57 protein-coding genes, 1 pseudogene and 1 other annotated feature (2 of these 59 running past the window's edge) are annotated in these 57,671 nt (G+C 38.5%); of the genes and pseudogenes, 16 read left to right on the plus strand and 42 right to left on the minus strand.

The annotated features are described in order from the left end of the window. From uvrC to AB9L17_RS18425, 8 genes are all read right to left on the minus strand, one after another. Nucleotides 1–1,105: the 5' portion of an excinuclease ABC subunit UvrC gene (uvrC, locus tag AB9L17_RS18390; RefSeq protein ID WP_068983920.1), read on the minus strand. Its footprint begins 683 nt before the window's first position; only the first 1,105 of its 1,788 coding nucleotides appear in the window; the start codon lies at nt 1,103–1,105; the stop codon falls past the left edge of the window. Nucleotides 1,106–1,586: 481 nt separating this feature from the next. After that, a complete protein-coding gene (gene trxA / locus AB9L17_RS18395; RefSeq protein WP_004226420.1) occupies nt 1,587–1,898 on the minus strand; it encodes a thioredoxin in 312 nt (103 codons plus the stop codon). A 138-nt stretch (nt 1,899–2,036) separates the two neighbouring features. Next, complete coding sequence (locus AB9L17_RS18400; RefSeq protein ID WP_375199601.1) at nt 2,037–3,380, minus strand: amino acid permease; 1,344 nt, start codon at nt 3,378–3,380, stop codon at nt 2,037–2,039. Nucleotides 3,381–3,560: 180 nt separating this feature from the next. Beyond that, nucleotides 3,561–3,794: a binding site (T-box leader), on the minus strand. 227 nt (nt 3,795–4,021) lie between these two features. Continuing rightward, nucleotides 4,022–4,999, minus strand: coding sequence for an electron transfer flavoprotein subunit alpha/FixB family protein (locus tag AB9L17_RS18405; RefSeq protein WP_068983922.1), 978 nt, complete (start codon nt 4,997–4,999; stop codon nt 4,022–4,024). A 51-nt stretch (nt 5,000–5,050) separates the two neighbouring features. Beyond that, nucleotides 5,051–5,824, minus strand: a complete 774-nt coding sequence (locus AB9L17_RS18410) for an electron transfer flavoprotein subunit beta/FixA family protein (RefSeq protein ID WP_068983923.1) — start codon at nt 5,822–5,824, stop codon at nt 5,051–5,053. A gap of 117 nt (nt 5,825–5,941) precedes the next feature. Further along, on the minus strand, nt 5,942–6,715 hold the full coding sequence (locus AB9L17_RS18415) for an enoyl-CoA hydratase (protein WP_068983924.1): 774 nt from the start codon (nt 6,713–6,715) through the stop codon (nt 5,942–5,944). Nucleotides 6,716–6,729: 14 nt separating this feature from the next. Then, entirely contained in the window at nt 6,730–7,311 is a 582-nt protein-coding gene (locus AB9L17_RS18420) for a TetR/AcrR family transcriptional regulator (protein WP_223555463.1), read from the minus strand. A 207-nt stretch (nt 7,312–7,518) separates the two neighbouring features. Continuing rightward, nucleotides 7,519–9,210 (minus strand): AMP-binding protein, encoded by a 1,692-nt coding sequence (locus AB9L17_RS18425; RefSeq protein WP_068983925.1) that lies wholly within the window; start codon nt 9,208–9,210, stop codon nt 7,519–7,521. 367 nt (nt 9,211–9,577) lie between these two features. Here AB9L17_RS18425 and AB9L17_RS18430 point away from each other — a divergent pair, with 367 nt between their 5' ends. The 4 genes from AB9L17_RS18430 to AB9L17_RS18445 are packed head-to-tail and all read left to right on the plus strand — an operon-like array spanning nt 9,578 to nt 10,453. Next, entirely contained in the window at nt 9,578–9,736 is a 159-nt protein-coding gene (locus AB9L17_RS18430) for a hypothetical protein (RefSeq protein WP_375199602.1), read from the plus strand. Continuing rightward, the gene (locus AB9L17_RS18435; RefSeq protein ID WP_375199603.1) at nt 9,733–9,879 is read left to right on the plus strand and encodes a hypothetical protein; all 147 of its coding nucleotides are present in this window, start codon (nt 9,733–9,735) and stop codon (nt 9,877–9,879) included. Before AB9L17_RS18430 ends, AB9L17_RS18435 begins: the two co-directional genes overlap by 4 nt. After that, the gene (locus tag AB9L17_RS18440) at nt 9,876–10,043 is read left to right on the plus strand and encodes a hypothetical protein (protein ID WP_375199604.1); all 168 of its coding nucleotides are present in this window, start codon (nt 9,876–9,878) and stop codon (nt 10,041–10,043) included. The genes AB9L17_RS18435 and AB9L17_RS18440 overlap by 4 nt, the downstream gene beginning before the upstream one ends. Then, nucleotides 10,040–10,453, plus strand: a complete 414-nt coding sequence (locus AB9L17_RS18445) for a hypothetical protein (RefSeq protein ID WP_375199605.1) — start codon at nt 10,040–10,042, stop codon at nt 10,451–10,453. Before AB9L17_RS18440 ends, AB9L17_RS18445 begins: the two co-directional genes overlap by 4 nt. Before the next feature lie 167 nt (nt 10,454–10,620). On the opposite strand, the gene AB9L17_RS18450 is transcribed toward AB9L17_RS18445, so the two are convergent. The 5 genes from AB9L17_RS18450 to zapA are packed head-to-tail and all read right to left on the minus strand — an operon-like array spanning nt 10,621 to nt 16,015. Further along, nucleotides 10,621–11,034 (minus strand): DUF350 domain-containing protein, encoded by a 414-nt coding sequence (locus AB9L17_RS18450; protein ID WP_068983927.1) that lies wholly within the window; start codon nt 11,032–11,034, stop codon nt 10,621–10,623. A 21-nt stretch (nt 11,035–11,055) separates the two neighbouring features. After that, nucleotides 11,056–13,422, minus strand: a complete 2,367-nt coding sequence (locus tag AB9L17_RS18455) for an endonuclease MutS2 (protein ID WP_223555409.1) — start codon at nt 13,420–13,422, stop codon at nt 11,056–11,058. 18 nt (nt 13,423–13,440) lie between these two features. Then, nucleotides 13,441–15,150: a DNA polymerase/3'-5' exonuclease PolX gene (gene polX, locus AB9L17_RS18460; protein ID WP_375199606.1), complete on the minus strand. Its 1,710-nt coding sequence runs from the start codon at nt 15,148–15,150 to the stop codon at nt 13,441–13,443. 59 nt (nt 15,151–15,209) lie between these two features. Then, nucleotides 15,210–15,749: a CvpA family protein gene (locus AB9L17_RS18465; RefSeq protein WP_375199607.1), complete on the minus strand. Its 540-nt coding sequence runs from the start codon at nt 15,747–15,749 to the stop codon at nt 15,210–15,212. Between the two features lie 5 nt (nt 15,750–15,754). Further along, the gene (gene zapA / locus AB9L17_RS18470) at nt 15,755–16,015 is read right to left on the minus strand and encodes a cell division protein ZapA (RefSeq protein WP_068983930.1); all 261 of its coding nucleotides are present in this window, start codon (nt 16,013–16,015) and stop codon (nt 15,755–15,757) included. A 134-nt stretch (nt 16,016–16,149) separates the two neighbouring features. On the opposite strand from zapA, the gene rnhC reads away from it, so the two are divergent. Further along, on the plus strand, nt 16,150–17,076 hold the full coding sequence (gene rnhC, locus AB9L17_RS18475; protein ID WP_375199608.1) for a ribonuclease HIII: 927 nt from the start codon (nt 16,150–16,152) through the stop codon (nt 17,074–17,076). A 208-nt stretch (nt 17,077–17,284) separates the two neighbouring features. Here the strand turns inward: rnhC and AB9L17_RS18480 are convergent, their stop codons facing one another. The 4 genes and pseudogenes from AB9L17_RS18480 to pheS form a co-directional block, all read right to left on the minus strand. Next, nucleotides 17,285–18,232 (minus strand): methyl-accepting chemotaxis protein, encoded by a 948-nt coding sequence (locus AB9L17_RS18480; protein WP_375200814.1) that lies wholly within the window; start codon nt 18,230–18,232, stop codon nt 17,285–17,287. After that, nucleotides 18,224–19,144 (minus strand): annotated as a pseudogene (locus tag AB9L17_RS18485) (HAMP domain-containing protein); the annotation flags it as partial. The gene AB9L17_RS18480 and the pseudogene AB9L17_RS18485, both read right to left, overlap by 9 nt. Before the next feature lie 368 nt (nt 19,145–19,512). Then, complete coding sequence (gene pheT / locus AB9L17_RS18490; RefSeq protein ID WP_375199609.1) at nt 19,513–21,930, minus strand: phenylalanine--tRNA ligase subunit beta; 2,418 nt, start codon at nt 21,928–21,930, stop codon at nt 19,513–19,515. Nucleotides 21,931–21,942: 12 nt separating this feature from the next. Next, nucleotides 21,943–22,980 carry a phenylalanine--tRNA ligase subunit alpha gene (gene pheS / locus AB9L17_RS18495; RefSeq protein ID WP_068983933.1) on the minus strand — a complete coding sequence of 346 codons (1,038 nt, stop codon included), beginning with the start codon at nt 22,978–22,980 and terminating at the stop codon, nt 21,943–21,945. Nucleotides 22,981–23,723: 743 nt separating this feature from the next. On the opposite strand from pheS, the gene AB9L17_RS18500 reads away from it, so the two are divergent. Continuing rightward, nucleotides 23,724–23,927: a hypothetical protein gene (locus tag AB9L17_RS18500; protein ID WP_375199610.1), complete on the plus strand. Its 204-nt coding sequence runs from the start codon at nt 23,724–23,726 to the stop codon at nt 23,925–23,927. Between the two features lie 55 nt (nt 23,928–23,982). On the opposite strand, the gene AB9L17_RS18505 is transcribed toward AB9L17_RS18500, so the two are convergent. Beyond that, nucleotides 23,983–24,747, minus strand: a complete 765-nt coding sequence (locus AB9L17_RS18505; protein WP_068983934.1) for a TrmH family RNA methyltransferase — start codon at nt 24,745–24,747, stop codon at nt 23,983–23,985. Nucleotides 24,748–25,104: 357 nt separating this feature from the next. Here AB9L17_RS18505 and AB9L17_RS18510 point away from each other — a divergent pair, with 357 nt between their 5' ends. Both AB9L17_RS18510 and AB9L17_RS18515 read left to right on the plus strand, forming a co-directional pair. Beyond that, nucleotides 25,105–25,617 (plus strand): hypothetical protein, encoded by a 513-nt coding sequence (locus tag AB9L17_RS18510; protein ID WP_375199611.1) that lies wholly within the window; start codon nt 25,105–25,107, stop codon nt 25,615–25,617. 115 nt (nt 25,618–25,732) lie between these two features. Further along, the gene (locus AB9L17_RS18515) at nt 25,733–26,131 is read left to right on the plus strand and encodes a (deoxy)nucleoside triphosphate pyrophosphohydrolase (RefSeq protein ID WP_068983935.1); all 399 of its coding nucleotides are present in this window, start codon (nt 25,733–25,735) and stop codon (nt 26,129–26,131) included. Nucleotides 26,132–26,279: 148 nt separating this feature from the next. On the opposite strand, the gene AB9L17_RS18520 is transcribed toward AB9L17_RS18515, so the two are convergent. Then, nucleotides 26,280–27,629 (minus strand): FAD-binding oxidoreductase, encoded by a 1,350-nt coding sequence (locus tag AB9L17_RS18520; RefSeq protein WP_375199612.1) that lies wholly within the window; start codon nt 27,627–27,629, stop codon nt 26,280–26,282. Nucleotides 27,630–27,797: 168 nt separating this feature from the next. Between AB9L17_RS18520 and AB9L17_RS18525 the strand changes: the two genes are divergently transcribed. The 3 genes from AB9L17_RS18525 (at nt 27,798) to AB9L17_RS18535 (ending at nt 29,793) form a co-directional block, all read left to right on the plus strand. Next, nucleotides 27,798–29,213 (plus strand): LysM peptidoglycan-binding domain-containing protein, encoded by a 1,416-nt coding sequence (locus AB9L17_RS18525; protein ID WP_068983937.1) that lies wholly within the window; start codon nt 27,798–27,800, stop codon nt 29,211–29,213. Between the two features lie 214 nt (nt 29,214–29,427). Beyond that, nucleotides 29,428–29,589 carry a YfhD family protein gene (locus tag AB9L17_RS18530; protein ID WP_175401697.1) on the plus strand — a complete coding sequence of 54 codons (162 nt, stop codon included), beginning with the start codon at nt 29,428–29,430 and terminating at the stop codon, nt 29,587–29,589. A gap of 12 nt (nt 29,590–29,601) precedes the next feature. Beyond that, nucleotides 29,602–29,793: an H-type small acid-soluble spore protein gene (locus tag AB9L17_RS18535; protein ID WP_068983938.1), complete on the plus strand. Its 192-nt coding sequence runs from the start codon at nt 29,602–29,604 to the stop codon at nt 29,791–29,793. Between the two features lie 129 nt (nt 29,794–29,922). Here the strand turns inward: AB9L17_RS18535 and AB9L17_RS18540 are convergent, their stop codons facing one another. Continuing rightward, nucleotides 29,923–32,085, minus strand: a complete 2,163-nt coding sequence (locus tag AB9L17_RS18540; RefSeq protein ID WP_375199613.1) for a bifunctional diguanylate cyclase/phosphodiesterase — start codon at nt 32,083–32,085, stop codon at nt 29,923–29,925. A 234-nt stretch (nt 32,086–32,319) separates the two neighbouring features. Further along, nucleotides 32,320–32,844, minus strand: coding sequence for a sigma-70 family RNA polymerase sigma factor (locus AB9L17_RS18545; RefSeq protein WP_068983939.1), 525 nt, complete (start codon nt 32,842–32,844; stop codon nt 32,320–32,322). A 236-nt stretch (nt 32,845–33,080) separates the two neighbouring features. On the opposite strand from AB9L17_RS18545, the gene sspI reads away from it, so the two are divergent. Further along, on the plus strand, nt 33,081–33,290 hold the full coding sequence (gene sspI / locus AB9L17_RS18550; RefSeq protein WP_068983940.1) for a small acid-soluble spore protein SspI: 210 nt from the start codon (nt 33,081–33,083) through the stop codon (nt 33,288–33,290). Between the two features lie 78 nt (nt 33,291–33,368). Next, a complete protein-coding gene (locus AB9L17_RS18555; protein ID WP_068983941.1) occupies nt 33,369–34,748 on the plus strand; it encodes an FAD-binding oxidoreductase in 1,380 nt (459 codons plus the stop codon). A 317-nt stretch (nt 34,749–35,065) separates the two neighbouring features. Here AB9L17_RS18555 and argF read toward each other — a convergent pair whose 3' ends face one another. Continuing rightward, nucleotides 35,066–36,031, minus strand: a complete 966-nt coding sequence (gene argF / locus AB9L17_RS18560) for an ornithine carbamoyltransferase (protein ID WP_375199614.1) — start codon at nt 36,029–36,031, stop codon at nt 35,066–35,068. 570 nt (nt 36,032–36,601) lie between these two features. On the opposite strand from argF, the gene AB9L17_RS18565 reads away from it, so the two are divergent. Beyond that, the gene (locus AB9L17_RS18565; RefSeq protein ID WP_375199615.1) at nt 36,602–36,934 is read left to right on the plus strand and encodes a hypothetical protein; all 333 of its coding nucleotides are present in this window, start codon (nt 36,602–36,604) and stop codon (nt 36,932–36,934) included. 132 nt (nt 36,935–37,066) lie between these two features. Further along, on the plus strand, nt 37,067–38,062 hold the full coding sequence (locus AB9L17_RS18570; protein ID WP_068983943.1) for a serine hydrolase domain-containing protein: 996 nt from the start codon (nt 37,067–37,069) through the stop codon (nt 38,060–38,062). 177 nt (nt 38,063–38,239) lie between these two features. Here AB9L17_RS18570 and AB9L17_RS18575 read toward each other — a convergent pair whose 3' ends face one another. From AB9L17_RS18575 to AB9L17_RS18590, 4 genes are all read right to left on the minus strand, one after another. Next, nucleotides 38,240–38,560, minus strand: coding sequence for a hypothetical protein (locus AB9L17_RS18575; RefSeq protein WP_068983944.1), 321 nt, complete (start codon nt 38,558–38,560; stop codon nt 38,240–38,242). Nucleotides 38,561–38,572: 12 nt separating this feature from the next. Then, nucleotides 38,573–38,989: a hypothetical protein gene (locus tag AB9L17_RS18580; RefSeq protein ID WP_068983945.1), complete on the minus strand. Its 417-nt coding sequence runs from the start codon at nt 38,987–38,989 to the stop codon at nt 38,573–38,575. 188 nt (nt 38,990–39,177) lie between these two features. Next, nucleotides 39,178–40,266 carry a M42 family metallopeptidase gene (locus AB9L17_RS18585; protein ID WP_068983946.1) on the minus strand — a complete coding sequence of 363 codons (1,089 nt, stop codon included), beginning with the start codon at nt 40,264–40,266 and terminating at the stop codon, nt 39,178–39,180. A 95-nt stretch (nt 40,267–40,361) separates the two neighbouring features. Beyond that, nucleotides 40,362–40,847, minus strand: a complete 486-nt coding sequence (locus AB9L17_RS18590) for a dUTP diphosphatase (RefSeq protein WP_068983947.1) — start codon at nt 40,845–40,847, stop codon at nt 40,362–40,364. A gap of 103 nt (nt 40,848–40,950) precedes the next feature. Between AB9L17_RS18590 and AB9L17_RS18595 the strand changes: the two genes are divergently transcribed. Beyond that, the gene (locus tag AB9L17_RS18595) at nt 40,951–41,343 is read left to right on the plus strand and encodes a sigma-w pathway protein ysdB (protein WP_068983948.1); all 393 of its coding nucleotides are present in this window, start codon (nt 40,951–40,953) and stop codon (nt 41,341–41,343) included. Between the two features lie 127 nt (nt 41,344–41,470). On the opposite strand, the gene AB9L17_RS18600 is transcribed toward AB9L17_RS18595, so the two are convergent. From AB9L17_RS18600 to hflK, 16 genes are all read right to left on the minus strand, one after another. After that, nucleotides 41,471–41,731 (minus strand): DUF1294 domain-containing protein, encoded by a 261-nt coding sequence (locus AB9L17_RS18600; protein WP_375199616.1) that lies wholly within the window; start codon nt 41,729–41,731, stop codon nt 41,471–41,473. Between the two features lie 138 nt (nt 41,732–41,869). Beyond that, nucleotides 41,870–42,229 (minus strand): 50S ribosomal protein L20, encoded by a 360-nt coding sequence (gene rplT / locus AB9L17_RS18605; RefSeq protein ID WP_049667524.1) that lies wholly within the window; start codon nt 42,227–42,229, stop codon nt 41,870–41,872. A 61-nt stretch (nt 42,230–42,290) separates the two neighbouring features. Then, nucleotides 42,291–42,491, minus strand: a complete 201-nt coding sequence (gene rpmI, locus AB9L17_RS18610) for a 50S ribosomal protein L35 (RefSeq protein WP_004226312.1) — start codon at nt 42,489–42,491, stop codon at nt 42,291–42,293. 31 nt (nt 42,492–42,522) lie between these two features. After that, the gene (gene infC / locus AB9L17_RS18615) at nt 42,523–43,026 is read right to left on the minus strand and encodes a translation initiation factor IF-3 (RefSeq protein WP_024363824.1); all 504 of its coding nucleotides are present in this window, start codon (nt 43,024–43,026) and stop codon (nt 42,523–42,525) included. A 339-nt stretch (nt 43,027–43,365) separates the two neighbouring features. Next, nucleotides 43,366–43,506, minus strand: coding sequence for a hypothetical protein (locus tag AB9L17_RS18620; RefSeq protein ID WP_223555419.1), 141 nt, complete (start codon nt 43,504–43,506; stop codon nt 43,366–43,368). Nucleotides 43,507–43,648: 142 nt separating this feature from the next. Continuing rightward, entirely contained in the window at nt 43,649–45,580 is a 1,932-nt protein-coding gene (thrS, locus tag AB9L17_RS18625) for a threonine--tRNA ligase (protein ID WP_375199617.1), read from the minus strand. A 417-nt stretch (nt 45,581–45,997) separates the two neighbouring features. Continuing rightward, nucleotides 45,998–46,927 (minus strand): primosomal protein DnaI, encoded by a 930-nt coding sequence (dnaI, locus tag AB9L17_RS18630; RefSeq protein WP_375200815.1) that lies wholly within the window; start codon nt 46,925–46,927, stop codon nt 45,998–46,000. Between the two features lie 24 nt (nt 46,928–46,951). Continuing rightward, nucleotides 46,952–48,322, minus strand: coding sequence for a replication initiation and membrane attachment family protein (locus tag AB9L17_RS18635; protein WP_375199618.1), 1,371 nt, complete (start codon nt 48,320–48,322; stop codon nt 46,952–46,954). A 17-nt stretch (nt 48,323–48,339) separates the two neighbouring features. Next, a complete protein-coding gene (nrdR, locus tag AB9L17_RS18640; protein ID WP_053592410.1) occupies nt 48,340–48,810 on the minus strand; it encodes a transcriptional regulator NrdR in 471 nt (156 codons plus the stop codon). Between the two features lie 413 nt (nt 48,811–49,223). Continuing rightward, on the minus strand, nt 49,224–50,246 hold the full coding sequence (locus tag AB9L17_RS18645) for a glyceraldehyde-3-phosphate dehydrogenase (protein ID WP_068983952.1): 1,023 nt from the start codon (nt 50,244–50,246) through the stop codon (nt 49,224–49,226). Between the two features lie 232 nt (nt 50,247–50,478). Continuing rightward, nucleotides 50,479–51,072: a dephospho-CoA kinase gene (coaE, locus tag AB9L17_RS18650; RefSeq protein ID WP_068983953.1), complete on the minus strand. Its 594-nt coding sequence runs from the start codon at nt 51,070–51,072 to the stop codon at nt 50,479–50,481. A 13-nt stretch (nt 51,073–51,085) separates the two neighbouring features. Next, nucleotides 51,086–51,958, minus strand: coding sequence for a bifunctional DNA-formamidopyrimidine glycosylase/DNA-(apurinic or apyrimidinic site) lyase (gene mutM, locus AB9L17_RS18655; protein ID WP_068983954.1), 873 nt, complete (start codon nt 51,956–51,958; stop codon nt 51,086–51,088). Nucleotides 51,959–51,970: 12 nt separating this feature from the next. After that, on the minus strand, nt 51,971–54,598 hold the full coding sequence (gene polA, locus AB9L17_RS18660; RefSeq protein ID WP_375199619.1) for a DNA polymerase I: 2,628 nt from the start codon (nt 54,596–54,598) through the stop codon (nt 51,971–51,973). A gap of 194 nt (nt 54,599–54,792) precedes the next feature. Beyond that, on the minus strand, nt 54,793–55,224 hold the full coding sequence (locus tag AB9L17_RS18665; RefSeq protein ID WP_068983956.1) for a DNA polymerase I: 432 nt from the start codon (nt 55,222–55,224) through the stop codon (nt 54,793–54,795). 553 nt (nt 55,225–55,777) lie between these two features. Then, nucleotides 55,778–56,788: a protease modulator HflC gene (gene hflC / locus AB9L17_RS18670; RefSeq protein ID WP_223555426.1), complete on the minus strand. Its 1,011-nt coding sequence runs from the start codon at nt 56,786–56,788 to the stop codon at nt 55,778–55,780. Next, nucleotides 56,788–57,671, minus strand: the 3' portion of a protein-coding gene (gene hflK / locus AB9L17_RS18675) for an FtsH protease activity modulator HflK (RefSeq protein WP_223555428.1). Its footprint extends 85 nt past the window's final position; the window shows 884 of its 969 coding nt (coding positions 86–969); its start codon lies beyond the right edge, outside the window; it ends in the stop codon at nt 56,788–56,790. The genes hflC and hflK overlap by 1 nt, the downstream gene beginning before the upstream one ends.

Below are 57,671 nucleotides of genomic sequence, written 5' to 3' on the forward strand. Positions count from 1 at the left end.
GTGCCTCACATGCGCCTATTGTTCGCTCTTCCTGACGTTCAATAAGTTGGAACTTTGCTGCTACAGCAATTTCAGCATTTTTAATCGCTAATTCTACAAGTTCTTTTTTTTGCCCACGTTTTGGTGTTAGCACTCGAACATCAAGTAATTCCGTTAAAATATCCGCATCAATAGATTGTGGGATAAAAATCTCCTTCGGCTTAATGTGTTCTAATTTGTCATAAAATCGGCCAACGAACGTTAAAAATTCCTCTTCTGCCTCTTGATAAATTGGGAAAATCGAGACATCTCGTTCAATGAGCTTTCCTTGACGAACAAAGAAAACTTGCACACACATCCAGCCCTTCTCGACTGCATAACCAAATACATCGCGGTTCGTAGTATCACTTGAGACGATTTTTTGCTTTTGCATAACAGTGTCTATATGAGCAATTTGATCACGAAACTCTTTTGCACGCTCAAACTCTAAATTTTCTGCAGCTTCAAGCATCTTTTCCTCGAGCTCCTTTTTGACTGCCTCAACACCACCATTTAAAAATTTCGTCATATCCTCAATCATATCGTGGTAAATTTGGGCATCAATATCTTTCACGCAAGGTGCTAGGCATTGTCCCATGTGATAATACAAACAAACCTTGGAAGGAAGTTGCACACATTTTCGAAGCGGATATAAACGATCCAGTAGCTTTTTCGTTTCACTAGCTGCATAGGCATTTGGGTATGGGCCAAAGTATTTCGCCTTATCCTTTTTCACTTTTCGCGTCGTAATAAGACGTGGATGTTTTTCATTTGTAATTTTAAGATACGGATACGTTTTATCATCCGTCAGCATAATATTGTATTTCGGATCATGTAGTTTAATAAGATTAAGCTCTAAAATTAAAGCTTCTATATTGGAGGATGTCACAATGTACTCAAAATCTTCTATTTCGCTTACAAGTCTCTGTGTTTTCCCTTCATGCGTACCAGTAAAATACGAGCGTACTCGATTTTTCAGCACTTTGGCTTTCCCAACATAAATAATGATTCCTTGCCGATCCTTCATCAAATAGCAGCCAGGCTGATCTGGTAAAATTTCAAGCTTTCGTTTAATTAAATCATTCATCGCCTACCTGCCCTCCTTTTTGTTAAAACTAGCGTTCGCTTTTTCTCTTTATTATATAACGAAAAAAAGCCGAGCACATCTATAGATGGCTCGACTTTTCTTTTTTTACAGGATCATTATGCCTCGGCATAATTGCGTCCGGAATCGGCTTTGAGCTTAGGCCTGCGTGAGGGCCGACACGATGTCGGTCATTTCGGTAATGCCACAGGACGTGGCGTTTTTTCCGATGCAGGTCAGTTAGCCGTTATCGCATGGATGCGATGATTTTAGGCTAACATCCTTTATTAACTCCTTTCCGATTCCGTAACATCTGCCGGAGGCTTTGGGCCAACGTGATGTTGGTCACTCAGTCGTCGCTACAGGACGTGGCGTTCTTAGACTGAGTTCCTCTATTTCAGCGGGTGTTTGGACACCCCTGAAAAGAGGTTAAATTCGCATTCATCTCCCATCTGTAGAGGTGGGAGACTTGTGCTGAAAGAAGTTAAGCATGTTTTGCGATAAATGCTTCTAACGCTTCTTTTGGTTGGAAACCAACAGTTTTGTCTACTAATTCGCCATCTTTGAATAATAGTAATGATGGAATAGACATAATTTGGTATTGCGCTGCAGTACCTTGGTTGTTATCTACATCTACTTTTACGATTTTAGCCGCACTACCTGCAGCATCCATTTCTTCAAGAACTGGCCCAATCATTTTACAAGGTCCGCACCAAGCAGCCCAGAAGTCTACTAGCACTAACCCTTCTTTAATATCATCTTGGAAAGTTGCATCTGTTGCATGTACAATTGCCATTTGAAATCCTCCTTAAACTTACTATGCTTGTAGTATAGCATGGATAAATTCGCTAGAGCGAACAATCTGCCTAGTATGCATAATTTATGAAAAATTAGGTCGAAAAAGGTATTAGGTTGATTTGCTAATTAGCTATTTTTATTGAAAACGACCTTTATACACATAAGTTAACGTAATAAAAAGATAAATAGCTAATGTAATGCCTGTTACGATAATAGATGTTGTAAAAATAATACCAATCAGAATTGCACTTAACGCAATAATAGCGATCCAAGTTGTATAAGGGAACCATTTCACTGCATAAGCACTTGTTTTTTTTGGCTGTTTTTTACGCGATTTCAAATGCGCAATTGCAATAATTAACCAAATAAATAACACCGTGTATCCAAGTGAACCCATTAGGTAATCAAAAGCTTTGCTTCCCACAAATAAAGAAATGATTACGCCCATATATAAAGCTAAAGTACACATCAGTATAGCATATACTGGAACTTTTCTTTTTGATAAATGTGCAAAGATTTTAGGAACACGCCCGTCCACAGCTTGTGTATACAAAATGCGTGATGAACCGTAAAGTCCCGAATTCATTGATGAAATAATGGCAAGTAAAACAACACCGTTCATAATATGGTCAGCACCAGGAATCCCAATCATTTTAAACACCATCACAAATGGACTTTCTGGTACCCCATTAACTTCATTCCAGGGAATCAAGCTAACGATAATAAAGAAAGGCAGTATATAGAAAGTCACAATACGTACTAATGTACTACGAACAGCTTTTGGCACTACTTTTTCAGGATTTTTCGTTTCGGCTAATGTAATACCAATAATTTCAGTGCCACCGTAAGAATAAATAACGACAAGCATTGCAGCAATTAACCCCGTTGATCCATTCGGGAAGAAACCACCGTGCTCCGTTAAATTAGAAAAACCAACAGCCGTATGATTACCAAAAGTAACAAGTAATAAAATTAGTCCGGCTATGATGAACACCACAATAACGGTAATTTTAATTAACGCCAGCCAATATTCAGTTTCAGCAAAAACCTTCACTGATAACAAGTTAATGGCTGTAACTAACACCGAAACGGATAATGCAAGTATCCAAATTGGGTAATCTGGCAACCAATATTGAATAAAAATGGCCGCAACTATGGATTCTGCCGCAATATTCAAAACCCACATTTTCCAATAAATCCAATCTAGGAAATAAGCTGGGTACTTCCCTAAAATGTTTTGAACTAAATCTCTAAATGTTCTAGCCTCGCTATTACGGACTGCCATTTCTGCTAGTCCTTGCATAACAAATAACAGAATAATACCACCTATTAAGTACGCTAAAAGTACGGATGGCCCTGCCATATCAATGGCTGCACTGCTCCCTTTAAATAACCCTGCACCAATGGCACCACCTAAAGCCATCATCGTAATATGTCGTGAGGTCATTGTTCTCTGTAATTTCTGATTATCCTTTTCCATTTCCTTACCTCCTAAAATGAACAAATATACTAAAGCGCTTGTTTACATCCGACAAGCGCTGGAAAAAGCAAGCACTCTTCCACTTTTGCCTGAGGGATTGAAGTGACCTCGAGGATGTAGCACTTTAGCCTAAACGAAAACAAAAAAGGCATATCATCTGTTCCTTCATTATCAAATGAAAGAAGAGACGATATGCCATAAGCAAACCGCGGTACCACTCTAATTGGTTCTATAAAAACCCTACTTAAAAACCTTGTAACGAAGGTTAATCGTCAAGTAAATAGAATAATCTGTTAATTCCACTTATCTTACCACTCCTAGGCAAGTTCAAAGTCTTATTGGACTGCGTTGCACCATCCCGCAGCTCTCTTCACCAAATAATGAACTTTTACTACTCCTAATCTTTGCGTTTCAAAACATTATTTTCGAAAAATTTAAATATTATAGATCACTATACGGTCTAAAATTAACTCTGTCAATATTTTATTTTGCAATAACTTTAAAAACTCGAAAAATTCGAACACAAAAAAAGCGGAGAAGATACATCTTCCCCGCACTAATATCAATTTCGCCTTGGCGTAATTACATCCGCTGGAGGCTTTATCTTCATTCAGCAAATTTGCTGAATAAAGATAATTTAATTATGCATTTACTTTTAACGCTTTAAATTCTTCAATTAGAAGAGGCACTACCTCAAATAAATCACCAACGATACCGTAGTCTGCAACTTTGAAAATATTTGCCTCTGGATCTTTATTAATCGCAACGATTACTTTTGAGTTTGACATACCAGCTAAGTGCTGAATTGCTCCAGAAATACCCGCCGCAATGTAAAGGTCTGGTGTTACTACCTTACCTGTTTGACCAATTTGAAGTGAGTAGTCACAATATTCAGCATCACATGCACCACGTGAAGCACCAACTGCACCACCAAGTAAATCTGCAAGCTCTTTTAATGGCTCAAAACCTTCTTCTGATTTTACACCACGACCACCTGCTACAACTACTTTTGCCTCTGATAGATCTACACCCTCTGAAGATTTACGTACTACTTCTTTAATGATTGTACGAAGGTTTGTAATATCCACAGCAATAGAAGTTACGTCTCCTGATTTACCAACTACTTTTTCTAATGGTGCAATATTATTTGGACGAATTGAAGCTAAAACCAAGCCGTCTTTTACTTTAACTTTTTCAAAAGCTTTACCAGAATAAATTGGACGGATGAATACAACATCATCACCTGCACCTTCAATAGACGTTATATCCGATACAAGACCTGCTTGTAATTTACTTGCAATTTTTGGCGATAAATCTTTACCGTTTGCAGTATGACCAAATACGATACCAGTTGGCTTTTCTTCCTCAATTACTGCTGCTAAAGCTTGACCATAACCATCAGATGTATATTGTTTTAAATGTGGATGTTCCACAGTTACAACACGATCAGCACCATATTCAAATAATGGACCTGTTAAACCTGCCACAGCATCGCCTAAAAGTACACCAACAACCTCACCACCATCTGCGATTTGCTTTGCAGCTGCAATTGCTTCGAAAGAAACATTACGTAAGCTTCCTTCACGAACTTCACCTAATACTAATACTTTTTTTGACATAGTATATTCCCTCCGTTACCCTTTAAGATTCGATTTGCATTTTCAGATGACTTAAACTACTTTAGCCTCTGTATGAAGTAGGTTTACTAGCTCTTTTACTTGAGCAGAAAGTTCGCCTTCAAGAACACGACCTGCTGCCTTTTGAGCTGGTAAGAAAATATCAACCGTTTCTACCTTAATTTCTACATCATCTTCATCGATATCTAAATCATCTAATTCAAGCTCTGCTAGCGGCTTCTTCTTCGCTTTCATGATACCTGGTAAAGATGGGTAACGTGGCTCGTTTAAACCTTGTTGAGCTGTTACTAAAAGTGGTAAAGATGTTTCGATCACTTCCGAATCACCTTCGATGTCGCGTACAATTTTCGCAGATGTTCCGTCAATTTCAAGCTTAGTAATTGTCGTTACATAGTTAATGCCTAGTAAATCTGCAACACGTGGACCTACTTGACCAGAACCTCCGTCAATGGCAACGTTTCCTGTTAAAATTAAATCAGGATCTTTATCTTTTAAATATTCAGCTAAAATATATGCAGCTGCGTTTTGATCTAATTCATCTAAATCATCTTCTGTATTAATCAGAACCGCCTCGTCTGCTCCCATTGCAAGCGCTGTACGTAGTTGCTTTTCTGCATCTTCGCCACCAATCGTAACAACTGTTACTTTACCGCCAGCAGCGTCACGTACTTGAATTGCCTCTTCAATTGCATATTCATCGTAAGGGTTGATGATGAATTCTGCACCATCTTCTTGGATTTTACCACCCGACACAACGATTTTTTCTTCTGTATCAAACGTACGTTTAATTAATGCAAAAATATTCATATATCCATACCTCCTGAAACGTTTTTTATTTCTAAGTAAACTTATAAATATTATATATTTTCAGTGTCGATAACGTCGATAACACTCTTTCAAGTCGCTATCGACACTGATGGAATATTATTTGCCAGTAAACACAGGCTCGCGTTTTTCAATAAATGCTTGAATTCCCTCTTTAGCATCTTCCGTTACGAATACCGTACCAAAGGATTTTGCTTCAGCATCAATACCTTCATAAAACGAAGCATGCTTAGCATATTGCAATGTTTGAATAGCTGCTTTTAAAGCAACCGGGCTCTTCTTCGCAATTTTTTTTGCTACCTTTAGCGTTTCTTCAAGTAATGCTTCATCTGCAAATGCACGATTCGCTAACCCCCATTGCACAGCTTCTGCACCAGAAATCGGCTCACTTGTAAACATCATTTCTGCAGCTTTTGCAACCCCTACGTATCGTGGTAGACGTTGTGTACCCCCGAAACCTGGAATTAGACCTAATTGTAATTCAGGTAGCCCTAATTTCGCAGTTTCTGTCACAAAGCGCAGATGACAACTCATCGCTAGTTCAAGTCCCCCGCCTAATGCTGCACCATGAATTGCAGCAATAATAGGTTTAGAGAACGATTCCACTCGCTCAAAAACTTGCTGACCATTGCTCGCTAGCTTCGTAAATTCATCCCCAGATTCAACTTCTGTAAATTCCTTAATGTCTGCCCCTGCTGAGAAGAAACGGCCTTCGCCATGAAGTACAAGGACACGTACAGTGTCATCGTTTTCTACGGCATCTAGCACAGCATTTACTTCGGTAATGATTCCGCGGGATAATGCGTTTGCTGGCGGACGTGCAATCGTAATAATTGCTACTCCATCTTCTACTTTCCAACTTAGAAATTCCATTTCTCCACATCCTTTTAAGCTTTAATGCCGTTCAGGATTAATGCCTGAACCTTTGGAACCTGTTCTATCAAATCATATCGATAGTCATTCATAACCCATGACGTAATGGTTTCGTCAATTGTTCCAAATACCATTTGACGTGCCAATCGTACATCCATCGTTGGATGGAACTCACCTGAAAGCATACCGTCGATTAAAATTTGATCTAGTAATTGTAAATACTCTCTTAACACCGAATTGATCTTTAATCGTAAATCTTTGTTCGATTGTCGTAGTTCCAATTGTGTGACGGTTGCTAGGTATCGATCTGTTGCTAGAACATTAAAATGATTTTCTATCATTCGTGAAAGTTTGTCTTTAGACGTACTTCCATTTTCTATTATATCTTGTAATGACTCTACAAAAACAGCCATTTTTTCATTAAAGACAGAAATTAATATATCTTCTTTATTTTTAAAATATAAATAGATTGTTCCATCGGCCACCCCTGCCTGTTTGGCAATCTTCGATACTTGTGCTTGGTGATACCCATTCTCTGCAATAACGATGACAGCTGCATCAATAATTTGCTTATATTTTGGCTTATCACGTTTCACCTTTATATCACCACCTAAAAAAACTTGCGTACGTAAACATTCATGCTCAATCACTATGTTCATACTAGCAATCTCAAAATTGTTTCACTAATGACTTTGAAGAATGTGACGTGTTAACCTAAAAAAAATATGAAAATATGAATGGTCATTCATTCATATTTTCATATTATATTTTACAACTTTACTTGTCAATACTTTATCACGTCTTTATTTTGCTTCTTTATTCGCCAATTTCGTTTTTTCTTCATCCACTAAAGCTCGACGCAAAATTTTCCCAACTGCTGTTTTCGGTAGTTCATCTCTAAACTCATAATAGCGTGGAACTTTGAAAGCAGCCAAGTGTTGTCGGCAATATTTATTTAATTCGTCTTCTGTAATCGAATATCCTTCTTTTAAAACAATATAAGCTTTTACTGTTTCTCCTCGATATGGATCCGGTATACCAGCAACTATACATTCTTGGATTTCCTCTCGTTCATATAGTACTTCCTCTACCTCACGAGGGTAAATATTAAAACCACCTGCGATAATCAAATCTTTTTTACGATCAACGACATAGAAAAATCCTTCTTCATCCATATAGCCCAAATCTCCAGTTAAAAACCATCCATCTACGAACGCTGCTGCCGTATCTTCTGGCCGATTCCAATAGCCCTTCATAATTTGTGGCCCTTTTACAGCTATTTCCCCAACCTCTCCGACTGGAAGCGCCTCTGTATCCCCAGTACGTAAAATTACCGCTTCCGTATTAGGCCAAGGTACACCAATTGATCCGATAACTCGTTTACCCCAAATAGGCGTACCATGTGTAACAGGAGAAGTTTCTGTTAATCCATATCCTTCAACCAGCTTTCCTCCTGTTACCGCTTCAAATTTCTCCTGCACCTCTACTGGCAGTGAAGCGGAGCCACTTAAGCATGCTTTAATGGACGATAAATCGTACTTTGTAATATCCGGATGATTTAATAAACCAATATATAAAGTCGGTGCACCTGGGAAAAGTGTTGGTTTTTGCTTTTCAATCGTTTTCAACGCTGTTTCTACATCAAACTTTGGTAAAAGCACCATTTTATTTTGCGTAACAACAGATAATAACATAACGGTCGTCATACCATAGACATGGAAGAATGGTAGTATGCCCATAATGGTTTCCTCACCATGTGCGCATTTATACATCCATGCATCACACATTGTTGTATTGGCAATTAAATTTTTATGAGTTAACATAACACCCTTAGGAAAGCCTGTAGTTCCCCCTGTATATTGCAGCAACGCAATATCTTCTTCAAAATCAAATGGAATATCCATCATTTTGATTGGCGTAGAACGCATAATTTCTGTAAATAGATGATTTTGACCACTATGTTCAACCTTTACACTAAAACCGTACTGCTTTTTTTGAATAAACGGATAAACTAAATTTTTGGGAAATGGTAAATAATCTTTAATGGCAGTGACAATTACATTTTCAAGTGCAGTTTCCTTTATGATTTTCATGACGCGAGGATATAAAATATCCATCAATAAAATAACTTTCGCACCTGAATCAGCCATTTGATATTGAAGTTCACGCTCAGTATAAAGTGGATTTGTTTGCACAACAATCGCTCCAGCGTACATTGCTCCGTAGTAAGCGATTACACTTTGCGGTGAGTTTGGCAGCATAATAGCCACACGGTCTCCCTTTTCTACCCCAAGAGCTTGTAAATAGTTTGCGAATCTTAGCGCAGACTCATATAGCTCTGTGTACGTCAAATCCCTACCCATAAAATGAATCGCCACTTTGGATGGATTCTTTTTATAGGCACGTGTCAAAAATTCTTGCACAGGAATTTCCTCAAACGTTAAAGACGATGGTACTTCTTCAGGATAATTTTTCAGCCATGGTTTTGTTGTCATACGTTCACTCCCCTTTGTCCCAAACTTTATAAATACTTATTTTAATTATAATGAAAAAGAAATATAGTTTCAAACCTAAAATAGAAAATAAATGCATTTTCGATTAATTATTATGCATTTTACAACATTTATATAACTGTATTTCTCAGGTTTTTAGATTTACATCCTTTATGAACACTCATTCATTCTTTCTTTTTTCATACAAAAGATTGAGGTAATATTCTTATATTCCAAAAATAATTTTTGAATGATTACTTTTCAGCTAGATGAAAGAATATTAATAGACTTTGGTAGTATTTTGCGATGCTTTTGATTTGCGGATGAGATGTAACTTGATTTTTTCGAGGGGATTGTAGTCTTTTATCTATTGGAGCGATTACACACTCAACCTGAGCAATTTTTCTCTGGGCCAGAGCAGTTCTTCACTCTTTTCCGTTGCTCTGACTCTTCTTTCCGTCGTTCTGACACTTCTTTCCGTCGCTTTGGCTTTTCGATCCGTCGTCCTGGCCTCTTTCCGTCGCTTTGACTCCTCTTTCCGTCGCTTTAGCTTTTCGATCCGTCGCCTTGGCCTCTTTCCGTCGCTTTGACTCCTCTTTCCGTCGTTCTGACACTTCTTTCCGTCGCTTTAGCTTTTCGATCCGTCGCCCTGGCCTCTTTCCGTCGCTTTGACTCCTCTTTCCGTCGCTCTGACACTTCTTTCCGTCGCTTTAGCTTTTCGATCCGTCGCCTTGGCCTCTTTCCGTCGCTTTGACTCCTCTTTCCGTCGTTCTGACACTTCTTTCCGTCGCTTTGGCTTTTCGATCCGTCGTCCTGGCCTCTTTCCGTCGCTTTGACTCCTCTTTCCGTCGCTCTGACACTTCTTTCCGTCGCTTTAGCTTTTCGATCCGTCGCCCTGACTCTTCTTTCCGTCGCTCTGACACTTCTTTCCGTCGCTTTGGCTCTTCCTTCCGTCGTTCCGATACTTCTTTCCGTCGCTTTAGCTTTTCGATCCGTCGTCCTGGCCTCTTTCCGTCGCTTTAGCTTTTCGATCCGTCGCTTTGACTCCTCTTTCCGTCGTTCTGACACTTCTTTCCGTCGTTTTGGCTCTTCTTTCCGTCGCTTTAGCTTTTCGATCCGTCGCCCTGGCTTCTTTCCGTCGCTTTGGCTTTTCGATCCGTCGCCCTGGCTTCTTTCCGTCGCTTTGACACTTCTTTCCGTCGTTTTAGCTTTTCGATCCGTCGCCCTGGCTTCTTTCCGTCGCTAGATACCCGGACAGCTCTTCTCTTTACCCATCAGATATAAAAAAACGCATCCTCTCCAAAGGATGCGTTTTCTTACTTAAATGGTCATCATATAGTAGACACCGACTGCCAAAAATGCGATGCAGACAACGATTAGTATTTTTGCTAATTTTTCCATGTCATTACACTCCTATGCAATACTTGCCCCAATAACAAACGATAGACCGACTGAAATAGTAAAGGATATGAAGCCGACTGAACGATTATCATTTGCGATTTCTTGATCAACATTAAAACGTGGTGTCATAAATTCAAATAAGAAATACGCCACAATAAGTAATATAAAACCAAAAAGACCCCAGCCAATCATTTCACTTAAATTACTATGGCGCGCAATGGAAAAACGAAAAATATTACAAATCCCTAGTATTTTCCCACCTGTTGCAAGCGCTACAGCAATATTACCATTTTTAATTTCTTCCCAATTTTTATATTTCGTAACGACTTCGAATAATGCCATCGAGACGACTAAACATAAAACAACTACACTAAAATATCCTGCCGTTTCGATAATTGGATATCGCCAAAAGTTAGAATTCAGCATTTTCTCCGTCCCCTTTACAACTTATTTCAATTCCACAACCGTGACGCCGAAGCCCCCCTCACCGGCTTCACCAAAACGGAAGGATTTTACACGCTTATGCTTTTTCAAATAGTTTTGAATTCCTTGACGTAATGCGCCTGTACCGACACCGTGAATAATTGACACACGCCCATAATTTGCAAGTAAGGCATCATCAATATATTTTTCTGTACGTATAATGGCATCTTCAAATCGCTCGCCGCGTAAATCTAATTCTAATTTTACTTGGCTATTGCGGTTTTTCACACCTGCAATACGTTGCACAGGTTCCTTTTCTGGTTTAATGTACTCTAGATCACTATCCGAGATTTTCATTTTCAAAATACCCATTTGGACAACCCACTCGGAATTCGAGACTTTTTCAAGCAATGTACCTCGTTGACCATAGCTTAACACCTTTACCTCGTCTCCGACAACTAAGTTTTGTGCGCGGGCCTTTACTTGTGCCGCTTTTTTCAGCACTTTATTGTTTTCAAGCGGTGTAGCTTCTTCCAATCGTTTACGAGCTTCGATAAGCTCATGCTCCTTGACAACTTGGTCTGCATTTTTGCGCATTTCCCGAAGATCCGCAATAATTGATTCTGCTTCTTTTTTTGCTTCATCAACAATTTTACGAGCTTTTTCTTTCGCTTTTTTATCGAGTGCTTCTTTGCGTTCTTCGTATGCAAGTACTTTTTCTTGCAGCTCTTTGCGTAGGTCTTCAGACTCCATCAGTAATTCACGAGAGCGTTCTGCATCATCTTCAGACTGGCGACGAGTCGCTTCAAGTGAAGCAATCATTGACTCTACCTCATGGCGATCTGTGCCTGTAAAGCTTTTTGCGCGGTCAATAATCGACTCTGGTAAGCCAAGGCGACTTGAAATTTCAAATGCATTCGAGCGACCTGGTACACCGATAAGTAGACGATATGTTGGACTCAATGTTTCAATATCAAACTCCACACTTGCATTGGCAACCCCCGGACGATTATAGCCGTATGCTTTTAGCTCAGGATAATGCGTCGTCGCCATAACGCGGGCGCCTCTATCATGTACTTCATCTAAAATGGAGATGGCAAGAGCTGCCCCTTCCTGAGGATCAGTCCCAGCCCCTAATTCATCAAATAGTACTAGTGACTCGTGATCAAACTTTTGTAAGATGTCTACAATATTGACCATATGGGATGAGAATGTTGACAGTGATTGCTCAATGGACTGTTCATCTCCAATATCCGCAAAAAGCTGCTTGAAAACGGCTAGCTCTGAACCATCAAGTGCAGGCACTGGTAACCCTGCCTGTGCCATTAATGTACACAGTCCAACTGTTTTTAATGTCACCGTTTTACCACCAGTGTTTGGTCCTGTAATTACAACGGCCGTAATGTCTTTCCCAAATTCAATATCATTGGCAACTGCAGTTTCGATCGGTAAAAGTGGATGACGTGCACGCACAAGTCGAATATAGCCATCGTTATTCATTTTAGGCATTGTACATTTGTTCGCTTGACCGTACTTGCCTTTTGCTAAAATGACGTCTATTTCACCTAGTACTTTTACTAAGTTAAATAAATCAGGAGCTACTTCCTCTACCATTGCACTTAAAGTAAGTAAGATGCGTTCAACCTCAGCTTGTTCCTTCATTTTTAATCGATGAATTTCATTATTCGCTTGTACAACTGAATCTGGCTCGATGAATAATGTTTGACCAGAAGATGATTGGTCATGCACAATTCCACCATAATGATGACGATACTCCTGCTTAACTGGGATAACAAAGCGATCATTACGAATCGTTACAAGTGTATCTGAGAGCATTTTTGAAGCATTGCTCCCACGTGTAAGGCTTTCAAGCTTAGAACGAACTTTAGCCTCCTCAGCGCGCAAAGATTGGCGAATTGAACGCAAAGTTTGGCTTGCTGAGTCTAGCACTGAGCCGTTATCATCAATACAGTTATTAATTTCATGCTGCAAACCTGTTAAGACAGGCATGGAATCCTTTTTGGCGATGAAATGAGGAATCTCAATCACTTCTTCTGATTCGATATCTTCAATAAAGTTGCGAAGAATTCTACTAGCTCGAATTGTACTTGAAACTTCCATTAATTCCATCGCTGAAAGCATACCACCAATTTGTGCACGTCTCGCAGCTGGTCGTACATCAAAAATACCACCCATCGGCACATTGCCTTTTACACGTAAAATAGATAGTCCTTCATCCATTTCTTCTAATAATTGTACAACTTTTTCATAGTCTGTTTGTGGTACAAGCTCATCAATGGCTGATTTGCCTATTGATGAAGTGCAGTATGTAGCCACTTGTTGACGTACTTTATCATATTCTAGTGTTTTCAATGCGCGTTCTGCAATCACTGAGAACACCTCCTCAACCTATTTATTTCGTCGAATAAACGCTTCAAATTGTTCTCGCGTCCATGTATTCACAATCATATCCTTTTTCAACCATGCTCTGTTTGCGTAGCGCACTCCAATATCCATAAAGCGTAAATGAGCAATATCATGGGCATCTGTATTGATTGCTACGGGCACCCCAGCAGCTAAAGCCATTTCTAAATGCTCAACACATAAATCAAGACGATATGGATTCGCATTTAACTCTAAAATTTTACCATATTCCTTTGCCCAAGTAATTAATTGCTCCATATCAGGATTATAGCCATTACGATCCTCAATAATGCGACCAGTTGGATGTGCAATCATATGAACATAAGGATTTTGCATCGCCGTAAGTAGACGCGCCATAATTTTGTCCTGCGATTGTGTAAAGCTAGAGTGAATGGAGGCAATGACAAAATCTAATTCTCTTAGCACTTCATCTTCAAAATCGAGAGAACCATCTGGCAAAATATCCATTTCTGTCCCTGCATATAAATGAAAATCTGCATGCGTTTCATTAAATGCCTCTATTTCAGCTCGTTGCTTTTTTAAACGCTCTGGTGTTAAGCCGTTCGCTACTTTTAAAAATTGTGAATGGTCAGTAATAACGCTATATTGATAGCCTCGCTCTATCAATGCCTCGCCCATTTCCGCTACAGAGTACGCACCATCAGACCATGTCGTATGCATATGCAAATCTGCAATAATATCCTCTAGTTTTACTAGACCTTTAATGTCTTGCGTTTTGTCAAATTCTGTTGTACCTGTGCGCAAGCTAGGCGGGATAAATGGTAAATCAAAATGCGCAAAAAATTGCTCTTCATCCTTAAATGTCAAAACAGTACCATCTGCTTGCTCTACGCCATATTCACTAATCTTTTCACCACGGGCTTTAGCAAGTTGGCGCATACGAACATTGTGATCTTTCGAGCCTGTGAAATGATGTAAGGCTGTTGCATATTCAGCATCTTTCACTAATCGAAAATCTACGCTCACTGGCTCTTCTAGATCTAAAATAACTGAAATCTTTGTATCACCGGCTGCCACTACCTCTTGGATAGAAAGCTCATTCAGTAATTTTCCACGTACAGCTTCAACTGCTTCAGTGACAACAATAAAATCAATATCTTTACTTGTTTCTGCAGCACGGCGGAAGCTTCCAGCAACAGAAAAACGTTCCACTTCTTCCATACTACTTAGAAGTGCTTCAATTTGTAAAACGACAGGTTCTAGCTGCCAAATCGGTAACCGTTCTGAACGATTTGCTAAATTTGCAAGCTCTTTTAATATTTTTTCTTCGGTTTTTGCTGCAAAGCCTGCTAGTTCACGAACTTTGCATGACTCACAAGCAACCTTTAAACTTTCCGCAGAATCAATGCCTAACTCTTGATGAAGCTTGGCTATTTTTTTACCGCCTAAGCCTGGAAGTTTTAATAATGGGAGCAACCCTTTTGGTACAATTTCCTCTAATTCTTTTAGTAGGCTTGATTCCCCAGTTGTCATTAAATCCTCAATAACAGCAGCTGTTCCTTTACCAATGCCTTTAAGCTTTGTTACATCCTCCATCTCGCTTAACGAGCGCTCGTCTCCTTCAAGTGCAACAGCTGCTTTTCGAAAGGCAGACACTTTGAATGGATTTTCCCCTTGTAATTCCATATACAATGCAATTTTTTCAAGTGTGCGAATAATTGTTTTTTTGTTCACTCAGAATTCCTCCTATCGTAAAAACACTTCCCTCAAAACCGAGAGAAGTGCACAGTTTGCTATTGCATATAAATATACCACCAGTCTTGGAACATATTTGTAATAATTGGTGTATGCTCCAAAATGAGACCACTTAACAACGACTTCGACATTAGACTTTGGATACTATCAACCGGCAATAAAGCAAGGATGTATAGCAAAATAAACATAATTAAATAGTTTTCAATTATGCCAAACAATGCTCCAAGCCAACGATTCACTGTGCCTAACACAGGTAAATACGCTATAAAATCAAAGATCGATGCAACAATTTGCAATGTAATTTTCACCGCAAAGAAAATAACAGCAAAGGCAATGACTCGGTAAAAAGTACGGTCTACATCCAGGCTATCGATCGCTATCCCAAGACCACCTGAATCTGTTACACCTGGATACGGTACCCAAAACACAAATTTTTGTGCTAATGGTTTATAATAAATATACGCAACAATTAGGGCAACTACAAAGCTAACGATGTGCATCATCTGTACGATGAAACCACGTTTTGCTCCAACGATGAGCCCGGCAAATAGCACCACTAATATGATTAAATCTAACATTCACTTCAACCCTTTAATTTTTTCAATTCTTCTTCTAGTTGCTCTATTTGTTCTTTTAATAGTAAATAATCATGAACGGTATTTACTGCTGTCAGAACGGCAAGCTTTGTGCTATCAAGTGAGGGATTATGTACATTCATTTCGCGCATACGGTCATCAACAATCGAAGCGACAAGTCGCATATGTCCAATGGATTCAGAACCGACCATTTTATATGTATGACCATAAATTTCCACAGAAATTTTATTCTTTTCTTGATTTTCCATAGTCGCACCCTCCTTTAAAGTCTTTGTGCACACAATTTTTTTGATTGTGAGCAGTATCACACAAAAAAGCTATTTATTATCATACCATGAAAGGTATAAAATTGTGAACAATGAGGACAGAAAGGAACGATTAAATGTCAAATATTGTACTTTTATTATCAGCAAATTTACAAAAAGAGGTGATGTCTTTCTATGCAAACAATTTCGTGGAACGTAAAGCACCTGGTGTAATCTTTGCCGCAAAGCTCCCAGATACCGCAATTACGATGTATAAATCAGGTAAATTAATGTTCCAAGGGGGAGGGGCTGAGCGTGAAGCTGCACGTTGGGGAAACATCGAAATAACAAATACACAGAAATCATCCGCAATCGGAGCAAAGGGTGATGTTCTACCAGATGGCTTTGCTTCGATGTCGGTGTTAGGCTCAGACGAAACTGGTACTGGTGATTATTTTGGTCCAATTACAGTTGCCGCAGTATATGTGCCTGCATCAAAAATTGAGCTAGTAAACGAACTAGGTGTCAAGGACTCAAAAATGTTAACTGATGATTATATGCTTAAAATAGCTCCCGATTTGCGTGCCGCTTGTGTGCACAGTGTGCTAGTACTACGCAATGAAAAATATAACGAGTTACAATCCCGAGGCTACTCTCAAGGTAAAATGAAGGCTATGATGCACAATAAGGCACTTAAAAATGCACTGTCAAAAATGGCACCCGAAAAACCTGAACATATTTTGATCGATCAGTTTGCTGAACGTGGTGTCTATTACAATTACTTAAAAAATGAGCGAGAAATTGTTCGAGATGATGTTCTATTTTCTACGAAAGCTGAACAATTACATGTTTCAGTAGCAACAGCATCGATATTAGCTCGTGCGGCATTTTTAAAAGAAATGGACCGACTAAGTGAGATTGCTGGTATTGAGTTATTGAAGGGAGCTTCAGCAAAGGTAGATGCATTAGCAGCACGTATTTGGCGTGGGCAAGGTGAAGAGTTTTTACGATCCGTTACGAAATGGCATTTTGCTAATACAGAAAAAGCGAGGAAAATGAAATAAAAAAAATTAAAATTTTTCTTTTATTCTCCACTGATTATTTGTCTTACTTTTACGAGCAGTTAATTTGAGATAAATTTGATCTTATATAAAAAAATTTCGCTATACTTCAGCTGATTACAAGTTTATACGACTTGCCCTCGACTGTAGTTAGCGAAATTCTTTGTATCAAAAATTTATTATGATCATTTTTGAAGTCTTTTGTTCTAGCTTAATATTTAAACTGTTGAATCGTCCGTTGAAGATTTTCAGACATGTCAGCAAGCGCTTCAGCTGATGCTGCAATTTCTTCCATAGATGCAAGCTGTTCCTCTGTTGCAGCGGAAATATTTTGTGCACTTGCTGTATTTTCATTTGTTTGCTCAAGCACCGTTTCAATCCCAATTGCCACTTGATTGGCATGTTGAGAAATGACTTTAGATGCCTCCGAAATTTGTCCTATTTCATAGGTTACACTTTGTACATTCGTACGAATCTCTTCAAACGACTTTCCTGCCATATTTGTTATATCAATACCCTTCACGACCTCTGCTGAACCTGCAGCCATTGATTCAACAGCCAGTTCTGTATCTGCTTGAATCCTTGAAATAATTTCCTTAATTTGTAGTGTAGACTGTGCAGATTGTTCAGCTAGCTTTCGCACTTCGTCAGCGACTACTGCAAAGCCTTTACCTTGCTCACCCGCACGGGCAGCTTCAATTGCTGCGTTTAAAGCTAATAAGTTAGTTTGTTCAGCAATTTGAGTGATGGCCTCCACAATGTCTTCAATTTCGTGAGAACGCTTGTCTAATGTTTGCACTGTCTTTTCAAGGGTTAGTACAGTATTTTGAATCATAGTCATTTGTTGAACGGCCGTTTGAATAGTCTCATCACCACTCAAAACAGCATCCATAGCTTTATTTGACATCTCATTAACAGCATCTGCTTTTACCGAAATACGCTGAATGGATGATGACATTTCTAGTACAGAACTGTTACTGTCATTAATAGTTTCTGCTTGTATATCAACCGTCTCGGCAAATGTTTGAATGGAATCAACGATTTGCGATGTAGCTCGTTTATTTTCTGTAGTACTTGCAGTCAGTTGCTCCGATGATGCAGCCAACTGATTGGATTCCTCACCAATGTTACCAACTACTTCACGTAAGGATTGAATCATTTTATTGAATATATTCGCCAACTTACCTATCTCATCTTGTGTTTTAACTTCGATGAGATTGCGCAAATCACCATTCCCTACCTGCTCAGCTACTGTAGACAGCTCATTTAGAGGTCGAATGATTGTTCTAATAATGACAGCACCAATGATTCCAAATATGATAAGAGCTATGACAATAACCGTTATTGTGTTTATTAATATTGGTTTTGTGACAGTTGCTACATCTGCTAAATCCATTGTGCCAATAATTTTCCAACCTGTTAGTTTATTGGTAGTGAAGAATACTTGATACTCTTTTCCATCTTCCTCAATGAAAAAGCTACCCTCTTCTTTTCCTTGCATCTTTTCTATATAGGACTTTTTGAGCTCTGATCCTACCTCTGCCTGTGGATCGGCAATAATAAGATTATTGGCATTTACTAATGAGGCGTAGCCATTATCACCAATTTCCACTGTTTTCACAAGATCGGAAATTCCCTCTAAATTTAGGCCAATAGAAATAACTCCTGACTGATCCTGTAATCCAGCTGAAACGGCTAGTATTAATTCCCCTGTAATAGTTGATTTATAAGGATCAACCATTACTCCCTTGCCTGGCGATTCTATAGCCTTTAAGTACCATGGTCGGGTAAATGGATTATAATCTGCTGTAGGTTTAACGTACGGCTCACGTAAAAATTTATGCCCTTCAATCGCTAAATTAACAACAGAAACATTGCTATGTAATGCATTATATTTTTCTAATTCCTTTAAAGCTTCTGCATCTTGCACATTCTTATTAAAAAAATTAGCTAAATACTCCGTATCGCTAAGTATAGGTGATATCTCATCTGAAATTAATGTATTTAATAATTTTACATTTTTGCGTGAGCTATTACTTAACTCCTGTTGATATTGGTCGGACGCCTTCATATATGAAAACGTACCAATAGCAATGCTAGGGATTAAAAGTATTAATGTGAACGCCCATATTAATCGTGTTCTTACGGAAAGGCTTCTTTGCTTTCGATGATTTTTCAAAATAACTATCACCCCGTAGTAAAATTTTCTATCCAAGTTCTACTATACACAAAATAAATAATAATTAAATAATAATTATCATTTTTTTGTTATTTCTAGCAATTATCAAAACAAATATAGAAAAACACGAAGAATATCTACTCTCTCGTGCCCTCTTTCATTCATACTTTAGTTCGGATTATCTATGTAATAGATTTATGAAGTTACCCAATTAAACAAAAGCTGCCTCATTACGAGACAGCTTGCAAGTAGTAATTAAATTAGCGTACTTCTGTACCTTCAATTGTTGCAATGGCTTTTAACACCTTATTATGTGCTGCAACAACCTCTTCGTCTGTTAATGTACGCTCTGGATCGAAGTATGTTAGGGAGAATGCAACTGATTTTTTACCAGCTTCCATTTTTTCACCTTCATATACGTCGAATACACGAACATCTTTCAATAATTTCACACCTGCTGAACGAATAGCCGTAATAACTTCTCCAGCCGTTGTTGTACGATCCATGATAAGTGCAATATCACGAGACATAGCTGGGAAACGAGGCACTGGCGTATAGGCAAGAGGTGCTTCTTTGGCTGTAGCATTTAATAATGCTACTAGGTTCATTTCCATTACATATGTGTCTTTTACACCCCATGTTTTTTGTTCTGCTGGATGTAAGCCGCCGATAATGCCGACTTGTTCACCATCTAAAAGAATGCTAGCTGTACGTCCTGGGTGTAAACCATCTACTTCAGCTTTCACAAATGATATACGATCCTCTAAACCTAGCTTACCGATAACACCTTCTACGATTCCTTTTAAAACGAAGAAATCTACCGCTTTTTTCTCGCCCTGCCAAGCGTGATCTAGCCATTTTCCTGTTAAAACTGCTGCCACATGCTCTTCCTCATATGGTTGCCCTTCTTCTGATTGACCGAGGAAAACTGAACCGACTTCATACAATGCTACAGTTTCAGCCTTACGCGCAACATTATAAGCAGCCGCTTCAATTAAATGCGGTAGAAGACTTTGACGCAGTGTTGAACGTTCCTCACTCATCGGCATTAGTAAACGTGTTACAGGCTCCGCTTTCAATGCAAAACGTTGTGACAACGCTTCAGATGTTAATGAGTACGTTACAGCTTGGTAAAGACCTGCACCCTCCATGAAATTGCGCGCTACGCGACGATTTGCTTGGTATGGTGTTAGACGACCTACCTGGTTTGCTCCTTCTGGTAATGTCATTGGAATTTCATCATAACCGTATAGACGAGCAATTTCCTCTACGATATCTTCTTCAATTTTAATATCTTGACGACGTGTTGGGGCATCAACGATCAATAGACCATTTGCAGCTTCTACACCAAATTTAAGACGCTCTAAAATAGACAGCATATCTTCTAATGAAATTTTCATACCTAAACGTTCATTGATAAAATCTGGAGAGACCACAACACGTGCTGGTGATTTATCAAGTTCATCCACGATGCATGTTCCTTCTAACACTTCACCACCAGCTAATTCAGCTAGTAGTGCAGCAGCACGTTCTGCAGCCGGTAACACACGGTTAGGGTCAACACCCTTTTCAAAACGAGCTGAAGCATCTGAACGGAGCCCAAGATGACGTGATGTTTGGCGTACAGTTAAGCCGTCGAAGTAAGCAGATTCAATAACAACCGTTGTAGTAGATTCAGTTACTTCAGAATTTGAACCACCCATTACACCTGCGATAGCTACTGGCTCTTTACCATTTGTAATAACTAAATCTGTCGCTTTTAATGTACGTTCTTGGTCATCTAATGTCGTGATTTTTTCACCCTCTGTTGCTTTACGAACCACGATTTCGCCAGTCGCTAGGCTATCGTAGTCAAAGGCGTGAAGCGGTTGACCATATTCCATTAAAATATAGTTCGTTACATCGACAACATTGTTGTGCGGGCGTACCCCTGCTGCCATTAGACGATTTTGTAGCCACATTGGTGATTCTGTAATTTTTACGTTTTTCACAACTTTTGCAACATACATTGGATTTGCTTGTAAATCTTCTACTCGAAGTTTTAACATGTCTTCAGCTTTTTCAGAAGATGTGCTATAAGAAATTTCTGGATACTTTACTTCCTCTGAAAAAATTGCACCGACTTCATACGCCACGCCTAACATTGACAGTGCATCTGAGCGGTTTGGCGTTAAACCAAGTTCTAATACTGTGTCACGTAGACCTAAAATAGCAAGGGCATCCGAGCCGACTTCAGCATCAGCAGGAAGTACATAAATACCTTCAGAATATGCTTTAGCAACAAGTTTTCCTTCGATCCCTAACTCTTGCAATGAACAAATCATACCGTTTGATTCATGTCCACGAAGTTTTGCCTTTTTTATTTTAATGCCACCTGGTAAATGTGCACCTGGACGAGCCACAATAACTTTTTGACCAGCATCGACGTTTGGAGCACCACAAATAATTTGTTGTGGCTCAGTTTCACCTACATCCACTTGGCAAATATTTAATTTATCCGCTTCAGGATGCTTCTCTTTTGATACGACATAGCCGACTACAACTTTATCCATTCCGTTAGCACGATCAATTACTGCATCTACCTCAATCCCAGAGCGCGTAATTTTTTCAGCTAACTGTTCAGGTGCTAAGTCCTGTGTGTTTACATAATCTTTTAACCATTCTAATGATACTAACATTTTTTATCCCCCTTACGCCTCTGTTCGCTCGAATTGTGATAAGAAACGGGTGTCACTTGTATAGAAATGACGAATATCGTCGACACCATATTTCAACATTGCGATACGTTCTGCACCGATACCGAATGCAAAACCTGAAACTTTCTTCGGATCATAGCCAGCCATTTCAAGTACATTTGGATGTACCATTCCTGCACCTAAAATTTCAATCCAGCCTGTGCCTTTACATACGTTACATCCTGAACCACCACATTTGAAGCAAGAAATATCCATTTCAACAGACGGCTCAGTGAATGGGAAGAAGCTCGGACGCAAACGAATTTCACGGTCATCACCAAACATTTTTTTCGCTAGAGTATCTAATGTACCTTTAAGGTCACTCATTCGAATATTTTCGCCAATAACTAACCCTTCAATTTGCATAAATTGATGTGAGTGTGTGGCATCATCGTTGTCACGACGGAATACTTTCCCTGGACAAATAATGCGTATAGATTCACCTTTTTTCGCTTCCATTGTGCGAGCTTGCACTGGAGATGTATGTGTACGCAATAATATTTCCTCGGAAATATAGAACGAATCCTGCATATCACGAGCAGGGTGTCCCTTCGGCAAGTTCAGTGCTTCGAAGTTATAGTAATCCTTCTCTACTTCAGGACCTTCTGCAATTTCATAGCCCATACCGATAAATAAATCTTCAATTTCTTCAATAACGCGCGTTAGTGGATGACGATTTCCAACCTTAATTTCACGGCCAGGTAAAGTGACATCAATCGACTCACTTGCTAATTTTTCAGCAATTGCCGCTTCTTCTAGTACAGTCACTTTAGCCTCTAACACAGCCGTTACATTTTCACGAACTGTGTTCACTAATGCACCCATTTTCGGGCGTTCTTCTGCTGATAATTTACCCATCCCTTTTAATAAATCTGTGATAGGTCCTTTCTTTCCTAGATACGCTACTCGCACATCATTTAACTCTTTTAAATTTGCTGCCACTTCAATTTTAGCAAGTGCTTCTTGCTCTAACTGCTTTAATTGCTCTTCCATGTATATACCCTCCTTGATAAAATCAATTTCGCCTTAGCGTAATTGCCGCTGTCGCGCAGAAAACATTTGCCGCTGTCGCTTTGATCTCGCTACAGATAAACAACGCTTTCGGATTTTGAATTGTGCCCAGGCCTGCACGAGGGCCGACACGATGTCGGTCATTTCGGTAATGCCACAGGACGTGGCGTTTTTACCGATGCAGGTCAGTTAGCCGTTTTCGCAGGATGCGAAGGTTTTAGGCTAACATCCTCTATTCATATGAAAATTCGTGACATCCGCTACTTTGATGGCATAAAAAAACTCGCCCCTAAAAAAGGGACGAGGACATTTTCGCGGTACCACCCTAGTTATTGCATGGTAAACTCCAAGCAATCACTTCATTGACATAACGACTAGATTAAAGCCGGCTTACCTTTACAGCCTGTTGCTGGTCCCGGTAGCTGCTCGCAGGATGAATTCAAAACTGCATTGGTACGGCGCTAGCTCTCAATCTTCGGCCTACGCTCCCTGTCGTCCATTCACAATCTTTACTACTTCCCGGTCAAAGCATTTTTGTATTCAAGCTTACATTTTACATGTGATTATACAATACTATACCAATTCAAATCAAGAGCCATGTGCCTATTGCCATCGATATCGATGGTTCTATCGGTAATTTTAGGCTCCTCACCAAAAGTTGTGGATGACATTTGTTAAATTTTATGCCACATATAAGTTGATTGGAGTGGAGACTGGGCGACTCCTTGGGAATCAGCGTCACAAATGAGACCCCGGAGCGAGCAACGCGAGTGAATCGGCTCATCAGGCGCCCCCAGGAAGCTTTGCTCTGTGCGAAAGCGAAGCGACAGCAACAATGTTTTATCTGTGCGAAAGCGAAGCGACAGCAACAAAGCGCCCAGTCGGAACGGAAATCAACCACACACTATGGTAATGAACGGCAATTTTAACGATTTCACCATATTTTTTAAATTACAGGTGTAATTGCTTTGATTGATTGATTAATTACTTCACAAATCCATATAAAACAATTCCTGTTGCTACTGCTACATTTAGAGACTCCGCTTGCCCCAAAATTGGAATAATAATATTTTGATCTGTCATCGAAAGTAATTGTGGATGAATGCCACTACCTTCATTCCCCATCATTATTGCGAATGCACCCGTATGCTCAATATCACTATAGACAACTGCATCCTCATCTAAAGCCGTTCCAAATACTGGTACGCCATTATCCTGTAACTGCTCAATCCATTCCTCTAAATCGCCACGAAGGACAGGAATATGGAAATGCGAGCCTTGCGCAGATCGAAGTGTTTTAGGATTATATAAATCCGCACAGCCCTTGCCGAGTATGACTGCATCCAAACCAGCTGCATCCGCTGTACGAATCATCGTTCCAATATTTCCTGGATCTTGGACCGCATCAATTAGTAGCACCTTGCGCCACGAAGCCATTACATCTTCGTCTACCAAAGGCTGCTTACAAACTGCAAATACACCTTGAGACGTCTCCGTTTCAGCAAACTCCTTGGCAACAGCTGCTGTTACTTCAACGATGGCTACACTATCAATAGGCCAAAGCATTGGCAATTCTACACCTTCACGTACGATTAGCTGCAGCACCTGCTCGTTATTTTTTAATGCTTCCTCTACCAAATGGAATCCCTCTACTAGGAATTCTCCAGATCTTTCACGCTCTTTACGTGTTGTCGCTAGCTTCTTCCAATATTTCACTAACGCATTTTGCGTAGATTCAATTCTTTTCATCGTACCTCGTACCGCCTTTTTCCTATTTACTGTTCATTATTATACAGTAGAAAACGACAAATTACATAGTTATACGAAAACCATTATAAAGTTATGTCCATCACCGAGATACACGTTATAATTTTCAATAGTTTGACTCATCACCAAAAGTTGTGGATGACATTTGTTTAAACATTTACAATGTATTAGTTGATTGGAGTGGAAGCTGGGCGACTTCTTGGGGATCAGCGATAGAGGAACGAAGGCTAAGAGCATCACGTCCTGTGATAACGCCTTCGTGACCAACATCCTGTTGCCCCGAGACCCTGCAGCGAATGTTTTCTGTGCGAAAGCGTAGTGTTAACGTAGCGGCAGCAAATGTTTTATCTGTGCGAAAGCGAAGCGTCAGCAACAAATGTTTTATCTGTGCGAAAGCGAAGCGTCAGCAACAAATGTTTTATCTGTGCGAAAGCGAAGCGTCAGCAACAAATGTTTTATCTGTGCGAAAGCGAAGCGTCAGCAACAAATGTTTTATCTGTGCGAAAGCGAAGCGTCAGCAACAAATGTTTTATCTGTGCGAAAGCGAAGCGTCAGCAACAAATGTTTTATCTGTGCGAAAGCGAAGCGTCAGCAACAAATGTTTTATCTGTGCGAAAGCGAAGCGTCAGCAACAAATGTTTTATCTGTGCGAAAGCGAAGCGTCAGCAACAAATGTTTTATCTGTGCGAAAGCGAAGCGGCAGCAACAACAAAAGCGGCTCATCGGACGCCCCCAGGAAGCTCTGCTCTGTGCGAAAGCGAAGCGACAGCAACAAATGTTTTATCTGTGCGAAAGCGAAGCGACAGCACAAAGCGCCCAGTCGGAACGGAAATCAACCACACGTTATGGTGACGAGCCAATATTTTAGGAAAACGGAACAATTGCTCATTTTTTTGTGATAGGTAATAACTGACCTTACCTTCTTACTGATTCCATGAATACATAAATAAACTTAAGGATGATAAATATGAAAAAAAATGTACATGTTGTAGGTGCCATTATTGAAAATGATAAGCATGAAATTTTTTGTGCGTTAAGAAATCCTAATATGGTACTAGCAAATTATTGGGAATTCCCTGGTGGTAAAATCGAAGAGGGGGAAACGCCAGAACAAGCTTTATCTCGTGAAATATTAGAGGAATTTAATTGTTCTATACAAGTTGGGGAAAAAGTTGAGGATACCATTTATGAATACGAAAAATTTATAGTACGCTTAGAAACATTTAAAGCGTCGATTATAAAGGGAGAGCCGGTCATGCTAGAACATGCTGAAATTAGATGGGTTCCTCGAAATGAACTTCTAAATCTTAATTTTGCTCCCGCTGATATTCCAGCAATCAATAAAATACTTGCCGAAAAATTGTAGGGATAGCATGAAACTTTAATCAGCAGGGGTTCTTCATCCCATTAGTAGTCTTTACCAATCGCTCCTTTATGAGCAGTTAATGTAGGAGAAAAGGGCAACAATGTTTGTTACCCCTCTGCATTCTGCTTTTTCTTTTATAGACTCTCATCTAAAGCCATTTTTTATTTGGCGGAATACTTTGAGGAAAATGAAATACATTAAACGGATCGTATTTTCCCTTTACTTCTCTAAGCATTCTAAGATTACGACCATAATAGGCAGTTGGCCAATCTTTTATATAACGATCAGGGAAATTCACATAATCTCCAACAGTGAAAGGTGACAAAGTCCGTCTTAAATTCTCGACCCACTGAATATTTTTTTCTTCTTCTTTAGCCTTTTCCCATGAGGTAATATACTCCTGAGCAATTAAAGCATTTCTATAATAATAAGCTGTTCGGCTTGACGCAATTTGACTTACCGCACCTCTAAGAGATTGCTGCCAAATAGTCGTATTTCTATTTGGAGCGTTAGATAAAAATTCTTTCATTTGTACAATGGCAACATGAGGGAATGGCCTTTCAATAAAGGATCCTGACCTTTTACGAAGGGCTGGTTTATTGCCGCTCGGTAAGTCGAAAAATTCTACAGCTTTAATATACGGTACTTCCTTTATCCATATATTCGTTGGTGACCCTGTTTTCCTCAATGGACGGAGTAGTTTCTTTAACTCAGATGCTGTACCTATAAACTCACCTTGAGCAACAATTTCACCCACTTGCTTAGATTTAAGCTCAATTTGTGAGGTCAAGCGTTCATCTGTATAAGGTGCCCATTTTTGCCATGCGTCAAAGGCTCGTTCAAAATCTTCCCATCCCCATGTAATGGAGAAAATCGATACGTTAGAAATAGGATACAGTTTAAATGTAAGAGCTGTAACGATGCCAAAATTCCCACCGCCCCCGCCACAACTTGCCCAAAATAAATCACTATTTTTCTGCTTGTCAGCTCGGATTACTTCAGCCCCTTCATGGCCACTTGCAACAACCATTTCTAGTTCCAGTAAATTGTCACATGTTAGCCCAAATGAACGCGATAGCATGCCAATTCCCCCACCAAGCGTCAAACCAACAACCCCTACACTCCCTTCAGTTCCTGCCGGGATTGTAAAACCATTTTCCCATAATACCCGATATACTTTTCCTAAATTAGCACCTGCTTCGATTTTCGCTGTCATATCTTGCTGGTTAATTGTTATTTCATTCATATCACTAACATCTATAACAAGACCTTCATTTAATATTGAATAATTTTCATAGTTATGTCTCCCACTTCTGATTCGAAATGGTTCATTATTTTCTCTCGCCCATCTTAATGCGTTGATAACGTCTTTCTTATGTCGACAAAATACAATGATACTCGGAAATTTGGGATCATTTAAGTTATTATTTGTTCTTGCTTGCTTATAGTCCGGATCTTTAGGGTTAACGATTCTTCCTGTAAGCTTTACTTTCTTCAAAATACAGCTCCTCTCTCAAATGATGCAATGCATATGTTTTATCCTATGCTTATCACTTGGAAAGAATATGAAGATTGAAATTTTTATCGCTTAAAAATTAAAGATAAATGCTCATTCTCTATATTCATACATATGATGCTATATTGAAACTACCTAGGAGGTGTTCTAATGATTATTCATGTGGTGAGCGCTGGTGAAACCCTTTGGCAAATTGCAAACCACTATTCCGTACCTATCAATTCCATTATCCAATTAAACGCATTATCTCATCCAAACCAATTAGTCATCGGACAATCACTCGTGATCCCCTCTCCTTATACAACTCATACTGTAAAAAGGGGCGACACTTTATGGTCAATTGCTCAACAATATAGTGTGCCTATTCAATCAATTATCACAGAAAATCATTTAACAAATCCAGATGTTTTAACACCTGGAACTAAGCTCGTTATTCCACCTATTACACATATCGTGCAGCCAGGAGAGACACTATCGCAAATTGCCAATCAATACGGTACGACCGTTCAAGCAATCGTTGTGGAAAATGGAATCACAAACCCAAATATGATTTATGCTGGCACACGTTTGATTATCCCAAGAGCTAAGCCTTCCATTGAAGTAAATGCTTATACGTATCAAAAGCCTGAAGAAGCTGTTCGTTCGATTAACGCAATCGGTCATCTTCTTACTTATTTTAGCCCATTTGCTTACATGATTAAGGAGGATGGATCTTTACAGCCTGTAGAAGATAAAGAAATGCTTGATGCAGCTATTGCCAAAAACATTACACCTATGTTAACCCTGACGAATTTCTCTTCCACAGAAGCAGGATCCAACTTAGCGCATGTTATTTTATCTAGTGCAGCATTACAGGAAAAGGTCATCAACAATGCCCTGCAAGTGATGGAAGAAAAAGGCTATAAAGTATTAAATATTGATTTTGAAAATGTTCTTCCAGCAGATCGGGAAAATTACAATGACTTTCTTCAGTTAGCTGTTGACCGTCTTCACCCAAAAGGATTCCTAGTCTCAACGGCACTTGCACCAAAGACGAGCGCAACTCAGACAGGAACATTATATGAGGCACATGATTATGAGGCACACGGAAGAATTGCAGATTTTGTAATTTTAATGACATATGAGTGGGGCTATCGACTTGGTCCGCCACAAGCTATTTCACCCATTAATGAAATGAGAAAAGTTGTAGAATATGCTTTATCAGTAATGCCTGCTGACAAAATATTTTTAGGTTTTCAAATTTATGCTCGCGATTGGCTTCTGCCACATGTTAAAGGGCAAGAAGCAGAAACATTCAGTTCTCAAGAAGCCATAAACAGAGCTGTAAAATATGGCGCAATCATACAATATGATAGGGTCGCACAATCACCTTATTTTCGTTATGTTGACGAACAAGGTAGAAATCATGAGGTATGGTTTGAAGATGCTAGAAGTGCACAAGCTAAGTTTGACATGGTGAAGCAATATAATCTCCGAGGTATTAGTTATTGGGCACTAGGTTTTCCTTTCCCACAAAATTGGGCACTATTAAATAATGATTTTACCATCAAAAAGTTTTCTTTATAAATTCGACTCATCATCAAAAGTTAGAGATGATATTGGCTACATCAAAAGCCAATTATAAAAGTTAGCTTAGTATACGCAGTTAAGGATTTTCTATTAACACAAAATGATTTAGACATGTCTACATTAAACCCTTATTTTTCCCTAGTTTTTCCCATTATAAAAAATCAATTGAAAGCCATATTAAGAAATATCAAAGCGAAAGGAGAAACTAAACATGGGAAGAGACAATAAGCAAGGGCAAAGCGCCAACAAAGGGTCATTGCCTCAAACACCAAAAAATCAAAAAATAGCGCCAAACAAAGTTAGTGAAGAATTTTCTCAAGAGTTTATGGAACTTATTAATTCAGTTACTAAAGAAAAAAAGACAAAAAAATAAGGGGTACAACAAGTGGATTATAAACGTGCACAAGAAATTGTCGCCTCTCCATCAGAATATGAAGTAAGCTATAATGGCGTATCCGTCTGGATTGACAAGCTTCATGATGATGGTAAAACAGCAACTGTTCATTTACGTCGCTCTTTAGAGGAACGTTCCGAAGTAGACGTAGGAGAATTAAAGGAAGAATACCTCGCGCATTAAAACCTCATAATAAAAATCTGCTTACTTACAATGTGTGAAGTAAGCAGATTTTTTCTTTTTGAAAAATACAATTGCCAATATATAAATCCATTAAACGGAAGTAGAGCAGATGATATGAAAATTTCAACTTTAAATGATGTAATCCTCTTCATATTTCAGCCCTGTTAAAATATCACTTGCTTGAATGTGTAACTTTTTGTAGTTATTCGCAATTTGTTCAGCAGAAATTGGCTTACTAAATAAATAGCCCTGAATATAATCGCAATCACCCTCAATTAAGAAAGCAAGCTGCTCGACTTCTTCAATTCCTTCGGCAACAACCTTTAATCGCAAATGCTTCGCCATTGATAAAATCATAGCTACGAGTGCTTCATCATTTGGATTATGCTGAATATTTCGAACGAACGCCCGGTCAATTTTTAAGCAATCAATTGGAAAATCTTTAAGATACGACAGCGACGAATACCCTGTTCCAAAGTCATCCACAGCAATTTGGATACCAATTGCCTTTAATTCATGCAGTAGCTGTGTCATTTGATCGATATTCATCGTCATACTTTCCGTAATTTCTAATTGTAAATATTTTGGCTCTAAATTTGTACGCTGTAAAATTTCTTGTACCATTTGCACTAAATCTTGTTGGAATAATTGCCCAAGAGATAAATTAACAGCAACCTTCATGGGTGGTAGACCTTGCTTCTCCCATGTCTTCGCTTGAGAGCATGCTGTCTCTAAAATCCATTTCCCCAATGGAATAATTAGTCCAGATTCTTCTGCAATCGGGATAAACAACCCCGGTGAAACAAACCCACGTGTTGGATGACGCCACCGTACTAGCGCTTCGACCGATTCAATCTTACTAGTTTTTAAATTTACCTGAGGCTGAAAATCCAAATAAAACTCTTCATTAGCTAATGCCCTATGAAGCTCTTGCTCAATTAATATACGGTCAGCAATGCCATTTGACATATATGGCTTATAGAAAAGAAATCTTTGAGGCATTTGACTCGCTTCTCGCATTGCTAACTGAGCATGCATTAAAAGTTCTTCACCTGAGCAATCCTCATCATGCAGGGCAATTCCAAAATTAAGATTTCCGTTGAGAGAAAATAATTGCACTTGTAACGGTTTTTTCATAGCATTCTTCAAGTTACAGCAAAATTGTAATAGCTCTTCACTCGTTGTTACTTGATCAATATAAATAATAAACTGCCCCTCACGAAGCTTGGTTGCATAATAATAAGGTGGTAATATAGCTTGTATTCTCTCAGCCACGAGCTTCATCATTTCATTGGAATAGCTAATACCTATAGACGAGCGGATGGCTACAAGGCGATCAATCTCAATTGCAATGATTGCTTTTTGATGGTTATTGGCATGTAAATCCTCTTTTAAGGTTTTTAATAATAGATGTTCATTCGGGAGCCCTGTAATATCATCATGAAAAGCTTGAAAGCGTAGCTCCTGCTGCGAATACTCAAGGTCTTGCTTTATCTTTAATAATTGCCGATACGGTTTTTCGACCGATGTATAATATAGTGCTTTTAGGAAAAAGTAGAATGCAAAAAATTGATAAATAAGTGCTGAAAAACCCCAAATAGATTCCCTATCTTTAATGAAAACAAAGAAAATATCACTAATAATTAAATAAATTGCAGCGCTATTTAGCCATATTTCTCGTTTTGGCAACTGTTTTATATACTTACTTAAAATCACGATCGTTGTACCTTGTAAGACAGCAGACAACAAATGAACAATAGTATTAACTTTATTCAACAATTGTTCTTCAAGCAAGAAATATTTTGAAGAGAAATATACTAATACAAAACTCAACAATACAAATAGTAAGGAACTTCCATATGTATAAAAACGATCATTCATCTTTAAGTGTTTTTTGGGCTTTAAAATAATAAAGAGAAAACCGATTGATAAGCACAATCTCATTATTATATGTAAAAGCATATCCATATATTGTGTTTCTGCTATTGGATTTTGAGTAATAACTAAGCTCACTATTTCCAATAAGGCGATGATAAAAAATAAATTACCTATGTATAATATTTGATTTGATAATAAGTGTGGAAAAACGAGCCAAGATTGAATAGCGATTGCCATCGTACAAACAATAATTAGTATTTGTATAATCAAATTCAAGCATATGTAGCTTTCTTCCTTAAAAATATCGAATATCCAATCACTTATACCTAATAGTGGTATAACTAGCAATAATGGCAATACTAGATACCAAACCTCTTTCTTTTCTAGCTCTAATTGATTCAACCATTTCTCCAACAAAAACCCTCCATACCCAATATCTATCTTTAAATAGGTAATTTTATCTATTTAAAGGAGGCTCTTCATCAAAATATGTATATGACTACACATTCCACGGAAATCACCTCTACATGATGGTGATAAGCCTTTTTATTAATTTCTTACAAATCATAACATTTTTATGCCAAAACGAAAGTATGCCAATATTCATTTCCCATTTTGATATTAGCATACTTTTGATGTTTTATCGCTCTATTCTTCTCTAGAAGATAACAGTTCACGCAGTTTAATCATTATTCTTGTGCGTCTTTTTTTAACTGCATCTACAGATAAACCTAGTTCTTTAGCTATTTCCAAGTAACTATAACCTTCTACATAAAAAAGTAGTAATATTTTTCTTTCTTCTTTTTTTAAACAGGACATAATACATTCTGTATGAACGGGATTTCTCTTACTTATTTCATAATCACGAACATAATTTATCGTTTCATGGTCCATAGGTGTATAATTCTTTAGAAATAGCCTCTCCTTTGAAAGTTCTTTTAAAATTTCTCCTTTGACGCATGTATAAATATAAGCAGAAAACTGCCCTTTTGAAGGGTCCGCTTTGCGCCAAGCCTCCCAAACAGCTATAGATGCTATATGACGATAATATTCAAAGTCCTTGTAAATTCGGCACTTTACTAAAATCGATGTGATCATCGGCTGGACAAATTCCAATACTTCTTCAAAAGGTTGTTCAGGTGATAGCTTTTGCTTATTACGCTGTGTTGTCATCCTATTTTCCTGTCGACTATGCACAGTCCATTATTCCTAGGTACCTCTATCTTAATTATTATACTACGAGTATGTCGAACGGCCATTTTGACGGTATGACTAGAGAGTTTTTATAAACCATAATTAATATTTATACACGATAACAGTACGATATTTCAGAAATCAAATGTTTTTACTGGATTTCTATACATATTTCTAAAAAGGTTGGACAGATTACTACTAAGGAGGCGAAATAGATGAATTTTCAAATAAGAGATGCGATTACGACAAACGTACATGGTCAATCTGCGGCCGAATTTAAGGATATTGTCGAGGATGCTATTAGCCGTGGTGAAGAGCATCTACTGCCAGGGCTTGGTGTGTTTTTTGAAAAATGGTGGCAGCAGTCTAGTCCTGCTGAGCAGGATGCATTTGTTCAAAAACTAGAAAAAGTCTTTGCTCACTAATTTTTTATAGACAGTTCATTCCATTTCCAATAAATGCGTGATAAAGTTTTATTTATCAGAAAATTTGGAGGGGTTGGAATGACTGTTGCTGTAGAATTAATAGTAAATCAACTAAAAGAGGTTTTAACTGAAGAACAGGTGTCAACAAACGAAACAGTGCGACAGCTACATGGAAGGGACGAATCTCATCATTCAATAAGCTTACCAGATATCGTTGTCTTTCCTCGTTCCACGGCCGATGTCAGTGCCATCTTAAAAATTGCGCATGTGGAACGTGTACCCGTCGTACCTTTCGGTGTTGGCTCAAGCTTGGAAGGAAATGCAATTCCTATTGCAAATGGCATTTCTATCGATTTCTCTGAAATGAATACTATTTTAGAAATTCGACCAGATGACCTGCTAGTAAAAGTACAACCAGGTGTAACACGTGCCCAATTGAATAAAGAATTAAAAAAACATGGGCTTCAATTCACTGTTGATCCTGGTGCTGATGCTACACTTGGTGGCATGGCAGCGACAAATGCCAGCGGAACAACAGCAGTGCGCTATGGAGTGATGCGCGATCAAGTACGAGATTTAGAGGTTGTACTCGCAGATGGCACAGTCATTCATACCGGTAGCTTAGCAGCAAAATCGTCTTCTGGTTATCACCTGAATGGTCTTTTCATTGGCTCTGAGGGTACACTAGGTTGCTTTACAGAATTAACTTTACAAGTTTATGGTATACCCGAATTTGTCACTGCAGGACGCGCAGTTTTTGCGACAGTTGGCGATGCTGTCAGTGCAGTAACCGCATTGTTGCAGGCGGGTATTTCAATTGGTCGTGTTGAACTGGTCGATGAAGCCTCTATCAAACAAGCTAATATTTATAATGAAACATCCTATAATGAAAAACCAACACTATTTTTAGAATTTCACGGAAATGAAGCAGGTATGCATGCTGATATAGAATTTGCTAGTGAAATTTTTGAGGACTTTGGTTGCCTTTCTGTTGAATTTGAACAAGACAATGCAGCACGTAATAAGCTCTGGGAGGCACGCCATTCATTGGCCTATGCATATATCCATGCCTATCCGGGGAAAAAGCTTATGTCGACTGACGTTTGTGTGCCCATATCTATGCTTGCTGATTCTGTTTTATATGCTCGTGAACAGCTTGAGCAAGTTGGTCTTGCAGGCGGAATTGTAGGTCATGTTGGAGACGGTAACTTCCATGCCCTGTTAATGTTAGATCCAAATGATGCTGAGGAACAAGCAAAAGCCGACCGCTTCAATGAACATATTGTCCAATACGCTCTACTACGTGGTGGCACTTGTACCGGTGAACATGGTGTTGGTATTGGAAAAATGAAATATCAGTCTACAGAGCACGGAACATCTCTATTGGTGATGAAAAGCATTAAGGCAGCACTTGACCCACATAATATTATGAATCCAGGGAAGATTTTCAGCATGTAAACTTATGATCACTTTTAAACAAAGGAACCCGTTGGAATATCAACCGGTTCCTTTGTTTAGATCATCAAATGAATACCCGCTAAACAAGAAAAAAAGCAACCTAGCGTCTCCCAGGTTACTTTATTATGTAGCGATGTGGTCATCCACCTTGATAACATACATCGCATGTGGCTTACATCCCTCTGTCTGCAACCACTGTTATGTTATTCACATTGGCACCCCCTGTTGCCAATATGAACTCTATCTATATAGTACTTCTCAAACTGAGAAGCAGAATGCTTTATGTCAGTCCTTACTCGAAATGCGCTATTATTGCATTAAGCTAGAATTGAGGCTAGCACTGCTTTTTGTGCATGAAGTCTATTTTCTGCTTGCTCAAAGATGTAGGAATTTGGGCCATCAATAACAGACGACGCTACTTCTTCTTCACGATGCGCTGGTAAACAGTGCAGGAACATGTAATTCGGCTTTGCGTATGCAACAAGTTCATCATTAATTTGGTAACCTGCAAAGTCTTCTAGACGTTTTGCCGTTTCCTCTTCTTGCCCCATTGACGTCCATACATCAGCGTACACTACGTCCGCATGTAAAACTGCTTCTACAGGATCATTTGTGATTGTAATAGTACTACCATTTGCTGCCGCGATAGCCTGAGCTTTTGCGATCACCTCTGCATCACATTCATAGCCAACTGGTGTTGCCACTGCCACGTTCATTCCTACATGTGCAGAAGCTACCACTAATGAGTGCGCCACATTGTTGCCATCTCCAACATAGGCAATTTTAAGTCCCTTTAGTTCCCCTTTATGTTCAGCGATTGTTTCTAAATCAGCTAAAGCTTGGCATGGGTGATAAATATCCGTTAGTCCATTAATAACAGGTATAGATGCATGCTCTGCAAGCTCTTTCACCATAGCATGAGAATTTGCACGAATCATAATACCATCTAAATAGCCTGATAACACATGTGCTGTATCATAAATCGATTCACCACGACCAATTTGTAAATCACACGCATGCATAAACATACCTTTTCCACCTAATTGATTCATGCCTACTTCAAATGAAATACGAGTACGAGTTGAATGTTTTTCAAAAATCATGCCGAGCGTCTTACCTTCTAGCAGCTTCGGACATTTCTCTTCTTTTGTAATTATTTTCAGCTGTGTTGCTAACTCAACTAACTGTTGAACTTCTTCACTTGTATAGTCTAGCAAGGTTAGTAGGTCTTTACCCTTTAAGCTAGACACTAACTTTAACTGTACTTCCTCGAGTAATTTCATAGCATTCGCTCCTTATTTCGTTACTGTTGAATCAAGTATAGCATGCATAAATATAAAATCAACTGAATTTTTATGTTTATTTTCAAAAATTAGAAATCTTTCTTGAAATGTGACTAAAATACGAATTATTGAATTTTTATTCATAAATCGAAAAATAACCCTCAACCTCACATTCCAGATAATTGCATTATTGTTATTCCATTTTTATAATTAAATGTATTGATTATTTTAGTGGTAAAATAAATGGATAAAGAACTAGTACATCTTAGTAAAGAGATTGATAAAAAGATTGCAGAGAAGTGCTTATCGAGTTAGATACACGAGGATTCTTTGTTTTCAGAAGCAAGTGGAAATGAAGCTTGCTAACCTAATAAAGAGGATTTGTTTCATTTATACTACATATTCTTAGCTCATCACATGACATTTATTAAAACAGATGCTATGTATATAAGTTGATTGAAGTGGAGACTGGGCGACTCCTTGGGGATCAGCGATAGAGGAACGAAGACTAAGAGCATCACGTCCTGTGATAACGCCTTCGTGACCTACATCGTGTAGGCCCGAGACCCTGTGTTTTCTGTGCGAAAGCGTAGTGCTAACGTAGCTTCAGCAACTGGGTTTTATCTGTGCGAAAGCGAAGCGACAGCAACATTGTTTTATCTGTGCGAAAGTGCAACGACAGCAACATTGTTTTATCTGTGCGAAAGTGCAACGACAGCAACATTGTTTTATCTGTGCGAAAGTGCAACGACAGCAACATTGTTTTATCTGTGCGAAAGTGCAACGACAGCAACATTGTTTTATCTGTGCGAAAGTGCAACGACAGCAACATTGTTTTATCTGTGCGAAAGTGCAACGACAGCAACATTGTTTTATCTGTGCGAAAGCGTAGTGCTAACGTAGCGGCAGCAACAACAAAGTGCCCAGTCGGAACGGAAATCAACCACACGTTATGGTGGTGAGCCATATTTTTGAAATTACATTCTATTATTCCAGATCAACAGAAAAATAAACGTTTGTAATGGAGGTATTATTGTGGATTTATATGATTTAAAAAAGGACATATTTAAAATTGCTTATCCCTTTATAAAAACTCGCCCAAATGTTGCTTTATCCATCGGCATTATTGATCAAAACAAAGAAGCTACTTTTACTTTCAATGGCTCTAATTTTATGCTAGAAGAAAAGCCTTATATATATGAGGTTGGGTCCATTTCTAAAGTTTTTACTACGTCAATCTTAGGTGAAATGCTTCAGGAAGGGAAAGTTCATTTAGAAGATTCTATCGGCAACTATTTTTCTGCACTCCCTGATCATCACCCCGTGACGCTAAAACGTCTAGCAAATCATACATCAGGTCTGCCAGGTATAGGTGTGCTTAAGAATATTTACAATCTTTTTGACACTCAAACACCTCGTGATCCTTTTTGCCAATATTCACTGGACGAGACGATACATTATTTTAAAACACATACAAATGAGCCAAAAGTTAAGTTTAGATATTCAAATGTAGGCATGGGGCTTTTAGGGAATATTTTAGCCAATACGCTACATACTGATTTTGAAACAGCTATCAAACAAAGATTAACAGATCCTTTAGAATTACAAAGTACATTTATTTCTATCCCTCCCGATAAAAAGGAGGCGATATTACAAGGATATGGTATCCGAGGGCATAAAAAGCCTCCTCTCCACATGAATAACTTTATGGCAGCAGGGGCAATCCGTTCAACGGTTGATGATCTATTAAAATTTATGAAAGCTCATTTAAGCGATGAAAATTTAGGTTATACATTCACACACCAAGCTACTGAAACTATTTCAAAAGATTTAAGTATTGGTTTAGGATGGCTTCTTGAGGACGGTATTATTTGGCATAACGGTTCAACAAAAGGCTTCTCTAGTTATTTGGGGTTTGATAAAGCACAGCAAACAGGGGTCGTTGTTCTATCCAATTATCGATCCAATATATTGACAATAAATCCTGGACAAATTGGTAGAGATATATTAAAGCTTTTACAAGATGAATAGATACTTTATCTGAATACAAAATGAAATTCTTCGCTTTTCATTTTTATCATGAGATCGACATAAAAATACAAAACAGCCCTCAAACAAAAGAGGGCTGTTTTACTTATAATGCTTAATTTATTCACTGCATCACAGTTTAATTGTTGATTTTAACTTACAACAAATATTCAAATCACCTTACCAACCGCCACGATTCTGAATTTCATCTGTTTTAGAATCAATGTTACGTGCAAATTCTTTCACTTTTTGTACAGAATCATCAATTTGACGCTTCGTTGTTTGAATGCGATTTGCTATGCTAATCAATTGCGAAGGTTCTGGTGGGCTTGGCTGATTCGCAAGCATCATCAATTCTTGTTGAATACCTTCGAAATTAATTCCAGCATTTGTAATCATGTCACAAGCTAAAGTGATTTGAGAAGCAGTGTGGTCTACTGAATCGGCAACTCGCTGATTGTTATTCCAATTCGTGCGGCCTCCACCCATATATGAATTCATCTGGCGTTCCCCCTATCCTTGTAGCTTATCTGTTAACTCATCAATTTCAGTAATTTTTTTGTTAACACCGTCAGTAAAAGAATCAATTTCATCCGTTAATTTATCAACATCTTTTACGTTGCGTTGAACTTCGGCTAAGTTATTTAATGCATTTTGCACTTTACCAGTAATACCCATAGCTACGCTTTCTAACATCGCTTTTACATGAGGTGGCGCATCTTGGCCAACTTGCGCTAGCAACATATCAACTTGTGGCTGAATTTCAGTCAATGTAGTTTGAGCGTTAATTAATTCGCGTGAACAAGAATTCAATTCATTGTCGATTTTGTCTGAAGAACGGTCAATGTTCGCTTGAACATCCTTGATTTCACCTAACACCTTGTCAATTTTGTTGCCAACTTCTCTTGCGGTAGATTTACTAATAATCATAATTGCAAGTTCCTCCTAGAAAAAAATATGTTTATTCATATATATTACCAAAAAACTCTTATTCTTCCTAGCACTATTATCCAATTAGTAAGACAGATATATTTCTTAGGTCTAACCAATGCGAAAAGCCTCCTAACATCCTAGTTAGAAGGCAAAAATAATAGTTCAATTTAGTTCTTTATACTAAATTAGTCGAAAATAATCTTATTCACTGCATCACGGTCTAATTTTTTAATAACTTCTACCACTAATTTTACAGCATTATCATAATCGTCACGATGTAAAATACCTGCATGTGAATGGATATAGCGTGTAGCTATACCGATTGATAGTGCTGGCACTCCATTAGCAGTAATGTGCATTGAGCCAGCATCTGTACCGCCACCAGCCATTGCTTCGAATTGGTATGGAATATTATTATCATCTGCTACATCTAATACAAATTCACGTAAGCCACGGTGTGATACCATTGAGGCATCGTAGACAACAATTTGTGGACCAGCGCCCATTTTACTAGTTGATTCCTTCGCAGTTACTCCTGGTGTGTCTCCTGCTACACCTACATCGACAGCAAAGCCAATGTCTGGTTGGATTTTATGCGTAGCAGTTTTCGCACCACGAAGCCCTACTTCCTCTTGTACGTTCCCTACAGAATAAAGAATATTAGGATGCTTTTCATTTTTCAAAGCTTTCATAACATCTATTGCAATTGCACAACCAATACGGTTATCCCACGCTTTTGCTAATAGATACTTTTCGTTTTTCATCACGTTAAATTCAAAATATGGTGTGACCATATCGCCAGGACGTACGCCCCATTCAAGCACTTCATCTTTTGAAGCTGCACCAACATCGATAAACATATCTTTAATGTCTACCACTTTGTTACGCACATCTGCTGGTAAAATATGAGGTGGTTTTGAACCAATAACCCCAATAATTTCATCGCCTTTACGTGTTGTAATTGTTACACGCTGCGCAAGCATAACCTGGCTCCACCAACCGCCTACAGTTTGGAATTTGATGAACCCTTTGTCATCGATTTGAGTAACCATAAAGCCTACTTCATCTAAATGACCGGCAACCATAATTTTAGGACCATTTTCATCGCCAACTTTTTTAGCAATGACGCTCCCTAAATTATCTGTTTCAACTGAGTCTGCAAATGGTGCAATGTATTTTTTCATAACCTCACGTGGTGCACGTTCATTACCTGCAATACCATTCGCATCCGTTAAATCTTTAAACATTTGTAATGTTGGATCTAGTTGTGTCATCCTTTTGCCTCCTGCTCCTTGTATCCCCTCTATTATACTTCGTTTACCGAAATATTCCTAGCCTAAATCGTCTGAAAATTGGTGTATTTCTTACTTTAATATCCCGAACGCTGACGATTATAATTCTCTTCGTTTTTCTCTATATAGGCCCCAACAACGTCCTCAAACGTAAAACCTAGATTGTACGCAAGTAATCCATAGCATTGCCAAATAGCTAAATAACTATCCTCTGTTGGTTGACTAATAAACGTTAAAATATAGTCCTGTGTCATTAAAAATGTCTCTGTTAAATCTCGCTTCTCTTCAATTACTGGCCATTTTTCTATCGCTGTAAAACCTTTTAATAGGCCAAGTGATAATATAAAATGAATAGAATCCACATATTCCTCTAAAATCACATCACGCTCTGAGGGTCCCTTTGTGCTCCAAAACTTAAAGCAACGAGTTTCATTAGCAAGTTCGGCCAGCTCTACCATTAATGCTAAACCTTTTTCTTTAAATACATCACGATCAATTTTTTGTGTTTTCTCGATGAAATCATCAAGCTCTTTCTGCATTTTAAACAAATGTTGTAAATTCATTTTTTTCTCCTAAATTTCTTAAAATTATTTATAAAAAGTGAAACTAATTGCCCCCTTCAATCGTATAGGAGGGAATAACCTTTCTTCAAGGGGGAAATTGAAAATGTTGCCATTACTTATTCGACTTGCTGTTATTGCGCTTATTATCTATGTATTTTATAAAGCGATTCGTTATATAACCGATCCTAAGCGAAAACTTGATGAAGCCTATGAAAGAGGCCACTATTATTTTTATGATGACGTCAAAAATGTACGAAAAAATTTCTTTATCTCTTATAAGGGTGCTCTTTTCGAAGGTGAAAAATACCTTGGTACTACTGATGATGCCTTTGAAGTTGTTACGATTTTTGTTGGCGCCCGTGACGCCGCTAAACTGCAAGGTTTTTCGAAAAAAGACTTTGAATACCTCCAGCAGGAAATCCTATTGAACTATCCAAGCGCAAAAATAAACTGGAAACAACCCATTGAAAAGCTTATGCACAACACATCCTCTTGATGAGGATGTGTTTTTAATATATCGCAACATTTTTTACGATTTATCGGAAACATTTTAGGCTTTATCGGAATATTTTCGAGATTTATCGGAAACTTTTTAAGTTTTATCGGAATATTTTTGCGTTTTTTCACCAGATTTGTACGATGATAAAAATTTGAATAGCTGCTAGTAACGGGAATCCAAATGCAAAACTGTTATGGCGTGTTTTATGACGGAATAAATACATCCCTAGTACGCCACCTACTGCACCACCAGCAATTGCTAATGTAAATAACGTACGTTCAGCAATACGCCATTCATGCTTTTTCGCTTTTGTTTTATCCAAGCCCATCATCACGAGCAGAACTATAGAAACAACTGCCATATAGGCCAATAATGCTTGCGCCATTGAGTACTCCTTTATTTTTATTATTTACTACTACTCTAACACAAAAAAGACTGACGGATAAGTCCATCAGTCTTGTAAGAAATTTTGCACCTGTCGCTTCGCTTTCGGTGCTGAAATAATTTTTAACTTCGTCAAAAATTATTTAGCTACTGCTTTTTTAGCAGATTCAGCTAATTGAGTGAATGCTGCTGCATCAGTTACAGCTAGGTCAGCTAACATTTTACGGTTAACTTCGATACCAGCAACTTTTAAACCGTGCATTAAGCGGCTGTATGAAAGACCGTTCATGCGAGCAGCTGCGTTGATACGAGTGATCCATAATTTACGGAAATCACGTTTTTTCTGACGACGGTCACGGTATGCATATTGACCTGACTTCATCACTGCTTGGTTAGCAACTTTATATAATGTATGTTTAGAACCGTAGTAACCTTTAGCTAATTTCAATACTTTTTTACGACGTTTGCGCGTCACTGTTCCGCCTTTTACGCGTGGCATATGAATTACCTCCTGCTTTTCATTTAAAAATGAATGTTAGTATTTTGTTTGTGTAGTCAAATTATTTCATGTAAACAAGTAATGATTTGATGCGTTTGAAGTCACCAGATGAAACGATGTTTGCTTTACGTAGGTGACGTTTTTGTTTTGTAGATTTGTTTGCGAATAAGTGGCTTCCATAAGCACGGTCATATTTTAATTTACCTGAACCCGTTTTTTTGAAACGTTTCGCAGCTCCACGGTGAGTTTTCATTTTTGGCATGTCGAATTCCTCCTAAACTGTTCGTCTAATATTATTTCTCGTTCTTTGGTTGAAGAACTAAGAACATGCTTCGGCCTTCCATCTTCGGTTTTTGTTCAACCGTCGATACTTCAGCACAAGCTTCAGCAAAACGATCTAATACACGTTGACCAATGTCTTTGTGTGTAATCGCACGACCTTTGAAACGTAGGCTACATTTTACTTTATCGCCTTTTTCAAGGAATTTAATCGCATTACGTAGCTTCGTTTGGAAATCATGCTCATCGATTGTTGGGCTCAGACGAACCTCTTTCATTACGATGACCTTTTGATTTTTACGAATTTCACGGTCTTTCTTTTGCTGTTCAAACTTAAATTTACCATAGTCCATGATACGAGCGACTGGCGGCTTGGCTTGAGGGGCCACAAGGACAAGATCCAAGTTTACACGAGTGGCGATTTCTAGCGCTTCGTTACGTGTCTTTACACCAAGCTGGTCACCATTGTGATCGATTAATCGAAGTTCACGTGCGCGAATGCCTTCGTTTACATACATGTCTTTGCTAATAGTAATCCACCTCCAAGTAGTTGTCGCGAATACATGGTTTGGGCAAAGCCTTGCCCGGTTGAACGGTACATCCTCTTGTCATGTCCATAAAAAAAGGACGGACACTTGAAGATGTCCGCCCGCTATATGTGCATGCGCAAGTCAGCGCAAAACAATTCAACGTGTCATACCTGTTCACAGCCTAAAAGCGTTGTATCAGGTGAGAAGCGGGCAGCCTCTACTTCAACCACAAACTTTGTATTCATTAACCTTAACTATATTAACATGTACTTCATAAGCTGTCAAATGTTTATTTAAATTATTTCTAATAAAATAACCTAAAAACTTTTAATCTAAACTATTATGACGGTTTTCATCAAAACGTGGGGTTGATTTCCGTTCCGGCTGGGCGCTTTCCTGGGGGCGTCCGATGAGCCGCTTCACTCGCGTTGCTCGCTCCAGGGTCTCATCTGTGACGCTGATCCCCAAGGAGTCGCCCAGCCTCCACTCCAATCAACTTATATAAATGACATACGTTCTAACAAATGTCATCCCAAACTTTTGATAATCTTGCCCAGCGAATTCTAATCCTTTTTCAATCTGAACAAATTCACCGGCAAAATCATTAAAATTATTTTGTAATTTCTGCTTTAATATTAGCTAGGAAGTCTTGGAAGCTAATTGTTTCTGAATCTTTTGAGCCATAACGACGCACATTAACGCCACCAGCCTCAACTTCTTTATCACCGATGACAAGCATATACGGGATTTTTTTCATTTGTGCTTCACGGATTTTGTAGCCTAATTTTTCTTCACGGTCATCCATTTCAACACGTAAGCCCGCTGCAGTTAATTGCTCTTCAATTTGTTTTGCATAATCAAAGTGTGCTTCGTTTGAAACCGGGATAACTTCAACTTGTACTGGTGCTAACCAAGTTGGGAATGCACCTTTATATTCTTCGATCAAGAAAGCAACGAAGCGTTCCATTGTTGATACGACACCACGGTGAATAACAACTGGACGATGTGGTTTACCATCTTCTCCAACGTAAGTTAGGTCAAAGCGCTCTGGTAATAAGAAGTCAAGCTGTACTGTTGATAACGTTTCTTCCTTACCAATTGCAGTTTTCACTTGTACGTCAAGTTTAGGACCGTAGAATGCAGCCTCACCTTCAGCCTCGAAGTAATCTAAACCAAGCTCATCCATTGCTTCTTTTAACATGCTTTGTGCTTTTTCCCACATTGCATCGTCATCGAAGTATTTCTCAGTATCTGCTGGATCACGGTAAGATAAACGGAATGAGTAATCATTTAAATCGAAGTCTTTGTAAACTTCTAAAATTAACTGTACTACTTTTTGGAATTCCACTTTAATTTGGTCTGGACGAACGAAGATATGTGCATCGTTTAAAGTCATCCCACGTACACGTTGTAAGCCTGAAACAGCTCCTGACATTTCGTAACGGTGCATTGTACCAAGCTCTGCAATACGTAATGGTAGGTTACGATAAGAATGCATACTGTTTTTGTACACCATCATATGGTGAGGACAGTTCATCGGACGCATAATTAATGTTTCATTGTCCATTTCCATTGGTGGGAAAATTGAATCTTGGTAGTGATCCCAGTGACCAGAAGTTTGGTAAAGCTCTTTAGAACCAAGTACTGGTGTGTAAACATGCTTGTAACCAAGTGATAACTCTTTATCTACGATATAACGCTCAATAATACGACGGATTGTCGCACCATTTGGTAGCCATAGTGGTAATCCTTGACCAACCTTTTGAGAAGTTGTAAATAATTCTAATTCTTTCCCGATTTTACGGTGATCACGTTCTTTTGCTTCTTTAAGCATTTGAAGGTGATGTTTTAATTCTTCTTTTTTAAAGAATGCTGTACCATAAACACGTTGTAGCATTTTGTTATCCGAGTTACCTCTCCAGTAAGCACCCGCTAATGAAAGAAGTTTGAACTCACGAAGCTTGCCAGTTGATGGTACGTGGATGCCTCGGCAAAGATCGAAAAATTCACCTTGGTGGTAAATAGATACTTGCTCATCTGCTGGAATTGCTTCAAGTAATTCTAATTTGTATTCATCGCCAACCTCTTCATAGATTGTTTGTGCTTCTGCACGGCTAACATTTTTGCGCTCTACTTCAAGGTTTTCAGCGATAATTTTTTTCATTTCTTTTTCGATTACTGGTAGGTCTTCAGCTGTAATTGGTGTCGGTGCATCAATATCATAGTAGAATCCACCTTCAATAACTGGACCAATTCCAAGTTTAACTTCTGGGAATAAACGTTTAATCGCTTGTGCTGTTAAGTGTGCAGTCGAGTGACGTAGAATTTCAAGTGCTTCCTCATCATCTTGTGTAATAATCGAGATTGTTGCGTCCTCTTCAATTGGTGTTTTTAAATCAACTAAGACACCGTTTACTTTACCCGCATACGCTTTTTTACGAAGTCCTGGGCTGATTGATAATGCCACATCATCAGTAGATGTACCTTTTGCAAATTCCTTTACTGCGCCATCTGGGAAAGTTAATTTAATCATATCTGACATTTTGTTTGCACTCCTTAATGTTTTTCTGGGATACATTGATTGGAAAACGGTATAGACTTTCCGGATTGAGCATCTTTTACCCGGTGTGAGTAGATTCAAGCGACTACCCAAGAAAATAAAAAAGCTCCGTCCCTCACAAAAGGGACGAAGCGTATGCTCGTGGTTCCACCCTTCTTCCTTCCGACTCTAATAAGCCAGACGAAGCTCAAGGCTAGCTAACGGGCTAGGGACCGGCGAAAGATTTTCCCTTTCGCTGCTCAGTAGGTAGTAAATGATGTGCTCTAACTAGGAAGCTTACAGCCAATGACTTCCCTCTCTAAAAGCTGATACACAAAACTCATGTCCTCATCAATGCATTTTCTTAATTATTATATGAGACAGTATACGCTCGATTGTCGCAAAATGCAACAGTCAATCTTACATACGGCGATTTTTCCCGCGCATTTCAATCGGCTCTGTCAAGGCTTTGACACGTTCCATAATACGTCCAGCCTTCACGACTTCTATGTCACCTTTTTGCGTCTGTGCTAAATGATGCTCTAATTCATCATAATTAAAGTTAGATGTAATGAACGTTGGCAATTGCTCTGCCATACGATAATGGAAAATAGTCCCCAGAATTTCATCACGAGTCCATGCGGTCATTGTTTCAGCTCCTAAATCATCAAGCATGAGCACCGGAGCCTTTTTCACATAATCAATTTTTTCATTCAATGTATTATCGCCAATTGCATTTTTCATTTCTCGTAAAAATTCAGGCACGAAAACAACTACTGAACGAATTTTGATGGAGGCTAACTCATTCGCAAGTGCACCAAGTACAAAAGATTTTCCTACACCAAATTTTCCATATAAATAATAACCCTTTGCGGGAAGCTTTCCTGTTTCTAATGTTGTCTTCACAAATTGTGCCGCTTTTTGCGCAATCATAACACGAGATTCATCGTCAATGAGTAAATCTTGTATTGTCGCTTGCAGCACATCCTTCGGCATATGCATGCTCGCAATCATATTAGCTACGTCACGACGCTCTTCCTCACGTATCTTTTGCTCACATCGCACATAATCAATTTCAATGGTACTCCGCACTACACGTAAAGTTGGTAAAAAACCTTTTAAATAGTTTGTACAACTTTCTGTATTGTCACAGCCACAGCAAGTAGTAGATTGACTAATAAACTCATGAAGCTTAGGTAAATTACGTTCAATTGTCGCATAGCTTAACTCATTTGCATGTTCTGTTAAAAATTCTTGTACACGAGGGTTTTCTAAAATTTCTCGACGCATCGCTTCGTAACGTTCTTGAAATGATGGTACATTAATTGCTCTTTTTAATGGTCCATTAATTGGTTCGATTGTCGTTCACCCTCCTTACTTATCACTTTTCCCTAGCATTTCCAATATTTTTTGACGCTCTCGCTCAAAATCTATCGTGCTGGAAGTGTTTTCTTCTTGTTGCTCGTTACGCTTGTAAAACCATTCAGGTACCTTCTCTTCACGTTGATTTCCTGAACGTCCTTTAACACCTTGATTACTTTTCCTCGGTGTCTGCTGGGGCTTATTTTTCCACGCAGTGTATTTATCATGCTCCTGGCGTGCTAGCTCCATTGCTGCCTTTGCTGTTTGAATATTTTTACGTACCCAATGATCTGCTATCGTTTCCACATATTTTTTAGGTAGCTTCATATCAGTTGTTAACATGACATATTCCAAAAGAGCATTGACAACGCCTACTGGCATGCCATGCTGGACAATTAAACTTTCAGCAAGCTGTACGGAAGTCTGTAGAGGTTCTTTGCCATTATTAATATCTCGCAGTACTTGGACTGGCGGAGTCGTCTCTAAATAATGTTGAAGCTCCTGATCCTTTGTTTTTTGTCCGGATTCTTCAAGAGACGATGGCTCACTCACTCTAGCAAGCTTTGGTGGCTCTTTTGATACCGTTAGCTTATAAAAATCCGCAGCTGCCTTACGTAATCGATCCAGTGAAATACCTAGGTCATCATCTAATGCAAGAATCACTACTTTTTGCATATCTAGTGCAGTTAAGTGATATAAAAACGCTAATTTTGCTATATTTTCACGTACCTCAATTGTTAGTAAGCTTTTCGGCACTAGTTGCTCCGATAAGCCCGCTTGCAGTAATTCAAAATCAAACTGTTCAAAATAAAACGGATACACTTTTTGCTGTTGTTCCTTACGACTTGTATCCACTTGTAAATCATCTGGAATCTTTGTACTTACTGGCTTAAAAACATCTATGAAAGCACGTGATACCTCTTTAAATTCTGCATCTCTTGCAGAAGGAATAAAACGCTGACGCAATTTCCGATAAGCTTGCTCCCCAATTTTACTAAACAAAAACATCGACAGCAGTGGATCTTTCATAAAGCTATCTGCATCAAGCGGTCGCATAAGCTCATATAAAAAACTTCGTTGGTCAGCATCTTCCTTTTTCCATGTGCGTAACAAACCAATTGCTTCGAGCGCAATACGTGCCTCAAATACTTTACCAATTGGAAGCCCTAGCACATTCATTAAAAAATAATGAGTCATTTGCTGCCTTGGCATTTGCTCGGCTTCTGCCCATAGTGTTAAATAAAGGCTGATTGGCTCCGCTCCAATTAAAGGCTGATAAAATAGTGTTACTAATTGACGTTCCTGCGTAGAAAGTGCATGAGGTAGACGAATGTCAAAAGGATCAGCGGGCTGCAATTCCTTATACAAATGAATCAACGTCATTCACCCTCTCTGTTTTTCTATGATTTCTGCTCTGTCTGACGTTGAATAATCTCTTTGATTTCTTCAATAAAGACATTGATATCCTTAAATTGACGATAAACCGAAGCAAAGCGCACATAAGCAACCTCATCGATTTTCGCTAAGCGATCCATGACCATTTCCCCTACATCCTCAGATTGGACTTCAGAATTCCCAATGCGACGAAGATCTTTTTCAATAGACATCACTAGTCCCTCAAGTACTTCAAGAGAAACAGGACGTTTTTCGCAAGCACGAATAAGTCCACGAAGTACCTTTTCACGGCTGAATTCTTCTCGTGAACCTTCCTTTTTCACCACAACTAACGGTGTCTCTTCAATTTTTTCAAACGTTGTAAAGCGGAAGCCACATGACTCACATTCACGACGTCTACGAATTTCTTTATTATCATCTACAGGCCTCGAATCCACTACACGCGTTCCGTTAAATTGGCAAGATGGACATCTCATATAATTACTCTCCTGATTTCACAACAATTTAATATTTCTATTATAACAAATTTCCCGTATAGACAAAAGAAGATACCTAAGAATCTCATTTCGTATCAAGGCAGTTAGATATGTCTAGCAACAACTGATGATCAAAAGCGTAAGAGTATGCTAATTGAAGTCAAAGGAGGGTTTGAACAAGCAAAAGTGATATTATAGGAAGGAATAATCAAAAGCACCGAGTAGTTCACTCTTCTTGCCCAGAATGTAGACAAAAGATTTTTGAAGCAAATCTGTGATTGAGGTTGTTATAGAAGTTTATTTACGACCAGATAAAGCAGACAATAGACAATATATTAGAGAAACTCAAGTTAACTATTATCAAAAATGAGCACATCGAAACCACTTGGATTTCAATGTGCTCATTATAATTATTATGCGTTTACTGTTTCTAAAGCTTTTGCCACTTTTTTCACAAGATCTACTACGCGTGCAGAATAACCCCACTCATTGTCGTACCAAGCAAGTACTTTTACTTTGCGGTTACCCATTACCATTGTAGAAAGTCCATCTACTGTAGAAGAGTAAGTTGTTGTATTGTAATCAGAAGATACTAGAGGCTCAACTGAGAAGTTTAAGATACCTTTCATTGGACCTTCAGTAGCAGCCTTCACAAATGCAGCATTAACAGCATCTACTGTTACGTCTGTATTTAAATCAACTACAAGGTCAACTAATGATACGTTTGGTGTTGGAACACGAAGTGCCATACCGTGAATTTTGCCTTCTAATTCTGGTAACACTAATTTTAATGCTTTTGCAGCACCTGTAGATGTTGGAATAATTGATTGTGCGCATCCACGTGCACGACGTAAATCTTTATGTGGATTGTCTAGATTCTTTTGGTCATTTGTATAAGCGTGAACTGTTGTCATTAATCCGCTTTCGATACCAAATGTGTCATTTAATACTTTAGCAACTGGTGCTAAGCAGTTTGTTGTACAAGAAGCATTTGAAATAACATCATGTTGTGCGATATCAAGTTTCTCGTCATTTACACCTAAAACAATTGTTACGTCCTCGTTTTTACCAGGTGCTGTTAAGATTACTTTCTTTGCGCCTGCTTCTAAGTGCATTGCTGCTTTTTCACGATCATTAAATTTACCAGTTGCTTCAATAACGATATCCACACCCATTGTTGCCCATGGTAATTTTAATGGATCACGTTCGCTAATAATTTGAACACGTTTACCATTTACAATCAAAGCATCGCCTGCTGGTTCAACCGTACCTTCAAATGTTCCGTGATTTGTGTCATACTTAATCAAATGTGCTAACGTTTCAGCTGGATAGCTCGCGTTAATTGCAACAATATTTAAACCTTCTTGTACGATCGCTTGGCGGAAAACCATACGTCCGATACGTCCGAAACCATTAATAGCAACTGATACTGTCATTTATAAAATCCTCCTGTGAGTGCATACTCAGATTAATTATATACTTTATGCTGATTAGTATAACACAATTTTAAAAAAGATGAACATTATATATGTCATAATATTAAAGTTCTTATTTTCTGAAAAATAAAATCGTCAAATTTCAGTCTTTATTTTGGCATAAGCCCACAAAAAAATGCGCAGCAAGATGTTCTTGCTACGCATCGAGTAATTTTACTGATTCTTAATTCATTTATAATACGTCCCAATACGTCAGGATTTTTTTCAATTGGCTCTCTGTATGTTCTAAGTTTTCATTATTGTAGATAACCGCATGGGCACCTTTTTCTTTGACAGACATAGGTAGCTGAGAATGCATACGTGCTAACGCATCCTCCTTCGATAAATTATTGCGCTCCATTAAGCGTCTAAGCTGTACCTCTTCACTAACCGATACAACAAGAATACGCTCAACAAAATGCTGCAATTTACTTTCAAATAATAATGGAATATCCATCACAACATGCTTTTCCCCTGCCTCTAAATAAGCGTCGCGCTGGCGTAACATTTCCTGGCGAATAGCCGGATGCATAATATCATTTAAAATTTTACGCTTTGCAGGTTCATGGAAAATGATATCACCAAGCTTAACGCGATTTAAACTACCGTCTTCTAGCAATATATCTTGTCCAAAATTTTCGGCTATTAACGTTAATGTCTCCGTTCCTGGTTCTACGACATCACGTGCTACAATATCCGCATCGACAATCGGTAATCCAAGTGCTGTCATCATTTTCGCTACTGTACTTTTTCCGCTGGCAATACTTCCTGTTAGTCCGATAATCATAGTTAAATCCCCTTTAATGTTGACAATTTGGGCAAAAGACTGATGTGCGCCCACCTATCGTCATCTGGCTTGTTGCAGTTTCACACACTGGGCACATTTTCTTCCCATACATTTGCAGTCGATTCTGCATACTTCCAGCCTCACCATTGATATTACGGTAATCTGAAATTGTTGAACCTCCTGCCTCAATGCTTCGATGTAAAACAGCAACAATCGCCTCAAATAATGCACGCTTACGTTTATCGCTAATACGATTCATCGAACGAGCTGGATGAATTTTCTGAGCAAACAACGCCTCCGTAGCATAAATATTGCCACAGCCAGAAATAACCTGCCCATCCATTATTACTTCTTTGACGGCTTTTTTCTCATATTTCGGCAACTTTGATTTAGCAATAAAAAAATCACAAGCTACTTCATCAAATGGTTCTGGCGCCATTTTTGTTAATGGGGCATGATCCTCAATTTTTGTTAAAAAACGCAGTTCACCGAAGCGGCGAATATCCGAATAGATTAAATAACCACCGTCTGCCATGTGAAATGTCGCATGAATATGCTTTTGAAATTTCGCTTCCTCGATTTCCTCAGGCGAATTTACTACAAACCACGCTCCTGTCATGCCTAAATGACTGACAAGTACATAAGGAACATCCTCTTTCAGCAAATGAAAAAAAATGTATTTTGCACGTCGTTCGATTTTTGTAATCGTCATTTGACACAAGGACATTTCAAACGCATCCGGTTCGGCTTGCTTCACAATACATTGCTTTCCCTCTCCAAAGGAAAAACGAATAATTTCAGATAGTTGAACTTGCTGAATTGTACGCCCTTCAATCTTAGGTTTTAATGCCTGGACGACTCCTTCAACTTCTGGTAATTCAGGCATTTTAACTCCTCCTTATTTTGCTTCGTACCAAGTTGCGCCGTAGTTGAAGTCCACTTTTAGCGGTACAGCAAGCTCGATCGCACTTTCCATAACCTCTGGTACTATTTTTTCAAGCATTGCAATCTCTTCCTTAGGTGCTTCAAAAATCAATTCATCATGCACTTGTAATAAAAGCTTTGCCTGCATATTTTCTTTTTTCAAGCGAGCGTCCATATCAATCATTGCTTTTTTAATAATATCAGCTGCACTCCCTTGAATCGGTGTATTCATCGCAGTACGCTCTGCAAAGCTTCGTAGATTGAAATTAGAGCTCGCAATATCAGGTAAATATCGGCGTCTATTTAAAATCGTTGTTACATAACCATTGAACTTCGCATCTCGCACGATATCATCCATATATTCTTTTACACCCGGGAAGCTCGCAAAATACTTCTCGATAAATGTAGCAGCTTCCTTACGAGTAATATCTAAATTTTGTGATAAGCCATAATCACTAATACCATAAACAATACCAAAGTTTACTGCTTTTGCAGCGCGTCGCATATTACTATCGACCTCATCTGCTGAGACATGGAATACATCCATTGCTGTTCGCGTATGAACATCCATATCTTCACGGAAAGCTTCCACTAAATTTTTATCCTTTGACATATGAGCCAATACTCGCAATTCGATTTGTGAGTAGTCGGCAGAAAACAATATCCAATCTTCTTTCGATGGGACAAATGCTTGTCGAATTTTTCGTCCCTCCTCTAAACGAATCGGGATGTTTTGTAAATTCGGATCCGTTGAGCTTAGACGTCCCGTAGCCGTTAATGCTTGTTGGAATCGTGTATGCACCTTTCCATCCTCTTTATGGATTTCCTTCAGCAATCCTTCAATATAAGTTGACTGTAATTTTCCAAGCTGACGATACAAAAGTATATGCTCGATAATAGCATGCTCTGGCTTTAATTTTTCCAATACATCCGCTGCAGTGGAATAGCCCGTTTTTGTCTTTTTAATAACAGGAAGACCAAGTTTATCAAAGAGAATAACGCCTAACTGCTTCGGTGAATTAATATTAAAGGCTTCTCCTGCCTTCGCATAAATCTCCTGCTCAATTACAACTAATTTGTCGTTTAGCTCCTGGCCCATCTTCTCCAAAGTACCACGATTAACCGTAATACCCTCACTTTCCATTTCACCTAAAATAGAAGCAAGCGGAAGTTCTAAGTTTTTATAGAGTTCGAACTGTTCATTTTCCTTTAATAATGCCTCTAGCTTTGGCTGTAATGACCATACAGCAAAGGCTTTGCGACCAGCATGCTCAGCAAGTGCCTCAATGGCAGGTATAGCACGTTTTGCTCCCTTCCCATAAACAACCTCATTTGCTTGCACATCACGATAACCCAGTTCCTTTGCAAGTGTTGCCACATCATCCCCACTAAGTCCAGGATTATTAATATAAGAAGCAAGTAATAGGTCAAATTCAACACCCGCTATACGAATACCTGCACGTTTTAACGCTGCTTGTGCTGCCTTTGAATCTGACATATATTTTATTTTTGTAGCATCTTCTAACCAAAGGCGAAGAGCATCTGATTTAACCGCAATATCAAACGGCACATAAGTTGTGCTCATGCCATCTGTTAAAGCAATGCCTAGTTGCTGACATGTGTGATAATGCTCATCCTCTAGCTCTAAGTGCACTGCCATGACATCCTTTAAATGCTCTGTCTTAACTTCTTGCACAATTTTATAATCAAACGGTGCTTGCTCTTCCTCTTGGACAGTAAAATCACTTTTATCGATCAGTGATTTAAAGCCAAGCTCCCGCCACACGTTCATTAATTCTTCCTCATCTGGACCATTATAAGCAAGGTCAGAAAGCGTTATTGCAATAGGCGCCTCCGTAAAAATGGTCGCAAGCTTTTTACTCATTAGTGCCTGTTCTTCATTGGCAACTAGCTTTTCTTTCATCTTAGAAGCCTTCACCGCATCCATTGCCGCATAAAGTGCCTCCACCGAACCATGCTCTTTTAGCAATTTAACGGCAGTTTTTTCACCGACACCTGGTACACCAGGGATATTATCTGAAGCATCCCCCATTAAACCTTTCATATCAATAATTTGTTGAGGCGTTAAACCATATTTTTCTTCAATAAAGTTTGGTGTATTTTTCTCAATTTCAGTAATGCCTTTTTTCGTAATATATACTGTTACCTGTTCAGTTGCGAGTTGCGTTAAGTCACGATCTCCCGATACGATGATGACATCCATATCCTGCGATGAAGCTTCTTTAGCAAGTGTCCCAATAATATCGTCCGCTTCGTACAACTCAAGCTCATACCGCTTAATACCATAAGCATCAATAAGTTTCCGTATATAAGGAAACTGCTCAGATAATTCCGGTGGAGTCTTTTGTCGACCACCCTTATATTCCGTAAATGTTTCATGGCGGAACGTTGTCTTACCTGCATCAAAGGCAACCAAGATTTTCGTTGGTTGCTCTTCCTCTAATATTCTTTGTAGCATTGTTGTAAAGCCGTATACTGCGTTTGTATGAATTCCACTATCATTCGTTAATAGTGGTAACGCAAAAAAAGCACGATACGCTAAACTATTGCCGTCTAATAATAGCAATTTTTCCTTTGTCATGATTTTATCCTCCTGCGTCGTCGTCCTCTTAATTGTAAAACGAAAACGTATGTTTGAAAATGCCTCTTCTTTTTACTTTATCGAGAAAACGGTAATTTTACCAATCATAACGATGAGAATCGTGAAAATTTCTACATCATTATATTAACTATACAAAAAAAGCCAATTGCACATCGCAATTGACTTTCTTCATGTTATTCGTTGGCCTCATTTATTTTTTCTTGTCGATAAAAAATCTCTTCATATATAACTGTCAAAATAAAGGCATTCATAAAGGCAAACACTAAAAATAATGGCATACCGCCTAGCTGCGGATGTGTAAGCTCTGAATAAAATACCATGACAGTACCAATTTGCGCTAGGAAGAAAATGAATCCAATCCCAACTTGCCATATAGGACGCTGTACTTTACGTTTTTCGTACCAAAATAATTTCTTAAATACTTTTCGTACATCCTCTGCAATAACTAAACTTAACAAAAATAATAAGACAAAAAATACTGGTATATGATAAACACTTTTTGTGATCCATGCAAAATCTGATAGACGGAAGAAAAGTGTAAACAACGATGCAATACTACATGCTATCCCTAAATTTTGGAGCCACATGTTAATGTGCAATTTCACAGCTATTACCCCCAATTTTTAATTCTGAACATTATCATTCTATCAGAAAATAGTTATCTACGAAATACAAAATTATAAATTTCTATTATTTACATAACATAAATTTGATATTTGAAAAATATTTATAAAATGCATAATTAAAAATACCTAAAATCACACCATGAAGGCTCCTCACTATCACGTAGAGTTGATTTCCATTCCGACCGGGCGCTTTGTTGTTGCTGCCGCTACGTTAGCACTACGCTTTCGCACAGATAAAACATTTGTTGCTGTCGCATAGATAAAAACATTTGTTGCTGTCGCTTCACTTTCGCGCAGAGCAGAGCTTCCTAGGGGCGTCGGATGAGCCGCTAATCCCCAAGGAGTCGCCCAGTCTCCACTCCAATCAACTTATACAAATATTACCATTCATTAAATAGTCCTTCCATAAGCTCGTAACCTGTATGTAAAAATATCATAAAAATGCATTGTTAGTTTCATGGATTGTGTAAAAAAAGCCGTCTCAAAAAGTTTGAGACGACTTCATATACTAATCCCTGCAAGAATAATAGTATTATTTTATATAGCCAGATAATATTTTCGCATATGGTGAAGTGGATGGCAAAATAATTACCGTATCTTCACCTACAGTTTTCTTATATGATTCTAACGTACGGTATAACGAATAGAATTCTGGGTCTTGCGAGAATGATTTATTGTAAATTTTCGCTGCTTCCGCTTCTCCTTCAGCTTGAATCAATGCTGCATCCTTTTTAGCTTTTGCCAGCATTTCTTGAACCTGCTTATCGGTTTGAGCTTCAATACTGCGTTTCTGAGCATCACCTTCAGATAAATATTTCTGTGCGATTGATTCACGATCCGAAATCATATTTGTAAACACGGACTGCTCATTCTCAGTTGGTAAGTCGATACGACGTATACGAACATCGACTACTTCTATGCCATACTTATCGTTTGAAAGTAGCTCATTGACACGTTCAGTCACTTGATCATTAATACTACCACGTGAAGAATTTTTTTCATTAATAATCTGGGTATAATCTATTCGACCAAGCTCTGAACGAATAACAGAATAGATAAATTCCTCCATACGTGATTCAACCTTTTCTATAGTACCTGCATTTGTAATTAATAACTTTGGATCTGTAATTCGCCAAACTGCATAATTATCAATGATTATGCGTTTTTTATCCTTTGTATTAATTTCCTCTTCCGAAATCTCATAAGTCATTTGGTTTTTAGGAAGTTTTGTAACACTTTGAATAAATGGAACTTTTATTTTCAAGCCAGGCTCACTCTGAAATTTCACTACTTCCCCAAATTGTCGAACTACTGCGTATTCGGATTCTTTCACAATATAAACATTAGCAAATAAGATAATGGCAATAGCGAAAACGGCTGTTAATGTTACAACAAAAGAAATATATTTTTTTGGATTCATCGGACCTTTTTTCGACATTTTGATTACATTGTCCCCTGAATCTCCGTCTTTTGAAGCAGTCTTTTTGGATTTACCCGATAAAAAATTTAGGAATTTGTCAAGGTCCTTGTTTTTTTGGTCCATTAGTTACCGCTCCCTTCTTTTTTCTCTGTAGGTGTCTCCTGTGTCGTTGGTTGCAATGCTTGAATAGGCAAGTATTTCATCGTACTACCATCATCATTCATAATGTAAATTTGCGCTTTAGGTAAAACATTTTCAAGCGTTTCTAAAATTAAACGCTCACGTGTAATTTGTTGATTTCCCTTATATTGCTCATACATTTTATTAAATACTGCTACATCCCCTTGAGCCTGCTCAATACGAGCTGTTTTTTCACCTTGAGCCTTCGAGATAATGGCATCTTTTTCACCTTGAGCCTCGTTAGTACGTTGATTTTGATATTTTTTTGCTTCATTGATTTTTGTATTTTTCATTTCACGGGCATCGGTAACCGCAGTAAAGGCCGCTCGTACATCAGCATTTGGTAATTCAACATTTTGTAATTTTACACCCAGAATACTGATCCCAATATCGTATTTTTCAATAAGTGAAACCAATAAATCTCGTGTGTTTGCTTCTATATCTGCTTTTCCATCTGTTAACGCAGCATCTATGTTGGAACTTCCGACAATTGACCGAATCGCACTCGACGTAGCGCTATGTAAAATTTCTTCTGGATCTTGTGCGTTAAATAAAAACTTATTCGGTTCTGTGATCTTCCATTGAACTACAAGGTCTGTTAAAACAATATGCTCATCGCCTGTAATCATTTTCGTTTCAGCATCATAATCTTCCAATTCACCGTCTTTATTTTGCTTATAGCCAAACTGCAAACTAAATGTTTCTTTTGATAAAACCTCAACCGATTGTACAGGCCAAGGTAATTTAAAATGTAAACCTGGCTCGGTTACTGTATCATCGGCACGACCGAACGTAATGACTACCGCTTGTTCCGATTCATCTACCG

The organism is Lysinibacillus sp. RS11 (genome assembly GCF_042019215.1).
Taxonomy (GTDB): domain Bacteria; phylum Bacillota; class Bacilli; order Bacillales_A; family Planococcaceae; genus Lysinibacillus; species Lysinibacillus xylanilyticus_A.

Excerpts from the sequence above, each read along its gene's own strand:
- AB9L17_RS18425 (WP_068983925.1), bottom strand. The coding sequence starts at position 9,210 with ATGACAACAAAACCATGGCTGAAAAATTATCCTGAAGAAGTACCATCG.
- rplT (WP_049667524.1), bottom strand. The coding sequence starts at position 42,229 with ATGCCACGCGTAAAAGGCGGAACAGTGACGCGCAAACGTCGTAAAAAA.
- AB9L17_RS18480 (WP_375200814.1), bottom strand. The coding sequence starts at position 18,232 with ATGATTCAATCCTTACGTGAAGTAGTTGGTAACATTGGTGAGGAATCC.
- AB9L17_RS18530 (WP_175401697.1), top strand. The coding sequence starts at position 29,428 with ATGGGAAGAGACAATAAGCAAGGGCAAAGCGCCAACAAAGGGTCATTG.
- hflC (WP_223555426.1), bottom strand. The coding sequence starts at position 56,788 with ATGGACCAAAAAAACAAGGACCTTGACAAATTCCTAAATTTTTTATCG.
- AB9L17_RS18555 (WP_068983941.1), top strand. The coding sequence starts at position 33,369 with ATGACTGTTGCTGTAGAATTAATAGTAAATCAACTAAAAGAGGTTTTA.
- zapA (WP_068983930.1), bottom strand. The coding sequence starts at position 16,015 with ATGGAAAATCAAGAAAAGAATAAAATTTCTGTGGAAATTTATGGTCAT.
- AB9L17_RS18410 (WP_068983923.1), bottom strand. The coding sequence starts at position 5,824 with ATGAATATTTTTGCATTAATTAAACGTACGTTTGATACAGAAGAAAAA.
- AB9L17_RS18575 (WP_068983944.1), bottom strand. The coding sequence starts at position 38,560 with ATGAATTCATATATGGGTGGAGGCCGCACGAATTGGAATAACAATCAG.
- coaE (WP_068983953.1), bottom strand. The coding sequence starts at position 51,072 with ATGATTATCGGACTAACAGGAAGTATTGCCAGCGGAAAAAGTACAGTA.
- AB9L17_RS18465 (WP_375199607.1), bottom strand. The coding sequence starts at position 15,749 with ATGTTAGATTTAATCATATTAGTGGTGCTATTTGCCGGGCTCATCGTT.
- AB9L17_RS18545 (WP_068983939.1), bottom strand. The coding sequence starts at position 32,844 with ATGACAACACAGCGTAATAAGCAAAAGCTATCACCTGAACAACCTTTT.
- infC (WP_024363824.1), bottom strand. The coding sequence starts at position 43,026 with ATGTATGTAAACGAAGGCATTCGCGCACGTGAACTTCGATTAATCGAT.
- pheS (WP_068983933.1), bottom strand. The coding sequence starts at position 22,980 with ATGGAAGAGCAATTAAAGCAGTTAGAGCAAGAAGCACTTGCTAAAATT.
- AB9L17_RS18405 (WP_068983922.1), bottom strand. The coding sequence starts at position 4,999 with ATGTCAAAAAAAGTATTAGTATTAGGTGAAGTTCGTGAAGGAAGCTTA.
- sspI (WP_068983940.1), top strand. The coding sequence starts at position 33,081 with ATGAATTTTCAAATAAGAGATGCGATTACGACAAACGTACATGGTCAA.
- AB9L17_RS18580 (WP_068983945.1), bottom strand. The coding sequence starts at position 38,989 with ATGATTATTAGTAAATCTACCGCAAGAGAAGTTGGCAACAAAATTGAC.
- AB9L17_RS18635 (WP_375199618.1), bottom strand. The coding sequence starts at position 48,322 with ATGACGTTGATTCATTTGTATAAGGAATTGCAGCCCGCTGATCCTTTT.
- AB9L17_RS18510 (WP_375199611.1), top strand. The coding sequence starts at position 25,105 with ATGTTTTATCTGTGCGAAAGCGAAGCGTCAGCAACAAATGTTTTATCT.
- AB9L17_RS18450 (WP_068983927.1), bottom strand. The coding sequence starts at position 11,034 with ATGCTGAATTCTAACTTTTGGCGATATCCAATTATCGAAACGGCAGGA.
- AB9L17_RS18590 (WP_068983947.1), bottom strand. The coding sequence starts at position 40,847 with ATGAATTTACAACATTTGTTTAAAATGCAGAAAGAGCTTGATGATTTC.
- argF (WP_375199614.1), bottom strand. The coding sequence starts at position 36,031 with ATGAAATTACTCGAGGAAGTACAGTTAAAGTTAGTGTCTAGCTTAAAG.
- AB9L17_RS18595 (WP_068983948.1), top strand. The coding sequence starts at position 40,951 with ATGTTGCCATTACTTATTCGACTTGCTGTTATTGCGCTTATTATCTAT.
- AB9L17_RS18415 (WP_068983924.1), bottom strand. The coding sequence starts at position 6,715 with ATGGAATTTCTAAGTTGGAAAGTAGAAGATGGAGTAGCAATTATTACG.
- AB9L17_RS18400 (WP_375199601.1), bottom strand. The coding sequence starts at position 3,380 with ATGGAAAAGGATAATCAGAAATTACAGAGAACAATGACCTCACGACAT.
- rnhC (WP_375199608.1), top strand. The coding sequence starts at position 16,150 with ATGTCAAATATTGTACTTTTATTATCAGCAAATTTACAAAAAGAGGTG.
- nrdR (WP_053592410.1), bottom strand. The coding sequence starts at position 48,810 with ATGAGATGTCCATCTTGCCAATTTAACGGAACGCGTGTAGTGGATTCG.
- AB9L17_RS18645 (WP_068983952.1), bottom strand. The coding sequence starts at position 50,246 with ATGACAGTATCAGTTGCTATTAATGGTTTCGGACGTATCGGACGTATG.
- polA (WP_375199619.1), bottom strand. The coding sequence starts at position 54,598 with ATGACAAAGGAAAAATTGCTATTATTAGACGGCAATAGTTTAGCGTAT.
- pheT (WP_375199609.1), bottom strand. The coding sequence starts at position 21,930 with ATGTTAGTATCATTAGAATGGTTAAAAGATTATGTAAACACACAGGAC.
- thrS (WP_375199617.1), bottom strand. The coding sequence starts at position 45,580 with ATGTCAGATATGATTAAATTAACTTTCCCAGATGGCGCAGTAAAGGAA.
- AB9L17_RS18600 (WP_375199616.1), bottom strand. The coding sequence starts at position 41,731 with ATGGCGCAAGCATTATTGGCCTATATGGCAGTTGTTTCTATAGTTCTG.
- rpmI (WP_004226312.1), bottom strand. The coding sequence starts at position 42,491 with ATGCCAAAAATGAAAACTCACCGTGGAGCTGCGAAACGTTTCAAAAAA.
- trxA (WP_004226420.1), bottom strand. The coding sequence starts at position 1,898 with ATGGCAATTGTACATGCAACAGATGCAACTTTCCAAGATGATATTAAA.
- AB9L17_RS18515 (WP_068983935.1), top strand. The coding sequence starts at position 25,733 with ATGAAAAAAAATGTACATGTTGTAGGTGCCATTATTGAAAATGATAAG.
- AB9L17_RS18525 (WP_068983937.1), top strand. The coding sequence starts at position 27,798 with ATGATTATTCATGTGGTGAGCGCTGGTGAAACCCTTTGGCAAATTGCA.
- AB9L17_RS18585 (WP_068983946.1), bottom strand. The coding sequence starts at position 40,266 with ATGACACAACTAGATCCAACATTACAAATGTTTAAAGATTTAACGGAT.
- AB9L17_RS18505 (WP_068983934.1), bottom strand. The coding sequence starts at position 24,747 with ATGAAAAGAATTGAATCTACGCAAAATGCGTTAGTGAAATATTGGAAG.
- mutM (WP_068983954.1), bottom strand. The coding sequence starts at position 51,958 with ATGCCTGAATTACCAGAAGTTGAAGGAGTCGTCCAGGCATTAAAACCT.